The organism is Xanthomonas cucurbitae, from assembly GCF_002939885.1.
GTDB classification, from domain to species: domain Bacteria; phylum Pseudomonadota; class Gammaproteobacteria; order Xanthomonadales; family Xanthomonadaceae; genus Xanthomonas; species Xanthomonas cucurbitae.
Map to the genome: position 1 here is coordinate 1 of NZ_MDED01000024.1, position 57,671 is coordinate 57,671.

39 protein-coding genes and 1 other RNA gene (1 of these 40 running past the window's edge) are annotated in these 57,671 nt (G+C 66.8%); 17 read left to right on the forward strand and 23 right to left on the reverse strand.

Going from position 1 to position 57,671, the window contains the following annotated elements; translation table 11 throughout:
- Window positions 1–125 precede the first annotated feature (125 nt).
- Entirely contained in the window at window positions 126–614 is a 489-nt protein-coding gene (locus tag XcuCFBP2542_RS13150; protein ID WP_104604011.1) for an Rrf2 family transcriptional regulator, read from the reverse strand.
- 107 nt (window positions 615–721) lie between these two features.
- Window positions 722–2,548 (reverse strand): GGDEF domain-containing protein, encoded by a 1,827-nt coding sequence (locus XcuCFBP2542_RS13155; protein ID WP_104604061.1) that lies wholly within the window; start codon window positions 2,546–2,548, stop codon window positions 722–724.
- Window positions 2,549–3,007: 459 nt separating this feature from the next.
- On the opposite strand from XcuCFBP2542_RS13155, the gene XcuCFBP2542_RS13160 reads away from it, so the two are divergent.
- Both XcuCFBP2542_RS13160 and XcuCFBP2542_RS13165 read left to right on the forward strand, forming a co-directional pair.
- Window positions 3,008–4,099: a DUF1615 domain-containing protein gene (locus XcuCFBP2542_RS13160; protein ID WP_249027653.1), complete on the forward strand. Its 1,092-nt coding sequence runs from the start codon at window positions 3,008–3,010 to the stop codon at window positions 4,097–4,099.
- Window positions 4,100–4,372: 273 nt separating this feature from the next.
- On the forward strand, window positions 4,373–6,697 hold the full coding sequence (locus XcuCFBP2542_RS13165) for a S9 family peptidase (protein ID WP_104604013.1): 2,325 nt from the start codon (window positions 4,373–4,375) through the stop codon (window positions 6,695–6,697).
- An 8-nt stretch (window positions 6,698–6,705) separates the two neighbouring features.
- On the opposite strand, the gene XcuCFBP2542_RS13170 is transcribed toward XcuCFBP2542_RS13165, so the two are convergent.
- Both XcuCFBP2542_RS13170 and XcuCFBP2542_RS13175 read right to left on the reverse strand, forming a co-directional pair.
- A non-coding RNA gene (locus XcuCFBP2542_RS13170) (sX9 sRNA) lies at window positions 6,706–6,782 on the reverse strand.
- Between the two features lie 142 nt (window positions 6,783–6,924).
- Window positions 6,925–8,886, reverse strand: a complete 1,962-nt coding sequence (locus XcuCFBP2542_RS13175) for an alpha/beta hydrolase family protein (RefSeq protein ID WP_223214364.1) — start codon at window positions 8,884–8,886, stop codon at window positions 6,925–6,927.
- 416 nt (window positions 8,887–9,302) lie between these two features.
- On the opposite strand from XcuCFBP2542_RS13175, the gene XcuCFBP2542_RS13180 reads away from it, so the two are divergent.
- The 3 genes from XcuCFBP2542_RS13180 to XcuCFBP2542_RS13190 all read left to right on the forward strand — a co-directional run bounded on the left by XcuCFBP2542_RS13180 (window position 9,303) and on the right by XcuCFBP2542_RS13190 (window position 11,469).
- Window positions 9,303–9,788 (forward strand): MarR family winged helix-turn-helix transcriptional regulator, encoded by a 486-nt coding sequence (locus XcuCFBP2542_RS13180; RefSeq protein ID WP_104604014.1) that lies wholly within the window; start codon window positions 9,303–9,305, stop codon window positions 9,786–9,788.
- A gap of 25 nt (window positions 9,789–9,813) precedes the next feature.
- Complete coding sequence (locus tag XcuCFBP2542_RS13185; protein ID WP_104604015.1) at window positions 9,814–10,737, forward strand: CPBP family intramembrane glutamic endopeptidase; 924 nt, start codon at window positions 9,814–9,816, stop codon at window positions 10,735–10,737.
- A gap of 270 nt (window positions 10,738–11,007) precedes the next feature.
- The gene (locus XcuCFBP2542_RS13190) at window positions 11,008–11,469 is read left to right on the forward strand and encodes a DUF4126 domain-containing protein (protein WP_167526952.1); all 462 of its coding nucleotides are present in this window, start codon (window positions 11,008–11,010) and stop codon (window positions 11,467–11,469) included.
- A 9-nt stretch (window positions 11,470–11,478) separates the two neighbouring features.
- Here the strand turns inward: XcuCFBP2542_RS13190 and XcuCFBP2542_RS13195 are convergent, their stop codons facing one another.
- Window positions 11,479–12,465 carry a glutathione S-transferase family protein gene (locus tag XcuCFBP2542_RS13195; protein ID WP_104604017.1) on the reverse strand — a complete coding sequence of 329 codons (987 nt, stop codon included), beginning with the start codon at window positions 12,463–12,465 and terminating at the stop codon, window positions 11,479–11,481.
- Between the two features lie 337 nt (window positions 12,466–12,802).
- Here XcuCFBP2542_RS13195 and XcuCFBP2542_RS13200 point away from each other — a divergent pair, with 337 nt between their 5' ends.
- On the forward strand, window positions 12,803–14,386 hold the full coding sequence (locus XcuCFBP2542_RS13200; RefSeq protein WP_104604018.1) for an SDR family NAD(P)-dependent oxidoreductase: 1,584 nt from the start codon (window positions 12,803–12,805) through the stop codon (window positions 14,384–14,386).
- 397 nt (window positions 14,387–14,783) lie between these two features.
- Here the strand turns inward: XcuCFBP2542_RS13200 and XcuCFBP2542_RS13205 are convergent, their stop codons facing one another.
- From XcuCFBP2542_RS13205 to mdcA, 9 genes are all read right to left on the reverse strand, one after another.
- Window positions 14,784–15,503 carry a GntR family transcriptional regulator gene (locus XcuCFBP2542_RS13205; protein WP_104604019.1) on the reverse strand — a complete coding sequence of 240 codons (720 nt, stop codon included), beginning with the start codon at window positions 15,501–15,503 and terminating at the stop codon, window positions 14,784–14,786.
- Window positions 15,504–15,582: 79 nt separating this feature from the next.
- Window positions 15,583–16,938 (reverse strand): SLC13 family permease, encoded by a 1,356-nt coding sequence (locus XcuCFBP2542_RS13210; protein WP_104604020.1) that lies wholly within the window; start codon window positions 16,936–16,938, stop codon window positions 15,583–15,585.
- 87 nt (window positions 16,939–17,025) lie between these two features.
- Window positions 17,026–17,946 (reverse strand): malonate decarboxylase subunit epsilon, encoded by a 921-nt coding sequence (mdcH, locus tag XcuCFBP2542_RS13215; RefSeq protein WP_104604021.1) that lies wholly within the window; start codon window positions 17,944–17,946, stop codon window positions 17,026–17,028.
- A gap of 184 nt (window positions 17,947–18,130) precedes the next feature.
- Window positions 18,131–19,021, reverse strand: coding sequence for a triphosphoribosyl-dephospho-CoA synthase MdcB (gene mdcB, locus XcuCFBP2542_RS13220; protein WP_104604063.1), 891 nt, complete (start codon window positions 19,019–19,021; stop codon window positions 18,131–18,133).
- Window positions 19,018–19,659: a malonate decarboxylase holo-[acyl-carrier-protein] synthase gene (mdcG, locus tag XcuCFBP2542_RS13225; protein ID WP_104604022.1), complete on the reverse strand. Its 642-nt coding sequence runs from the start codon at window positions 19,657–19,659 to the stop codon at window positions 19,018–19,020. Before mdcG ends, mdcB begins: the two co-directional genes overlap by 4 nt.
- A gap of 1 nt (window position 19,660) precedes the next feature.
- Window positions 19,661–20,365 (reverse strand): biotin-independent malonate decarboxylase subunit gamma, encoded by a 705-nt coding sequence (mdcE, locus tag XcuCFBP2542_RS13230; RefSeq protein ID WP_104604023.1) that lies wholly within the window; start codon window positions 20,363–20,365, stop codon window positions 19,661–19,663.
- Window positions 20,356–21,258: a biotin-independent malonate decarboxylase subunit beta gene (locus XcuCFBP2542_RS13235; protein ID WP_211293008.1), complete on the reverse strand. Its 903-nt coding sequence runs from the start codon at window positions 21,256–21,258 to the stop codon at window positions 20,356–20,358. The genes mdcE and XcuCFBP2542_RS13235 overlap by 10 nt, the downstream gene beginning before the upstream one ends.
- A 226-nt stretch (window positions 21,259–21,484) precedes the next feature.
- Window positions 21,485–21,802, reverse strand: coding sequence for a malonate decarboxylase acyl carrier protein (mdcC, locus tag XcuCFBP2542_RS13240; protein WP_104604024.1), 318 nt, complete (start codon window positions 21,800–21,802; stop codon window positions 21,485–21,487).
- 8 nt (window positions 21,803–21,810) lie between these two features.
- On the reverse strand, window positions 21,811–23,457 hold the full coding sequence (gene mdcA / locus XcuCFBP2542_RS13245) for a malonate decarboxylase subunit alpha (protein WP_104604025.1): 1,647 nt from the start codon (window positions 23,455–23,457) through the stop codon (window positions 21,811–21,813).
- A 193-nt stretch (window positions 23,458–23,650) separates the two neighbouring features.
- On the opposite strand from mdcA, the gene XcuCFBP2542_RS13250 reads away from it, so the two are divergent.
- The gene (locus tag XcuCFBP2542_RS13250; protein ID WP_104604026.1) at window positions 23,651–24,172 is read left to right on the forward strand and encodes a PadR family transcriptional regulator; all 522 of its coding nucleotides are present in this window, start codon (window positions 23,651–23,653) and stop codon (window positions 24,170–24,172) included.
- A 194-nt stretch (window positions 24,173–24,366) separates the two neighbouring features.
- A complete protein-coding gene (locus tag XcuCFBP2542_RS13255) occupies window positions 24,367–25,155 on the forward strand; it encodes a siderophore-interacting protein (protein WP_104604027.1) in 789 nt (262 codons plus the stop codon).
- A gap of 902 nt (window positions 25,156–26,057) precedes the next feature.
- Here XcuCFBP2542_RS13255 and XcuCFBP2542_RS13260 read toward each other — a convergent pair.
- Together XcuCFBP2542_RS13260 and XcuCFBP2542_RS13265 are read right to left on the reverse strand one after the other, a co-directional pair.
- Window positions 26,058–26,792: a YceI family protein gene (locus XcuCFBP2542_RS13260; protein WP_104604028.1), complete on the reverse strand. Its 735-nt coding sequence runs from the start codon at window positions 26,790–26,792 to the stop codon at window positions 26,058–26,060.
- A gap of 197 nt (window positions 26,793–26,989) precedes the next feature.
- Window positions 26,990–27,580, reverse strand: coding sequence for a malonic semialdehyde reductase (locus XcuCFBP2542_RS13265; RefSeq protein ID WP_104604029.1), 591 nt, complete (start codon window positions 27,578–27,580; stop codon window positions 26,990–26,992).
- A gap of 134 nt (window positions 27,581–27,714) precedes the next feature.
- On the opposite strand from XcuCFBP2542_RS13265, the gene XcuCFBP2542_RS13270 reads away from it, so the two are divergent.
- Window positions 27,715–28,662 carry a mitochondrial fission ELM1 family protein gene (locus XcuCFBP2542_RS13270; RefSeq protein ID WP_104604030.1) on the forward strand — a complete coding sequence of 316 codons (948 nt, stop codon included), beginning with the start codon at window positions 27,715–27,717 and terminating at the stop codon, window positions 28,660–28,662.
- A 111-nt stretch (window positions 28,663–28,773) separates the two neighbouring features.
- The gene (locus XcuCFBP2542_RS13275) at window positions 28,774–29,337 is read left to right on the forward strand and encodes a VUT family protein (protein ID WP_104604031.1); all 564 of its coding nucleotides are present in this window, start codon (window positions 28,774–28,776) and stop codon (window positions 29,335–29,337) included.
- 155 nt (window positions 29,338–29,492) lie between these two features.
- Here XcuCFBP2542_RS13275 and glnE read toward each other — a convergent pair whose 3' ends face one another.
- The 4 genes from glnE to XcuCFBP2542_RS13295 form a co-directional block, all read right to left on the reverse strand.
- Window positions 29,493–32,324: a bifunctional [glutamate--ammonia ligase]-adenylyl-L-tyrosine phosphorylase/[glutamate--ammonia-ligase] adenylyltransferase gene (gene glnE, locus XcuCFBP2542_RS13280; protein WP_104604032.1), complete on the reverse strand. Its 2,832-nt coding sequence runs from the start codon at window positions 32,322–32,324 to the stop codon at window positions 29,493–29,495.
- A 290-nt stretch (window positions 32,325–32,614) separates the two neighbouring features.
- Entirely contained in the window at window positions 32,615–35,023 is a 2,409-nt protein-coding gene (locus XcuCFBP2542_RS13285) for a hypothetical protein (protein WP_104604065.1), read from the reverse strand.
- Between the two features lie 150 nt (window positions 35,024–35,173).
- Window positions 35,174–37,351: a translocation/assembly module TamB domain-containing protein gene (locus XcuCFBP2542_RS13290; protein ID WP_104604033.1), complete on the reverse strand. Its 2,178-nt coding sequence runs from the start codon at window positions 37,349–37,351 to the stop codon at window positions 35,174–35,176.
- Between the two features lie 107 nt (window positions 37,352–37,458).
- Window positions 37,459–38,532, reverse strand: coding sequence for a 3-deoxy-7-phosphoheptulonate synthase (locus XcuCFBP2542_RS13295; protein WP_104604034.1), 1,074 nt, complete (start codon window positions 38,530–38,532; stop codon window positions 37,459–37,461).
- 573 nt (window positions 38,533–39,105) lie between these two features.
- On the opposite strand from XcuCFBP2542_RS13295, the gene yjjJ reads away from it, so the two are divergent.
- Window positions 39,106–40,482 carry a type II toxin-antitoxin system HipA family toxin YjjJ gene (gene yjjJ, locus XcuCFBP2542_RS13300; protein ID WP_425478039.1) on the forward strand — a complete coding sequence of 459 codons (1,377 nt, stop codon included), beginning with the start codon at window positions 39,106–39,108 and terminating at the stop codon, window positions 40,480–40,482.
- A gap of 59 nt (window positions 40,483–40,541) precedes the next feature.
- Here yjjJ and XcuCFBP2542_RS13305 read toward each other — a convergent pair whose 3' ends face one another.
- Window positions 40,542–43,355 (reverse strand): TonB-dependent receptor plug domain-containing protein, encoded by a 2,814-nt coding sequence (locus XcuCFBP2542_RS13305; protein WP_170066990.1) that lies wholly within the window; start codon window positions 43,353–43,355, stop codon window positions 40,542–40,544.
- 505 nt (window positions 43,356–43,860) lie between these two features.
- Here XcuCFBP2542_RS13305 and xopX (XcuCFBP2542_RS13310) point away from each other — a divergent pair.
- Complete coding sequence (gene xopX / locus XcuCFBP2542_RS13310) at window positions 43,861–45,918, forward strand: XopX family type III secretion system effector (RefSeq protein WP_223214365.1); 2,058 nt, start codon at window positions 43,861–43,863, stop codon at window positions 45,916–45,918.
- A gap of 175 nt (window positions 45,919–46,093) precedes the next feature.
- Window positions 46,094–48,211, forward strand: coding sequence for a XopX family type III secretion system effector (gene xopX, locus XcuCFBP2542_RS13315; protein ID WP_104604037.1), 2,118 nt, complete (start codon window positions 46,094–46,096; stop codon window positions 48,209–48,211).
- 118 nt (window positions 48,212–48,329) lie between these two features.
- Here xopX (XcuCFBP2542_RS13315) and groL read toward each other — a convergent pair whose 3' ends face one another.
- Together groL and XcuCFBP2542_RS13325 are read right to left on the reverse strand one after the other, a co-directional pair.
- Entirely contained in the window at window positions 48,330–49,979 is a 1,650-nt protein-coding gene (gene groL, locus XcuCFBP2542_RS13320) for a chaperonin GroEL (protein ID WP_104604038.1), read from the reverse strand.
- Window positions 49,980–50,125: 146 nt separating this feature from the next.
- On the reverse strand, window positions 50,126–50,413 hold the full coding sequence (locus XcuCFBP2542_RS13325; RefSeq protein ID WP_104604039.1) for a co-chaperone GroES: 288 nt from the start codon (window positions 50,411–50,413) through the stop codon (window positions 50,126–50,128).
- Window positions 50,414–50,850: 437 nt separating this feature from the next.
- Here XcuCFBP2542_RS13325 and XcuCFBP2542_RS13330 point away from each other — a divergent pair, with 437 nt between their 5' ends.
- The 4 genes from XcuCFBP2542_RS13330 to XcuCFBP2542_RS13345 form a co-directional block, all read left to right on the forward strand.
- Window positions 50,851–52,623 carry an endonuclease gene (locus tag XcuCFBP2542_RS13330; protein ID WP_104604040.1) on the forward strand — a complete coding sequence of 591 codons (1,773 nt, stop codon included), beginning with the start codon at window positions 50,851–50,853 and terminating at the stop codon, window positions 52,621–52,623.
- A 311-nt stretch (window positions 52,624–52,934) separates the two neighbouring features.
- Window positions 52,935–53,258 (forward strand): divalent-cation tolerance protein CutA, encoded by a 324-nt coding sequence (gene cutA, locus XcuCFBP2542_RS13335; protein ID WP_104604041.1) that lies wholly within the window; start codon window positions 52,935–52,937, stop codon window positions 53,256–53,258.
- Between the two features lie 16 nt (window positions 53,259–53,274).
- Window positions 53,275–55,584, forward strand: coding sequence for a protein-disulfide reductase DsbD family protein (locus XcuCFBP2542_RS13340; protein WP_104604042.1), 2,310 nt, complete (start codon window positions 53,275–53,277; stop codon window positions 55,582–55,584).
- 373 nt (window positions 55,585–55,957) lie between these two features.
- Window positions 55,958–57,671, forward strand: partial view of a prolyl oligopeptidase family serine peptidase gene (locus tag XcuCFBP2542_RS13345; RefSeq protein ID WP_372372312.1) — the 5' portion only. It continues 437 nt past the right edge of the window; only the first 1,714 of its 2,151 coding nucleotides appear in the window; the start codon lies at window positions 55,958–55,960; its stop codon lies beyond the right edge, outside the window.

A 57,671-nucleotide genomic window follows, 5' to 3' on the forward strand; every position in this document is an offset into this window, starting at 1 on the left:
CCAGTACAACAAGGACCCCAAGCCGTTGAAGTGGACGTTCGCCGATCCCACTCGGCGCATTACAGCCGATTTCTCGGATTCAGTGGACTAGGGTGTGCTGCGCCCCAGGCCAAAAGCGTGCTGGGTCAATGCGGCGGCGTGCGGCGGCGCTTGGCTGTGGTCTTTGCCGGCTTGCCCGGCGTTGCCGCGCCGGCGCTGCATAAGGCATCGAACTCGCTGGCCAGGGCGGCCAGTGTCACCGACCCCAGGCGATGCAGCAGCCGCGCTTCGGCATCGGCCAGCGCATCGGCGATCGCCGCGTTCACCACGCGCTCCACTCGGCACTGCGGGTTGGACTGGTCGGCGCCGATCGCAAACAGATGCGGGCCGCCGACTGCGCGATGCACATCCAGCAGCGTCACCTGCGCCAGATCGCAGGCAATCTGCCAGCCACCGTTGTGGCCCTTGCTCGATTGCACATAACCGGCACTGCGCAGCCCGGCCATGGTTCGGCGCACCACCACCGCATTGGTCGACAACATGCCGGCGATCTGCTCGGAGGTCATCGGCTGCGCGCTTCTGGCCATGTGCAGCAGCACATGCAACATGCGGGAGAGGCGGCTATCGGTGCGCATGCGGTCCTGGGGTGTTCGGCTGGTTCACGGCAACGACCTGCTGTCGTCACTGCACGATTGTGCCGCAGCACCACGGCATTGTCGCAACACGGCGGTGCGCCGCAGGCTCAGCACACCGCCCATTGATCGCGCCCGGCGGTCTTGGCGGCATACAGTGCCAGATCGGCCTGGCCGAGCAGCAGGTCCAGCTCGGTCGTGGTGCCCGCCGTCGCCATTGCCACATTGACGGCACCCATCGAGAACCGTACCGACTGGCTTTTGGGCAGGCCCGGGATCTGGATCGCGGCCACGACATCGCGCAGGCGTGCGAACACCGCCGGCAATTCGTCCGGGCTGCAGCCCGGCAGCACCAGCAGGAATTCTTCCCCGCCCAATCGACCCAGCCGCTCCTGTGCACGCAGCGCCCGTCGGGAGGCGCTGGCCAGCGCCTTGAGCACGGCATCGCCGCTGGCATGGCCGTGCACGTCGTTGATGCGCTTGAAGTGGTCCAGGTCGATCAGGGCCAGCATGCACGGCGTGCGGGCGCGCACGGCATGATCGATCTGCTGCTGCGCTCTGGCGCGGATGGCGCGGCGGTTGGGCAGGCCGGTGAGTTCGTCGCGCATCGCCAGCCGCGACAACTGGCGGCGGTGCCGCGCACCGAATGCCAGGACCACCAGTGCGGCGAGCAGCAGCAGGCAGGTAGCACACAGGGCGATCCACAAGGTGCGCTGGCCAGCTTCGCGCGCCTGCAGTGCCAGCTGCGCGGTCTCGCTGCGGCGGCGCAGTTCGGCGGTTTCCACGCTGCGACGCGCATCGTCGTAGCGTGCCTGCAAGCGCAGCATCACCGTGTCGCGCTGATGGCTCAGGCTCTGCGCGCGAAGCGCATTGGCGCGTTGCAGCTCCTGATACGCCTCGGCATGCCGCCCTTCGGCGGCCAGTGCCTGCGCAATGGCATCGACCAGCTCCACGCGGCCGGACACGGCGAGCGTCGTCTTGTCCGCGCCGCGCGCGGCGGTAATCGCATCGCGCAGGCCGTCGGCCTTCAAGGCGGTCAGCGCCCGCAGCAACACCGCATGGCAGGCCGCCACCCGGCCCACGTTGCCCTGCGCCTGCATCTGCGGCAAGGCCTCACGCGCCATCGCCAGGGCGGCACCGGCATCGCCGGTCTGGATGAGCGCTTCGCTGGCGCTGGTCAATGCGGCGGCGACCCCGGCCTGATCGTCCAACTCGCGGCTGAGGGCCAGCGCGCGCCGGAAATGCAGCAACGCGACTGCCGGCTGCCGCTCTGCCAGCGAGGTGCCGTATTCGTATTCGATCAGGCTGCGCTGGAAGCGCGAAGGATGCCCGTGCAGGCGCGTCAGGGCGCGCTGCAGGTAGTCCTGTGCATCGTTGACGTCGGCCACCCGGCCAGAGACGCGGCTGGCCAGCGCGCCCAACTGGGTCAACGCGTCCAGTTCCAACGCCAGCACCTGTTCGCGCACGGCGCATTGGTAGCTGGCCTGCGCTGCATTCCAGGCTTCATCGCTGCTACCGGAGGCGAGCATGCTCCACATGTCGACCGTTTCGATCTCGCACAGCAGATCGCTGCGCCCCATCGCGCGCGCCTGCCGGCGCAAGGCATCGAGCCGGCCCACCATGTCGCGATTGGGATTGTCGCGCACATCGCTGAGCGCCTGCACGATCTCCAACCACAGTTGCGCCTGCGCGGCGTTGCCGTGCAAATGCGCGCGCAGGCCGCGGGCACGGGCCAGCGCCGCCTGCCGGCCAGCATTGTCCTCCAGCGAGATCAGCACCCGCGCCTGTGCCAGCAGCGCCCAGAACTGCGCATCGCGATTGCCATCGCGATCGGCCTGGTGCAGCACTTGCCGTGACAGCCCCAGCGCCGCCACCGGATCGTCGAGCGCGGCCAGTTCGATGGTCTTCCAGGGTTGTGGCTGCGCCCAGGCCACCATGCCGTGCAGCAGCAACACCGCGCCGGCGAGCAACCGCCAGCTGCCCTGCACCCACCCCCTCACCTGCGCAACCGCGCGCACCGCAGACGCATCGGCGTCGCGCGCATGCGTGCGGACCGGCAGCAGCTGGCGGTTTGCTGGCGCATTGCGGGCACTCCCTGGGTCGGACAGCGGTGATTCCGGCAAGGCCCACAGCACGGCGCTGCGACCTCGATGGCGAATGATTGCAATGATGGCCATCGGTCACGCCAGATCGTGTGAGCGCCCCGCAGCGTATGAGCGCCGCGCAGATGGACGGGGCCGTTATCGGCCTGATCGCGCCGATCTTGAATGGAGCAAACGGCGATCGTCCTGCTCGCTGTGCCACGGCCGTGCGCGTGCGTCGACCGGCAGGCAGGCACACGGTGGCGGCGTAGACTGCCTCCCGGCGACTGTCGCCTGAAACAGGCTGAAAACGCCGTGATACCGCTCCCGTTCCGCTTGCTCGCCCTGGCTGCCGCCGCCGCGCTGTGTGCCTGCGCCAGCCAGGCCCCACGCGGGCCGCAACGCTCACCCGCGGCAGCCAAGGCCGACATCGCGCGGCGCCTGCCGGCCACGCTCCAGGACCGCAGCGGCTGGGCCGAGGCGGTCTACGTGGCGCTGACCTCGCAAGGGCTGGAGACCAGCGCCGTGCACATTTGCGCCGTGCTGGCGGTGACCGAGCAGGAGTCGAGCTACCAGGCCAACCCGGTGGTGCCCAACCTGGGCCGGATCGCGCGTGCGGAAATCGATCGCCGCGCCGGCGCGCACCATGTCCCTGCCTTCATGGTGGATGCGGCGCTGCGCATCGCCTCGCCGGACGGCCGCAGCTACGCCACCCGCATCGCTGCCGCACGCACCGAGCAGGACCTGAGCCGCCTCTTCGAAGACTTCACCGGCAGCGTGCCACTGGGCGCGCGCCTGTTCGACGGCTTCAATCCGGTCCACACCGCCGGGCCGATGCAGGTGAGCATCGCATTCGCACAACAGCATGCCGAGCGTTATCCGTACCCGATCGACGGCGCGATCCGCCAGGAGGTGTTCAGCCGCCGCGGCGGACTGTGGTTCGGCACCCTGCACCTGCTGGGCTACCCGACCAGCGACGGCGCCTTGCTCTACCGGTTTGCCGACTTCAACGCCGGCTGGTATGCCAGCCGCAATGCCGCCTTCCAGGCCGCGCTGAGCAAGGCCAGCGGCATCGCGCTGGCCCTGGATGGCGACCTGCTGGTTCCCGGTGCCGGCCTGGAGGCGCCAGGCGCCACCGAGCGCGCCGTGCGTGCCCTGGGCAGCCAGCTGGCCTTGAGCGATCGCCAGATCCGCCGCGCGCTGGAGGCCGGCACCACCCTGGAGTTCGAACAGACCGCCCTGTACCGGCAGGTGTTCGCACTGGCCCAGCGCGACGCCGGGCAAGCGTTGCCGCGTGCGGTCCTGCCCGGCATCACCCTGGACAGCCCCAAGATCACCCGCCGCCTCACCACCGCGTGGTTTGCGCAACGGGTGGATGCACGCTGGAAACGCTGCATGAGCCGGTAGCCGGCGGCGGCGCAGGCGCCGACGATGGCGGGCGAACCGGCCTCCATGGTGGCGCACCCTGCGACAGCGGCAGGTCAGCACCGCCACCAACCGCTTACGTCGCCACGGCCTGCGCGCGGCATGCACCGGCTCCACCAGCCCGCGCGCGGCGCATTGGCGATGGCGTGGCTGCGCACACGAGGTCTGGCGCAGGCAGACCACGATGGCGACAGGTAGCATCGGGTCTTCGCGCGGCCGGTGGCTGCGCGCTCCCTTCGTGCCGGAGACTCCACCATGCCCACCCCGTTGCCGATGCGGCACCTGTTTGCTGCCATCGCCCTGATCGCCGTGCCCTGCATCGCCGGCGCGCAGACACCTCGCGTGAGCGAGGCCGACTACGCGCGTGCCGAACGCCTGGTCAACTATCTTGCACAGCCGCTGGTCGATCGTGTCGCTACCCGCATCGACTGGCTGGATGCCACCCATGTGGTCTATGTCGATCACGACGCCACCGGCGATCGCCTGCTGCAACTGGACACCGCCACCGGCAAGACTGCGCCGATCTTCAAACAGCCTGCGCTGGTTCGCTCGCTCAACACGCTGCTGAAGACCGGCGACAAGCCGCTCAAGGCCGACAGCTTCGCACCAGCAGTCAAACGCACCGCCGATGGCCGCTACCGCCTCAGCGTGCGCGGCACGGCGGTGGTCTGCGACACGCGGGCGCGCTGCAGCAAGCTGTATGCGAAAGACAATCCGGAACCGGGTGTGCTGTCGCCGGACAAACGCAGCGAAGCATTCATCCGCAACTGGAACCTGTGGGTGCGCGATCTGGCCAGCGGCAGCGAGACCCAGCTCACCCGCGATGGCGTGGAAAACTTCGGCTACGCCACCGACAACGCCGGCTGGCAGCACACCGACAACGCCATCGTTGCGTGGTCGCCGGATTCGCAGAAGATCGCCACTTTCCAGCAGGACCAGCGCAAGACCGGCGACATGTACCTGGTCAGCACCAAGCTGGGGCACCCCGAGTTGCAGTCCTGGAAGTACCCGCTGGCCGGCGACAAGGACGTGACCATGATCGAACGCGTCATCGTCGATGTGCCCACGCGCAATGTGCTGCGCCTGCAACTGCCACCGGATCAGCACCGCTCCACCTTGTGCGACGACGTGAGCTGCTCGCCGGGCCTGTGGGACGATGTGAAATGGGCGCCGGACGGCAAGACGCTGGCCTTTGCCTCCACCTCGCGCTTCCACAAGCAGACCTGGCTGCGCATCGCCGATGTCGCCACCGGGCAGGTACGCACCGCGTTTGAGGAAACCGCCAAGACCTACTACGAAAGCGGCCAGGTCGCCGCCAACTGGGCCTATCTGCCCGGCAGCAACGAGGCGGTGTGGTTCTCCGAGCGCAGCGACTGGGGCCAGCTGTATCTGTACGACCTGGCCACCGGCAAGCCCAAGCATGCCATCACCACCGGCGAAGGCAACGTCACCGAGCTGCTGCGCGTGGACCCGGTGAGCCGCACCGCGTGGTTCATGGCGGTGGGCCGCTCTGCGGGCGTGGACCCGTACTACCAGCAGCTGTGGAAAGTGAGCCTGGATGGCGGCGCGCCGGCGCTGCTGACGCCGGAGGTGGCCGACCACAGCGTGGTGCTGTCACCCGATAGCGCGCGTTTTGTGGACACCTATTCCACCTCGGTTGTCCCGCCGGTCACGCAGCTGCGCGATGCCAGTGACGGACGCACGCTCAGCACGATTGCCACGGCCGACATCAGCCGCCTCAAGGCCGCCGGCTGGGTGCCGCCGGAGCCGATCACGGTCACCGCGCGCGATGGCAAGACCACGCTGTACGGGCTGATGTTCAAGCCGAGCAACTTCGACCCCGCACGCAAGTATCCGGTGATCGACTATGTCTACCCCGGCCCGCAGACCGGCTCGGTGCGCGGGCGCAGCTTCCTGGCCGGCCACGGCGACAACCAATCGTTGGCCGAGCTGGGCTTCATCGTGATCGCCATCGACGGCATGGGCACCCCATGGCGCTCCAAGACCTTCCACGACACCTGGTACGCCAACATGGGCGACAACACGCTGCCCGACCAGGTGGCGGCGGTGAAGGAACTCGGCCAGCGTTATCCATGGTTCGACACCAGCCGCGTCGGTATCTGGGGCCATTCGGGCGGCGGCAACGCCTCCACCGCCGCGATGCTGCGCTACCCCGAGGTGTTCAAGGTGGCCTGGTCGGAAAGCGGCAACCACGACAACCGCGGCTACGAGGACGACTGGGCCGAGAAGTATCACGGCGAACACATCGTCAATAAGGACGGCAGCTCCAACTACGACGACCAGGCCAATGCCACCCACGCCAGCAAGCTCAAGGGCCGGTTGATGCTGGTGCACGGCACGCTGGACGACAACGTGCCGCCCTACCTCACCCTGCTGGTGGCCGATGCGCTCATCAAGGCCAACAAGGATTTCGACATGCTGATGCTGCCCAACGCCAAGCATGGCTATGGCGAGCTCACACCCTACGTCACCCGCCGCCGCTGGGACTACTTCGTGCAACATCTGCTCGGCGCCACTCCGCCGACGCAGTACCAGATGAAGCCGATGCCGGACAGGTAGGTAAGCGCGGCTGACAGCACGTAGCGAGCGCGCGTCAGGGAGGTATGGACGGCGTGCCCAGAACCGGAGTGTACGCAGGGGACATGCCGATTCCGCGCACCGGCCATGCCCATCTAGCGGCTACGCAGTCGTTTTGCCAGCCACTCCTGTTCAACAGCACAGGCAGCGGCAGATAGCGCTGACCACGGTCGGTCTCGATCCAGAAACCGACCTGATGAACAAGTGCATCACTTCGCCGTACTGCCGCCAAGCTGCTTGCTCAGGAACGCCAGCAACCGCGTGTAGTACTCCCGACGATGCGCCTCGGTGTAGAAGCCATGGCCTTCGTTGGCGAAGTACAGCGATTCCACCGGCACGCCGGCGCCCTTCAAGGCGCGTTCCATCGCCTTGGTGTGCTCGATCGGCGCGCGCTCGTCCTTGCCGCCGGCCGCCAGGAACACCGGCACCTTGATCTGCCGTGCCAGCGTCACCGGCGAGCGTGCCGCCAGGGTGTCGCGCGCGCCCAACCAATCCACGGTCCAGTTCTTGGCCCAGCGTGCGTAACGGGCGGTATCGCGCGCCATCATGTCCAGGTCGTACACACCCACATAGCCCGCGGCGCAGCGGTACAGCGCCGGCTCCTTGGCCACGCCCATCAGTGCCGCGTAACCGCCATAACTGGCTCCGTAGAGGCAGATGCGCTGCGCATCGGCAATGCCTTCGGCGATCGCCCACCGCGTGGCATCGGTGACATCGTCCTGCATGCGCCCGCCCCACTCCTTGGCGCCAGCCTGGGTAAACGCATCCCCGTAGTTGGCCGAGCCACGGTAGTTGACGCGCAGCACCGCGTAGCCGGCTGCCGCCAGCAACTGGGTCTCGTCGTCGAACGCCCACTTGTCAAACACGCCAAACGGGCCGCCGTGCGGCATCACGATCAGTGGCAGCGGCTTGCCGGCAGCGGCGTGCAGGGGCTGGGTCAGGTAGCCGTGCAATACCAGGCCATCGCGCGCCTTGAAGCTCACCTGCCTGCTCGGCGGCACCGTATCGGGCGGGAACCATTCGCGGCTGCTGAACACCCGGTCGGCCTTCTTGCTCACCGTGTCGAACAGGTAATAGTCGCCGTTGTTGCGATCGCTCCACACATAGACCAGGGCCAGGCGGCGGTCGCTGGTGGCCGAGGTGATGTAGATCGCATTGCCGTCGAAGGCCTTCTCCAGGCTGCGGTACAACCGCGCAGTAGGCGATGTCTCGTCGAAGAACCGGTTCCGCACCCGATCGCTCATGTAGGACGCACCGATCGGCGTGGTGCCATCCAGGTCGCGCAGGATGCGGTACGGGTCGACGGTGTCGTCGCGTAGCAACGGCGTGGACTTGTCGGTTGCCGGATCCCAGGCCACCAGCGCATCCGGGCCGCTGGCCTGCTCCACCTGCAGATAGGCCAGCGTGCCATCGGCGGAAAAACCCAATGGATACTCGCGGTGCTGACTACTGGCCGAGTCGTTGATCAGCCGCCACGGTGCAGCATCGTTGTCGCGGTAATACAGCTTGCTGACGTTGCTGATGTCCAACCCCCGGGCGAAGCGGATCCGCCCCTGCTGATCGGTCGCAAAACTCGCCCGCCGCACCGGCGAGGTGGCCACGGTACTGCGCCGGCCGGTCTGGATATCCAGCTTGTCGATGCGGATGCTCGGGTCGCCCACGAAGGGAACCGTGGACACCAGGATGGTGCGCGGGTCGTCGCGCAAGGTGTCCAGCATGAAGGTGGCCGGGTCCAGATCCATCTTCAGCTGCGCACCGTTGATGTCGGGATTGGTGCCATAGGGGCTGGCCAGCAGCCGGCTGTTCTTGCCATCGGCATCGATGGCGTGCAGCTGGCCGATCGCCACCGGCTCGTCGCGCGAGCCCAGCCGCTGCGCCATCGACACCACCATGCGCTCGTCGCTGGCCCACCAGAAATCGTCCACCACGCTGTCGGCGCCGCCGGTGATCTTCGCAGTGGCTACCTTGTCCTGCCGGCGCACGATGCCCAGCACGGTGCGGTCTTCCAGCGGCATGGTCAGCGCGAAATACGCGCCCGACGGCGAAATCTTGATGCGTTCGAACTGGTCCCGCTTGAGGTACGGCGCCAGCTCTACCGCTTCCTGCGCCTGTCCCGGCATCGCCGCGACCAACGCAAGCACACACCCCACCACCCGCATCCAATAACGCATATCGCCCCCTGCGATCTGTCCTTGAGGCCGCCATAGTGGCAAAGGCGTCGCGTGGCGTCCATGTCCTGTGCCACGCCGCGTCGGGCCAGTCGCTGCTGCAGCCACGCAGGCCGGAATGCCTGCGGTGACAGCGCGCAGCTGCGATGCACAGCCCGACCAGATGCATGCGGTGCTGTGCGGCATGTCACCGGTCAACGCTCTCGGTCAGCGCGCGGCAGCGCGCCGCTGGCCCGGCAGGCCGATCCGCCGGAACCACGGTTCCAGCGGCACCATCGCCAGCCGTGGCACCGCCGCCGGCAGACTCAGCGCCAAAGCCCAGCATGACCAACGCAGCGGCAGGGCGGCCACCGGATCGCGTCATGCCCCCAAACTTTCGGCACATGGCGTAAATACAACAGCGCTTATATATTTGCGCCATGAGCACACTCACTCCCACACTGGGCACCCTGGTCCGGCACCTGATCGAGTTGCTGGATGGCGATCTCGAAGCGGTGTACGCGGCCTCCGGGCTCGCCTGGCGGCCGCGCTACACGCCGGTGCTGCGCGTGCTGATGCGGCTCGGCCCTGCGTCCATCAAGGTGCTGGCCCAGGAGATCGGCATCACTCACTCCGCTGCCAGCCAGACCGTTGCACAGATGGCCAAGCAGCGCCTGGTCGTCCTCAAACCCGGTGCCGATGCACGCGAACGCATCGTCGTACTCACCGCCAAGGTCCGGCGCCTGGTTCCCGCCCTGCAGCAGCAATGGGCGGCGACCAATGCGGCGGCGGCACAGCTCGATGCCGAGCTGTCCGTGCCGCTGTCGGCCGTGCTTGCCGAAGCCATCGCCGCGTTGCAGCGGCGCTCGTTCGCAACCCGCATCACCGCAGCAACTGATCCAGCCTCCCGCACTTCCGCCCCATGACCGCTGTATCCACAAGGAGTCGCACATGCCTGCAGTGACGCAATCGCCCCCCACCAGCGCAGCACCTGCCACGCACGCACCCCACGCCATCGCGCTGGGCGAACGCGGCATCCTGCGTCCCGGCCGCCTGCGGTGGTTGCGCGCCTGCGGCTGGGCCGTCGTGCTGTTCTTTCTGGTCGCCATTCCCACCGGCGTAGTGACCCGGTCGCTGGGCAGCTTGTGGCCGAAGAGCAACGAGCCGGTGCAGTTTGCGGTCAGCACCTTCGGTGCGCTGGTGGCCTTGGGCATCTACGCGCTGGCGGTACGCCTGGCCGAACAGCGCACTCCTTCCGAAATCGCCGTGCGCCCCATGCTGCCGCAGCTGGCCATCGGCCTGCTGGCCGGTGCGGCGATGTTTTCTGCGGTCATGGGCATCATGGCGCTGTTCGGTCTTTACGATATCCAGGCAACCGGCCCTGCATCGGCATGGACACCGCTGCGCCAGGCGTTGCAGGCCGGCGTCGTGGAAGAACTGATGATGCGCGCGGCAATCCTGCGGCTGCTGTGGCGCGCGTTCGGCCCCTGGACTGCGTTTGCGGTCTCCTCTGCGGTGTTCGGCTTCAGCCATCTGGGCAACCCCAACGCCACGGTGTTGGCGGCGGTCTGCATCGCCCTGGAAGCCGGCGTGATGCTGGGCGCGTTCTATGCGCTCACCGGCCGCATCTGGGTGTCGATCGGGGCGCACACCGCCTGGAATTTCACCCAGGGCTATCTGTTCGGCGCCGCTGTCTCGGGCATCGCCCCGGGCGCGGCCATCGCGCGCAGCACGCCCAACGCCGCCATGCCCGACATGTTCACCGGCGGTGTGTTCGGCCCTGAAGCGTCGCTACCTGCGGCGCTGGTGTGCCTGGCCGTTGGGCTGAGCGTGGTCTGGGTGGCATGGCGTACGGGCAGGTTCGCCGTGCGCTGATCGCGCACTGGCGCATCCACCCACTCGCCTTTATACGCATCGCTCCATCGCACAGCCGCGACAGGACATTCCACTGGCGCGCAGGTCCTGCAGCGATCTGTGCGCCAGTCGTGCACCACATGCCAACCTATGGCAGACCCACGAGCGAACTGCTCGGTACGCATCTTGCCAACCTCCACACACGCCACCCTCTAGGCTGGGTTTTTCGATCCATCGTGACGGCACGCAGCGCATTGCGCCTGCGGTCGCGCGACACGCACGGAGGTGTTTATGGCGTTGATTCATTCCATCCTGATGGGCGCGGTGGCCGGCATGCGCTCGATGACCCCGCTTGCTGCGGTCGCCAATGCCGCACGCAGCGGGAAGCTTCCCCGCGACAACGGTGCCCCCGGCCTACTGGCCAACCCACTGGCCTCGGCCGGCATGCTGGCGCTGGCCAGCGGTGAAATCGCCGGGGACAAGATGAAAAGCGCACCCGACCGCATCGTGTTGCCCGGCATGGTGGCGCGCGTGGCCACCGGCATGCTCGCCGGTGCGGCATTGGCACCACGTCACCAGCGTGGCGTCGCCGCCGTGCTGGGTGCGGCGGCCGCCGTCGGCGCCGCCTACCTCACCTTCAACCTGCGCATGCGGGCGATCGAGCGTTATGGCCAGACCAGCACCGGCGCCGTGGAGGATGCGATTTCGGTGGGCGCTGCTGCATTGATCGTGCGCAGCGCGGCACACGAGTAAGCGTGCGGACTAGCCGCCCTGGTGCGCCTCGCGCCCGTGCGGCGCCAGCAGGTCCAGCACCGGGCCCAGCGGCACGATCCCGGTGGGATTGATCGTGTCGTGGCTCTGGTAGTAGTGGCCCTTGATGTGCTGGAAATCCACCGTCTCGGCGATGCCGGGCAGCTGGTATAGCTCGCGCAGAAAGCCCGACAAGTGCGGGTAATCGGCAATGCGGCGCAGATTGCACTTGAAGTGCCCCACGTACACCGCGTCGAAGCGCACCAGCGTGGTGAACAGGCGCCAGTCGGCTTCGGTCAAGGTGTCGCCACACAGATAGCGTTGCTGGCCCAGGCGTGCCTCAAGCCAATCCAACGACTCAAAAAGTGGGCTTATCGCGTCTTCGTAAGCGCGCTGCGTGGTGGCAAATCCCGCCTTGTACACGCCATTGTTGACGGTGTCGTAGACACGCGCATTGACCGCATCGATCGCTGCCCGCAACGGCGCGGGATAGTAATCGCCCGCGCGCGCGCCGACCGCATCGAACGCGCTGTTGAACATGCGGATGATATCGGCCGATTCGTTGCTCACCACCGTCTTGCGCTCGCGGTCCCACAGCACCGGCACGGTCACCCGCCCGGAGTACTGCGGGTCGGCCTTGAGATAGACCTGGTACAGACGTTGCGCGTGATTGACCGAATCTTCCACCACCCCCGGGCCTGCATCGAAGGTCCAGCCGTGTTCGCCCATCAGCCAGTTCACCACCGACACATCGATCATCGACTGCAGGCCTTTCAGGTGGCGAAAGATCAAGGTGCGATGCGCCCACGGGCAGGCCAGCGACACATACAGGTGATACCGCCCCGCCGCAGCCTGGAATCCGGCCTCCCCATGCGGGCCGGCCGCCCCATCGCGCGTCACCCAGTTGCGGAACTGCGATTGCGAGCGCTCAAAGTGCCCATCGCTGCTGTCGGTGTCATACCAACGGTCTTGCCACTTGCCCTCGACCAGCAGGCCCATGATTTTTCCTTGCAACCGGCACAGGCTCTCCAACGTAGCCGACCGGCGTTGCAGGACATGTGAGCGCTGCCCCCCTCCGGCCGCCAAGGCGCCGCCCACAACGGCAACGCCATGGCAGGTGGACCACGACCGAGGAGCTGGACGGTAGCGAGCGGCAGGACCTCGCCCTGGTGCCCGATTGGCGCGGTGCCGCGCCAATCGGCGAAAATGCGCGAGCGCACTGCGGCGCATCTGGTCACGCGGCCCCCGGCCGGCGGACCGTTGCCCTGCCCTGGTGCCGGACCTCGCAGGCTTCCGTCCGCAGCAGCTGCGCCATTGCCCCTTCCTTGGATCCGTCTTGAACACCACCGCCCCGCCCCCGCCCGCCGCCGACCTGCCACTGACCGACCGCCTGCGCGCCGCGCTGGATGTGCTGGAAGCCATCGATGCCGACCGCAGCGTCCTCGACTCCCTGCCCGAGGCCGACCGCGTGCGCCTGCACCAGGTGGTGGCCCGCGTCTACCACCCCGAGCCCAAGGCGCGCCGCCAGTTGCTCAAGCAGCGCGAACGCGAGCGGCACCAGGAGAAGGTGCGCAAGGCCGAAGCCCTGCTCGAACAACGCGGCATCCGCGCGTTGCGGCGCAAACCGGTGTTCAGCACGCCGAACTACTTCCCGCCACACGCCGCCGGCCTGCACGACGCGCACAACGGCGAGAACGCCGCCGCCGAGGAGCCGACGCATTCGCCCGAGCTGCGCCACTGCTATGTGTGCAAGCAGAAATTCACCCAGCTGCACGATTTCTACGACCAGATGTGCCCCGCCTGCGCCGAGCTGAATTTCTTCAAGCGCACCGAAACCGCCGACCTGCGCGGGCGTGTTGCATTGCTCACCGGCGGCCGGGTCAAGATCGGCTACCAGGCCGGCCTGAAGCTGCTGCGCGCCGGTGCCGAACTCATCGTCACCACCCGCTTCCCGCGCGATTCGGCCGCGCGTTATGCGCAGGAGCCGGACTTTGCGCAGTGGGGCCATCGCCTGCAGGTGTTTGGGCTGGATCTGCGCCACACGCCCAGCGTGGAGGCGTTCTGCAGCCAGTTGCTGGCCACCCGGCTGCGGCTGGACTTCATCATCAACAATGCCTGCCAGACCGTGCGCCGCCCGCCGCAGTTCTATGCGCACATGATGGCCAACGAAACCGCCGCACTGCACGCCCTGCCGGAGACCGTGCAACGACTGGTTGGCCATTACGAAGGCCTGCGCACGCCCGAGCCCTTGCGGAAGGCCTCGGCCGCTGCGCTGCCAGCGGAACACGGCCGCAGCCTTGACGATGCCGATGGCCTCACCCGCGCCGCCGAGCTTTCACAGATTGCCCTGCTGGACGACGAACTGGTGGGGCAGGAGCACCTGTTCCCCGACGGCCGGCTGGACCAGGACCTGCAGCAGGTGGATCTGCGCGGGCGCAATTCCTGGCGCCTGCTGATGGCCGAAGTGCCGTCGGTGGAATTGCTGGAAACGCAACTGGTCAACGCCATCGCGCCGTTCATCATCAATGCGCGCCTGAAGCCGTTGATGCTGCGCACGCCCGAGCGCGACAAGCACATCGTCAACGTCTCGGCGATGGAGGGCCAGTTCTACCGCAACTTCAAGACCACCCGGCACCCGCACACCAACATGGCCAAGGCCGCGTTGAACATGATGACGCGCACCTCGGCGGCCGATTACCAGAACGACGGCATCCACATGAACAGCGTGGACACCGGCTGGGTGACCGACGAGGATCCGGCCGACATCGCTGCGCTCAAGGTGCAGCAGGAACGTTTTCACCCACCGCTGGATATCGTCGATGGCGCCGCGCGCATCGTCGACCCGATCATTCACGGCTTCAATACCGGCGAACACGTCTGGGGGCAATTCCTGAAGGACTACGCGCCCACGGATTGGTAGCCGTCAGCCCCGCGCCGTGCTGGCGGCAGGCACGCCGAGCGCGCTGGAAGGGCGCGCTCCCAGGTGCCCGGCCGGGCCGGCGGCGATAGAAGATATCGATTTGCGAGCGGCGTTTTTTCACGCCAGCATCACATGTACTGGGATGGGGATGCCGCCACTGGGGCGACAGGCGGATCGGGCCGGCTTTCCACCCGCCACAGCGTATGCGAAGGGGCAAGCATGTATCTGATCCGGGCTCACCAGCGCGCCGTGCAGTCGGCGCTGATCGTTGGCTACGTCTTCCTGCTCGGCTGGGCGGGCTGGCTCTTCACGCACCTGCACTGAACACCGGCAGGCGGCCGCGCTGTCGCCGCAGTCGCCAGCCAGCGTCGGGACCTGCCGCGTCTTCCGGTGGCGCCTACGCCCCACCCGAGCGCGGCAGCGGCGCCGGCACGTTCAACACCCCTCCGGCCGCCACATACGCCGCCAGCGCCTGGCCCTGGCTCAACAGATGCCCGTGCATGGTGCGCTCTGCGCCTTCCGCATCGCCGCGCCGCACGCATTCCATCAGTTGCCGATGCTCGGCCAGCGATTGCGCCATCCGCCCGGGAGTGAGTAACTGCCGCCCGCGATGCATCTTGAGGATGCGATGCAGATCGTGGGTGACGCGGATCAGCCACGGATTGCCGGCGTAGTGCTGCACCGTCTCGTGGATCAGATAATTGTTGCGGTAGTACTCGGCCAGATCGCCGGAGGCGGCCGAGGCCTCCATCGCCGCATGCAACTCTTCCAGGCGCTGCACACCGGCTGCGTCGATGCGCTTGACCGCATCGTGTGCACAGCGGCCTTCCAGCATCGCCATCACCGGGAACAGCTGGTTGAGGTCTTCCAGCGTCAGCCGCGTGACCCGGCTGCCGCGGCCGGCGTCCAGCTGCACCAGGCCTTCGGCCGCGAGCAGCTTGAGGCTTTCGCGCAAGGGGGTGCGGCTGATGCCGAGCTCTTCGGCCAGCGCCGGCTCGTCGATCCATTCGCCCGGCGGCAACGCGTAGTCGTAGATCTTCTGGCGCAGGCGCTCGGCCACTTCCTCGTACAGCGGTACGCGCTTTCTGGCGCTGCGCGAATCAGGGGCGAGGGTCATGGTGGGCAGGTCGTCGGCGTTGGAGCAGGGGCGCCCATTCTACCGGGGCACCCCTGGGCCCTGCCCGATACCGCCGGCCTCACAGCCAACCCGGCACCACGAACAGCAGCCACGCCGCCAGCGGCCCCAACACCACCACCAGCCCGCTATAGACCAGGAAGCGGCGGAACAGGCCGTCGCGTTCTTCCTTGGCGGCCGAGGCCACCACCAGCGCACCATTGGTGGAGAACGGGCTGACATCCACGATCGTGGACGACACCGCCAACGCGCAGATCACCCCGGCGGCACCCAGCTGCCCCTGCATCAGGAACGGCACCGCCAGCGGGATGGTGGCACCCAGCACGGCCGCCGACGAGGCGAATGCGGAGACGATGCCGCCCACATAGCAGACCAGCAACGCGCCGAGTAGCGGCATGCCGATGTGCGAGACGCCGGTGCCGATGTAGTCCACCGCGCCGGCTTTTTCCAGCACCGCCACATAGGTCACCACACCGCTAATCAACAGCACCGTGGACCAGCTGATGCCGTCCACCGCGCCCTTCTGCGCATTCGGCGAAATCAGCGCCAGCGCCACGGCGACGGTGATCGACACCAGGCCGACATTGAGGTTGTAGACCAGCGCCGCAACACCCAGGCCGAGCAAGCCGATCAAGGTGATGACCCGGTCGCGGGTGATCGCCACCGCCTCCAGCGCCAGCGGATCGGTGGACAAGGTGCCACCGCCGGCAGCGACCAGCGCGCCATGGCCTTCGATGGCGAAGCGGCGTTGCGAAGCCTGGTCGCCGGTGACCGGCACATACTGCGCATCGGCCAGCGACGTTGCCTGCCGACGCATCAGCGTGAGCCCGCCGAAGGCGCAGAAACAGATGATCGCCATCATCAGGTTGAAGCCCAGGCTGGTGAGGAATACCGCCATTTCGGTGACATCCAGCCCGGCCTTTTCCACCACCTTGTTGGTGATGCCGCCATACACGCTGATTGGCGAGAACCCACCGCCCTGCGCACCATGGATCACCAGCAGGCCCATCATCAGCGGATTGATGCGGTACTGCTTGGCGAAGCGCAGCGCGACCGGGCCGATGATGGCCACCGCCGCCGGCCCCAACGCGCCGAACGCGGTGAGCAGGCCGGTGATGAGGAACATCACCCACGGAATGGCCACGATATGCCCGCGGACCGCGCGGACCGCCCAATGCACCAGCAGATCGATGGTGCCGTTCTTTTGCGCGATGGCAAACAGATAGGTGATGCCGACCAGGGTCAGGAACAGATCGCCAGGAAAGCCGGCCAGCACCTCCTTGCCGTCAAGCCCCACCCATACCCCACCGACGATGAACGCCAGCGCGAAGGCCACCGCGCCCATGTTGATGGGCAGAGCGGTGGCCACGATAAACATCACAACCAAGCCAAGAATCGTTGCAATTTGCGGGGTCATGCGCCCTCCCAGACACTTGATTCGCGTACAGCACGGATGGCCACCCGCCATCCAGGGGGCACGCTATGTGCGCCACCTGCCGGTCCTTCATGCCGCGCGCTCGCACGCGGCGCCGACCCATTCCACGACACCGTGGATGCCGTGGAATTCATCGACCGAGCGCGCCTCGCACCCCGGTACGACCTCGCGCACCATGCGCGCCAATGCGCTGCCCGGGCCGAGTTCGAGAAACACGCGCGCACCGCGTTCGGCCGCCTGCACCAGCACGTCACGCCAACGCACGGTCTGCGCGATCTGTGCCGACAGGCTGTCGACGACCAGCGCAGGCGTGGTGACCGCGCGTGCATCGATACCGGCCAGCACGCGCACGGCTGGCGCGCGTACGGCCACCTTGTTCAATTCGATGGCGAACGCATCGGCTGCCTCGCGCAGCCACGGCGTATGCGCAGGCACGCTGACCGGCAGCAAGGTCGTGCGCGCACCACGTGCCTGCGCGTCATCGCCCAGCGCCTGCAGTGCGGCGCGTGGGCCGCCAAGCACGGCATGGTCGTCGCCATTGAGGATGGCAAGCGCGGCGCCATGGCTGTTGCAGAGCGATTCAAGCGTGGTCAGTGGCAGGCCGACCACCGCCATCAGCCCGGCGTGCGCGGGACTGGCGGCGTCCATCAGGCGCGCGCGGGTGGCGGCCAGCTGCAGGCAGGTGGCGATTTCCATGCTGCCGGCCACGGCGTGCGCGGCGAGTTCGCCCACGCTATAACCCAGCGCCATCAAGGGCGTCGGCAACTGCTGGCGTAGCGCCTGCCACTGCGCCAGCGTGCCTGCGCAGACCAGCGGCTGGGCGATGGCATTGGCATAGCGGCCGGGATCGGCCGCCAGACGCTGGGACGATGTGCCAAGCAGCGCGTCCGCAAGCGCGACGACCTCAGGCGCAGCCGGCGCATCCGCCACCTGCGCGAACATCTCCGGATGCTGGCCGCCTTGGCCGGGGCAGAGGATGGCCAGGCTCATGGAGTTGCTCGGTGAGCTGTGGTCGGACGGTGTCTGCCAGAGCTGCCCTCATCCGCCCTTCGGGCACCTTCTCCCGTAGACGGGAGAAGGACGGCACCCGGCACAGTAGTAGGTGGTGCGATACGACTGCTCGCACGTTCTGCCACGACACGTGCAGTGAGACGGCGCGGATGGGGATCTGGGCTCATGCGCGCTCCTGGCAGTGCAGAAACCACGCACAGGCCAACAGATCGGCACTGCCGCCGGGGCTGAGCCGGCGTTCGACGAAGCCCTTGCTGAGTGCAGCAAGCCGATCGCGCCAGTTTGGCTGCGCCGTACCGCCATCGGCAAGAAAGCCGGATGCCTGCGCCTTGGCATACGCCAGTCCATCGGCGCCACCGCGATGCAACAGATTGAGATCGTCCACCTGTGCGACCAACTGCATCAGGGTATCCACGAGCGCGGCCTCCTGCGTGGCACCGCTGTTCAACCGGGCACGCAAGGTTGGCAACGCCACCTCGCGCAGCAGCGGATAACCCATCGCGGCCTGCTCGCGCACACCGCTGACCGGGTGCTGCGCACGCATGCGCTGGCCGTTGCTGCGCGGATCCAGCGGCGCGGCCAGCACCGCGTCGCGCCAGACCTGCACGCCCTGGCAGATGACTTCAGCAGCGGGGGGCCGCTGCTGTGCAGCGTGCAGGCGCGCGGCCTGCGCGGTGAGCAGGCCAAGGCTGAAGATGGCACCCCGGTGCGTGTTGATGCCGCCGGTAGCGCGCAGCATGGCGGCCTCGGCGACGATCCCCCGTTCGCGCAGCTGCGCGAAGGGCGCGTTGTCGATCCCGGCCTGGGCGATGGCGACGAAATAGCCCCGCAGTGCAAACAGGCTGCGTAGGAAGGTGGACGCGTCCATGTCGGTGTGGCTGCCGCTGTCGAACGGCGTCACCAGGCCGGGCTTGAACGCACATGCCAATTCCTCGTGCAGCGCGCCAACCGCAAGACGGCCGATGCGGTGCGCCAGCGGGCTGGCGTGGGCCTGTGCAGGGGGCGATGAGTCAGGGTGGTCGAAATACCCCCCGTGTTGCGCCTGCGCCCTCATGCCGCGCTGCATACCGGAAACAGGGCGGCCCGCGGCAGCAGGCGGCATCCGTTACTGGACTTCACCAGCAGCTGCTGCGCACTACCGGCGTATTCGCGCCAGTTCACGGCCCTGTCGTCGGGCAGCAACAGCTCACCATCGGCGCGTTGCCCGTGGCGCTGCTCCCAACGCTGTAACAGCGCGACGACGGCCTGCGCCTGTTCAGGTGTTTCGGCTCCCCACAGCAGGTCCAGATCCGATTGCGCATGCACATAGGCCAGGCCGGTCAACGCCTGCCAGGCGAAGCTGCCGAACACGCGCGGTTGCAGGGCCTCGGCCTGGCATTGCCTCAGCAGGGCCTGCAAGGCCGCTTGCGCGGTCTCCGGAGCGTGCGCGAGTACCGCGTCCAGTGCGAGTGGCGCGGTACAGCGCGCAATGTCATCAACGTGCACGGTCAGCGCCAGGCGCTGCTTGTTTTCTGCAGGCGGCAACGGCACGCCCAGGCGCATGGCACCCGATGCTTCGCTGCCGTCACGGCGCGCCACCACGGCCGGCAGGCCGGCGGCAAACCAGTGCTGCAGCCGCGGCTGCGTGCCCGGGGTGAGCGCTTGCCACTGCGCCGCCGCACGCAACCACACCAGGGCGTGGCGGCCGGCCATGTCAGGCTTCGCCCGCCGCCACGGCGGCAGCGACATCGCGTGCCAGGGTGCGGCCACCGCGTTGCGCACCGCGTACCCGGCGCTGGTCGCCATCCACAGGCGCGGCCAATGCCTCGAGCAGCGCCTGCGCCAGATCGCCTTCCCACAGCGAATCCACCGCGCCCATGCGTACGTAGTTCTCCACACCCGGCGCAAACACCGGCGAGCTCTTGCTAAGCGCCTGCAAGGTTTCCAGCGGTTGCTTGGTGACCCGCGCCATCGCGCGCAGATCCATGACGCGCACCTGTGCACTCGGCAAGGCATGGATGCGATCGGCCATCAGGCCAAAGGACAGGAATCCACCGCTGACCGCTTCGCCATACACCAGCGTGACCAGCCGCGCGCCGCGCTGGCGGGCCACCTCCAACGCGCGCGCCAGATGCGCGAAATAGCCGTTGATGCCAAGCAGCTCGTCGCGACGTGCAAGCCGCTGCCCGGCGGTGTCGGCCAGCATCACGATGGGCCGCTGCGGATGTGCGCGGGTGCTGGCCAGCACGGTGGCGGCCAGCATCAGGGCATGGTCAACGCCCACTTCCAGTGTGTTGGCCGTGCCGATCACCGTCACCTCGCCTGCGACGGTGGTGGCGCTGCCGGTGAGCACATCGTCGTTCCGGGTGATGGCATGACCGAGCGGAAACAGCTGGTCGAGCAACTGGCTCAGGTCCATGGCGTGCTCCGGTCGGCGGTGGCGGCAAGGAAGGCGTCGGTGTCCAGCAGTGGCAGGCGCTGCGCATCGGCGATGCCCTGGCGCGTCCAGATTTCCAGGCTGTCGCGGCAATCGCCGTACGCGTCGATACGCGCGGACAAGTGCTGATGCGCGCGCTCCAGCGACTGCAACGCGGCATCGCCGTCGGGTTCTGAGAGTGCATCCAGCGTGCTGGCGGCGGCATCGGCGAAGGCCGCGATGCGGTCGGCCACCAGGGTGCGCGCTTCGCCGAGCAGATAGCGGTGCTTGCCGCCGGTGACGCGCCACACCAGCGCGCGGTCGCGCGCATCGAATTCCTCCACACCACGCACGGTCTCGATCACATCCGGGCCAGACAACGACAGGCGGCCTTCCTCGGACATGAGCACCGCGCTACAGCAGCGCGCCACGATGCCCATGCCACCGAACGCGCCGTTGCCGCTGCCGATCAACGCCAGCACTGCAATGCCGGCGGCGCGCACGGTCAAGGTGGCACGCATGACCTCGGAGATGGCGATCAGGCCGGCATTGGCTTCATGCAGGCGCACGCCGCCGGTATCGAGCAGCAGCAGCACGGCATCCGGGCGCGTGGCCACGGCACGTTCAAGCAGGCCGGTGAGTTTGGCACCGTGCACTTCGCCGACACCACCACCCATGAAGGCGCCTTGTTGCGCGGCGATCAGCACGTTGCGCCCGCGCAGCGTGCCCTGCCCCACGACGACGCCGTCGTCGAAGGCGCCGGGCACGTCCAGTTGCGCCAGATGCGGGCTGACCAGGCGACGGCGCGGGCCGACGAATTCCTGGAAGCTGCCGGCATCCAGGAGCCCATCGATGCGCTCGCGCGCATCGGCTTCGTAGTAGCTGCGGTCGGCCATGGGAATGGTGGTGCTCATCGGCGTCTCCGGATCGCGTAGGTAGGAGCGCACCCGGGCGCGACTGACGCGTGACCGGAGATGCCCGTCGCACTCTGGCGCGCTCCTACAGCGGCGGCTGCGGCGCATCGGCTGGCGACTCTGTGCGTAGGAGCGCACCCGGGCGCGACGGTGGGGTTACCGGGAACGCCTATCGCGCCCGGGTGCGCTCCTACAGGGGCATGCGGGCTCATGCGTCGGCTCCTTGCAGCACGTCGATCGCCTGGTCAAGGCGCAGGCTCACCACCGCCGGGGTGGCACCGACATCGTTGACGCTGATGCGCACATCGCGCAGTGGATGGCGCGCGGCGAAATCGTCCAGCACCGCTTGCCAGATCGTGCCGAAGCCACGCGCGGCGGTGAGGATGTGGATCTCCATCGCGCCATCCAGCGGCACGCGCTCGACCAGCACTTCCAGATTGCCGGAGGCGACCACGCCCACCAGCGCATGCTCCAGCCCGGCGCCTGCACCGCGCTGGCCGTCAAAACGATAGCGAAGGGTTTCCATGCTCGGCCCTACCAGTTGCGAAAACGTTTCGGCGGGTCGTACAGCCCACCAGACCAGCGCACCAGGTCCTTGACCGTGCGCGCGGCCAGCAGGTCACGCGTGGCATCGCGCGGGCGAATGCCCAGGTCGTCCGGACGCTTGATGACGCCGCGGTCGCGCAGGTTCTCCACCATGCGCTTGTCGCGCCCCAGGCCCACCGCGGTGTAGCCGGATACGCCACGGATCGCCTGCTCGCGTTCTTCCGGGGTGCGGCATAGCAGCAGGTTGGCGATGCCTTCTTCGGTCAGCACATGGCTGACGTCGTCGCCGTAGATCATCACCGGCGGCAGTGGCAGGTTTGCCCGCTCGGCCAGCTCCCAGGCATCGAGCCTGTCGACGAAGGCCGGCGCCATGTGCTCGCGGAAGGTTTCCACCATCTGCACCACCAGCTTGCGCCCGCGCGGCATCTCGCCAGGCCGTGCGGCCTCGCGCCCGGCCTTGAGCCAGGCAGCGCTGGCATGCCGGCGGCCGCGTGCGTCCGAGCCCATGTTGGGCGCGCCACCGAAGCCGGCAATGCGGTCGCGCGTGGCAGTGGAGCTATTGCCCTGCAAATCGATCTGCAGCGTCGAACCGATGAACATGTCGCAGGCATACAGGCCGGCGGTCTGCGACAGCGCGCGGTTGGAACGCATGCTGCCGTCGGCACCGGCGAAGAACACATCCGGGCGTGCGGCGATATACGCCTCCATGCCCAGCTCCGAGCCGAACGCGTGCACCGATTCGACGAAGCCCGACTCGATCGCCGGAATCAGCGCCGGGTGTGGATTGAGCGCCCAATGCCGGCAGATCTTGCCCTTCAACCCCAGCGACTCGGCATAGGTGGGCAGCAACAGTTCGATGGCGGCGGTATCGAAGCCGATGCCGTGGTTGAGGCGCTCCACGCCGTACTCGGCGTAGATGCCCTTGATGGCCAGCATCGCCATCAGCACCTGGATTTCGGAGATCTGCGCCGGGTCGCGGGTGAACAGCGGTTCGATGTAATTGGGCTTGGGCGCCTGGGTGACGAAGTCCACCCAGTCGGCAGGGATATCCACGCGCGGCAAGGTGTCCAGGATTTCATTGACCTGTGCAATCACGATGCCGCCCTTGAACGCCGTGGCTTCCACGATCACCGGCGTGTCTTCGGTATTGGGGCCGGTATAGAGATTGCCGTGGCGATCTGCCGCCTGCGCGGTGACCAGCGCAATGCGCGGAGTGAGGTCGATGAAGTAACGGCCGAACAATTCCAGGTAGGTGTGGATGGCACCGATCTCGATGCGCCCTTCGCTCACCAACCCGGCCAGGCGCGCGGCCTGCGGGCCGGAGAACGAGAAATCCAGCCGCTTGGCGATGCCGCGCTCGAACACGTCCAGATGCGCGGCCAGCGACAGCACCGACTGCACCATGTGCAGATCGTGCACGCGGGCCGGGTCCACCTCGGTCAGGCAACGCGCCAGGAAGTCGGCCTGCTTCTGGTTGTTGCCCTCCAGGCACACCCGGTCGCCGGGTTCGATCACCGCCTCCAGCAGCGCCACCACGTCCTCGGCGGCCACCACCCGCCCATGCGGCGCGAGCGCGGCGGCGCGCTGCAGGCGCTGGCGGCGGCTTTCGGCCTGGGTGTTCCACTGTCGGCTCATCGCCTCGCCTCACCGGGCCGAGCCCGTAATGTCGAAGTAATTACATCGTAATTATGAAAATTAGCGCTGTCTAGACGCGTTGCAGCATGGGGGCACTGATGACCACAGTCGGTCCGCTAGGCGACAGCTGGGCGCTTGCGATGCCCATCACGTCGGCCTATCGTTTCCACAGGATTCGATCTATCGAATAAGGATGCGCTCCTACCGTCACCACCCACCTGAGCGGGATGCGCTGGCCGGTAGCGCGCGGATGCGGCCGTTGGAGCATGGCGATCCGCGCCTGCTACTGCTGGCACTGATCGACCAACAACCACGCCACGGCTACGCGTTGATGCGGCAGATCGGCGCGCTGTTCGAAGGCCTATACGCGCCCAGCGCCGGTGCGATCTATCCGGCCCTGGCGCAACTGGAAGCCGACGGATTGGTAGAACCCGATCTGCAACGGGGCCGCAAGCGCTACCAAGTCAACGCTGCCGGGCGCCGCTACGCCAATGAACACCGCGATGCACTGGATGCCGCGCTCGCACGTACCCAGCACCGTGCGCGCGCGTTGATCAAGGCGCAGACACCTGCCCCGATCCGCGAGGCGATCCAGCGCATCAAGCACGGCCTGTTCGCACGGCACGGGCAGTGGAGTGGCGCCGAGACCGCACGCATCGCCGCACTGCTCAACGCCGCCGCCGATGGCATGGAGCAGGGCCAGGCCCGAGCATGAGGCTGCGTGCGCACCCTCATCGGCCGCTGCGCGGCACCGTCTCCCCCATGAAGGAGGACAATGTCCCGAGTGGAGAAGGGATAGCGACTGCATCGGCTGGCTGCTGTACCTGTCACGTCATTGATTTCGACCTTCATCGTGTCCCCATTCCCCAACGCCGCGTATCGAAACGGTACCCACAGGAATCGCACTTCATGGCTGCACATACCAACACCCAACTCCGCCGCGACCCGCGCCTGCGTACCGTGCAGGTGGTGCGCTGCACGTCGATCACCCCGCAGATGCGCCGCATCGTGTTCGGTGGCAGTGAACTGGCTGGTTTCCAGAGCGAGGCACCGGACGATCACGTCAAATTGTTCTTCCCCAATGCCGACGGCGCCTTCGTGCTGCCGACGATGACGGCAGACGGCCCCCGCTACGCCGAAGGCGTCGTCCCCTCGCCCGGCCGCGACTACACCCCGCGCCTGTTCGACCCGCAAACCGGCGAACTCGGCATCGACTTCGTGCTGCATGGCGACGGCGTGGCCTCCAACTGGGCGGCACAGGCGCAGCCGGGCGATGCACTGCGCATCGGCGGCCCACGCGGCTCGTTCCTGGTGGCCGACGATTTCGATCATTACGTGCTGCTCGGCGATGAAACCGCGTTGCCAGCCATCGGCCGTTGGCTGGAGGCGATGCCGGCGGACATGCATGCCGAAGTGTTCATCGAAGTGGCCGATGCCAGCGAACGCCAGGAACTGCTGAGCGCGGCCGATGTGGAGGTGTACTGGCTGGAGCGCAATGGCTTCGACGCGGCCAGCAGCACGCTGCTGGAAGACAGCCTGCGTGATTACGAGCCGCACGACGGCGACACGTTCTACTGGATCGGTGCCGAATCGATGCGCGCCCGTGCCATGCGCAAGTTCATCGAAGAGCACCTGGGCGTGGACCGCGAATGGGTGCGCGCGAAAGGCTACTGGAAGGCAAATCCCACAGCGGAGTAACCCCGCCCGTAGGAGCGCACCCGGGCGCGACGGGCTTTCCCGACAAAACCCAGCCCCGTCGGTACAGCGATCGGTAACGCGTTCGCGGCCGTGGCCGCTCCTACAATCGCTGGCGCGCGCGGGGCCACTCCCGGCGTGCAACATCCCCGTAGGAGCGCACCCGGGCGCGACAAGCTTTCCCGACAAAACCCAACCCCATCGGTACAGCGATCGGTAACGCGTTCGCGGCCGGGGCCGCTCCTACAATCGCTGGCGCGCGCGGGGCCACTCCCGGCGTGCAACATCCCCGTAGGAGCGCACCCGGGCGCGACGGGCTTTCCCGACAAAGCCCAGCCCCATCGGTACAGTGATCGGTAACGCCCTCGCGGCCGGGGCCGCTCCTACAATCGCTGGCGCGCGCGGCCACTCACGGCGTGCAACATCCCCGTAGGAGCGCACCCGGGCGCGACGGGCTTTCCCGACAAAGCCCAGCCCCATCGGTGCAGCGATCGGTAACGCCCTCGCGGCCGGGGCCGCTCCTACAATCGCTGGCGCGCGGGGCAACTCACGGCGTGCAACATCCCCGTAGGAGCGCACCCGGGCGCGACGGGCTTTCCCGACAAAGCCCAGCCCCGTCGGTGCAGCTATCGGTAACGCGTTCGCGGCCGGGGCCGCTCCTGCAATCGCTGGCGCGCGCGGCCACTCACGGCGTGCAACATCCCCGTAGGAGCGCACCCGGGCGCGACGGGCTTTCCCGACAAAACCCAGCCCCTTCGGTGCAGCTATCGGTAACGCGTTCGCGGCCGGGGCCGCTCCTACAGAGAACGCGCTTTGCGCACACAAGCAAAAGCCCGCCGATTGGCGGGCTTCTGGGTTGCGGCATCGGGCAGCTGCGTGCATCGATGCCGCGATCTCCGCGCGAATTACTTCGCAGCAGCCGCCTCACCCGCCTTGGCCTGCAAGGCTTCGGTGGTGATGCGGATCTTCACTTCGTCGCTGACGTTCGGGGCGTACTGGCCCACGCCGAAGTCGCTGCGCTTGATCGTGGTGGTGGCATCGAAGCCAGCCGCCGGCACCTTCTTCATCGGGTGCTCGCCGGCACCGTTGAGGGTGACGTCCAGCACGACCGGCTTGGTCTGATCCTTGATGGTCAGATCGCCGGTGACGGTCAGCTTGTTGTTGCCGGCCGCTTCGACCTTGGTGCTCTTGAAGGTGGCGGTCGGGAACTTGGCCGCGTCGAAGAAGTCACCGCTCTTGAGGTGCTCGTCGAACTTGGCGGTGAAGCTGTTCAAGCCGGACAGCGGCAGGGTCACCTGCACGGTGGACTTGGTCACGTCGGCCGCGTCGTATACCAGGGTGCCGTCGACATTGCCGAAGTGCGCGCTGGGGTTGGAGAAGCCGAAATGGCTCCACTGCGCGATCACGTCGGTGTGGCTCGGGTCCAGGGTGTAAGTGCCCGAAGCCACCTGCACGGCCGGTGCGGTGGAGGCGGCCGATTCGGCAGCAGCCGGTGCCGGCGCAGCAGCAGCGGCGGCGGCCGGCGCGGTGGCGGCCGGGGTTTCGGCCGCTGGGGTGGCGGCGTTGTCGGCCGGCTTGGAGCAGGCGGCAATGGCCAGGGTCAGGGCGAGCGGCAGCAACAGCGTGTGGGTGGTCTTCATTGAAACTCCATGTGATGAGAGACGCGTTGGATCAACGCGGATGGGACGAAACGCAGACGGACGAGGACTGCAGGAAACCTGAAAACGGGCACATCGATGCAACGCAACACTTCTGGCGGACGATCATCGGCCAGACCAGCACGCGGCGCACGCGCGCCACGGCCCCATGTCGGCCGACATCCCACCCCACACCGGCATCATTCGAACCGCGCCGCTTCTTCGAAGCTCAGGCGCGGCAGGCGCGGGAACAATCCCGATGGATCGCCGTAGCCAAGATTGACCAGGAAATTGGATTTGATCGGCGTGCCGGCAAAGAACGCGGCATCCACCTTGGCATTGTCGAAGCCGGACATCGGGCCGGCGTCCAGGCCCAGCGCGCGTGCGGCCAGGATCAGGTAGGCCCCCTGCAGCGAGCTGTTGCGGAATGCCGATTCGGTGCGGCCTTCGCGCGGGCCGTCGAACCAGCTCTTGGCATCGGCATGCGGGAACAGATACGGCAGCTTTTCGTGGAAATCCTCATCGTGCGCGACGATCACCGTCACCGGCGCGGCCAGGGTCTTGTCGGCGTTGCCTTCGGACAATGCTGGCTTGAGCTTGGCCTTGCCTGCGGCGCTGGTCACGAACACGAACCGTGCCGGACTGCCGTTGGCGGCCGTGGGGCCCCACTTCACCAGTTCGTAGAGCTCGCGCAGCAGGTCCTGGCTGACCGGCGTATCGGCGAACGCGTTCTGCGTCCGGGCGGTGCGGAACAGCTGATCCAGTGCGGCGGCATTGAGCGAATCGGACATAGGCACTCCAGAAGAGGGAATGGTGCGACGGTAGGCTGCAGCGTCGGCACCAGTGTGAAGACCCGCAGTGTAGAGTGGTGCGATGGCTGCCACACGCGCTCAATCTGAAACAAATCCATGTCGGATCTGAAACGATGGAGCTGACCTGGGCGCTGAGCGACGGCCGCGCCGGCAATGCGCGCCAGGCCGAGGCGCTGGCCCGTGCGCTGCACCCGGGTGCCTTCCAACCCATGCACCTGCAAGCGCGCGCGCCCTGGCGCTGGGCCGCCCCGCGCCTGTTACCCGCTGCGCACCAGGCATTTGGCGCGGCATTTGTGCGGCAACTGCAGCAACCGCCGGCACTGGCCATCGGATGCGGCCGGCAGGCAGCGCTGGCCACCCGGCTGCTGCGCGCCCGTGGCAGCCGCAGCGTGCAGATCCTGGACCCACGCCTGGACCCGCGCCAGTGGGACCTGCTGGTGGTCCCCGAACATGACGCACTGCACGGCGAAAACGTGCTCACCCTGCTCGGCAGCCTGCACCCGGTGGACGATGCCTGGCTGACGGCCGGGCGGGCCGCACGTCCCGCGCTGGGCGGCCTGCCCGGCCCGCGGCTGGCCCTGCTGGTCGGCGGCCCCACGGCGCAGGTGCCGTGGACGCCACCGGCGCTGGCGGCGCTGTGCGCAGGCTTGAGTGCGCAGCTACGTGCAGTGGGCGGTAGCCTGCTGGTCACCCTCTCCCGCCGCACGCCGACCGACGCCATCGCTCCACTGCGTGCGGTCTGCAGCGGGCTGCCACATCTGCTGTGGTGCGACGAGCGCGATGGCCCCAATCCGTATGCCGGCCTGCTGGGCTGGGCGGACGCGATCGTGGCCACCGCCGACTCGGTCAACCTGCTCTCCGAAGCCTGCGCCACGCGCGTGCCGGTGGCCGCAGCATTCAGCGATCTGGCCAGCGGGCGCGTGCGTACCTATGTGCAGGCACTGCGGCAGCGCCAGCGGCTGCGCGCAGCCGATGCAGTCCTCGACGCGGGCAGCGAGATCCTGCCCGTGCGCGAAACCGAGCGGATCGCCCTGCAGGTACGCGCACACCTTTCGGTATAGGGTCAGAGGCTAAGACCCTTCGCGCCCAGGTGCGCTCCCATCGCAGGTCGCTGCGCTGGTCCGGCCATTGCGGCACGCGGATAATCGACGCATTGCCCATCGATTATCGCCATGCCCAGCTTGCCTGCCCCGACGTTCGCACCGCTCACCGCCCGCGCCCTGCTCTGGGCGGTGCTGGCGATGGGCGCAGTGGTGCTGCTGTCCAACATCCTGGTGCAGTACCCGATCAACGACTGGCTGACCTGGGGCGCGTTCTCGTATCCACTGGCATTTCTGGCCAGCAATCTGGTCAACCGCCGCTTCGGGCCGCAGGCCGCGCGCTCGGTGGCCTGGTGCGGGTTTGCGCTGGCGGTGCTGCTGTCGGTATGGCTGGCAACGCCGCGCATCGCGGCCGCCTCGTGCACGGCGTTCATTGCCGCGCAATTGCTCGACATCACCGTGTTCGACCGGCTGCGTGGCGGCAGCTGGTGGCGGGCGCCAATCGTGGCCACCACCTGCAGCGCCACGCTGGATACCGCACTCTTCTGGGGCATTGCCTTCGCTGGCGCATCGCTGCCCTGGGTGAGCTGGGCCGCAGGCGATCTGGCGGTGAAACTGGGCATGGGCGTATTCCTGCTTGGGCCGTTCCGTGCCTTGCTGTGGCGCAGTGCGCCGCGCGCCCATGCCGACACCTGATGCAGCGGGGCCTGCGTGGCTGCCGACGCATGGCCCTCAGTGATCCTTCGCCGGCATCCGCAACACCGGCCGTCACGGTGATCCGTTCCTGCCGACGCATACGCAACAAGCTGCCCGAGGATCGGACGGGAGAGCCACCGGACCACACTGCACAGCTACAACGCAGCCACGTCCTTGCCGACGGGAAATGCCAGCCCCTGTGCACGCGCCGCGTTGAAGATGACGCTGCGCGCCTGCTGGATGGCCGGCGTGGGTGCGATCAGGCGTGGCCGCCTGTCCAACGTGCAGCCAAGGCCGGCATCCACCAGCATGGCATGCGCCGCATGCAGCGGCGGCGCCAGATCGGCCGGCAACCAGTGCGCCTGCACCAACGCATCGATCAAGCCAGGCGTGGAGCAACTTTCCAGCAAGCCCGGATGCTGGGCCGCGTGTTCCAGCACACCGGCCTGCAACAGGAATTCCAGATCCACCAGGCCACCGGCACCCTGCTTCAGATCCAGCCGCGCGGCGTCGCTGCGATCCAGTTCGGCGCGCATGCGTGCACGCATCTTGCGCACGTCCTCGTGCAGCAGCGCGACATCGCGTACGCGGGTGAGCGTGTCGCGGCGCACCTGTGCAAACGCATCGCACAGCGCGGCATCGCCGGCCACCGCCCGGGCACGCACCAGCGCCTGGTGTTCCCAGGTCCACGCGCGCTCGCGCTGGTACTCGCGGTAACTGGCCAGCGACGATACCAGCGCACCCTTGCCGCCGTCCGGACGCAGCCGCACATCGATGTCGTACAGCCGGCCGGCTCCGGTTTCGGCGGCAAGTAGCGCCATCACCTTCTGCGCGAGCCGCGCGAACCAGCGTCCCGCCTCCAGCGGCCGTTGGCCGTCGGAGTGTTCCGCCTCGCGCGGGTGGTCGTAGAGAAACACCAGATCCAGGTCCGAGCCGAAGCCCAGCTCCAGCCCACCCAGGCTGCCGTAGCCGACGATGGCGAACGTGCCGCCCGGCACCTGCCCGTGCACGGCCACCAGTTCCCTGCGCGCCAGCTGCAGCACCGTCTGCACCACCGCCTCGGCCAGCCAGGCCAGCTGGCGGGTGCTGTCCACCGCCTGCTGGCGGCCGTCGAGCGTGGCCAGCGCAATGCGGAAGCTCAGCGCCAGCCGGCGTTCGTTGAGCTCGCGCAGGGCCGCTTCGGTGTCCTCGATGTGCACGGTGTCGGCGCAGGCGGCCTGCAACGCGCCACGATCGGGCAGCGCACCGCCGATGCGGGTGTCGAGCAGTTCGTCCAGCAGCAGCGGATAGGCCGCCAGGCGCTCGGCCAGCAGCGCGCTGCGCGAGAGCACATCCACCAGCCGCGCAAGCGCGCTGGGCTGTTCGTCGAGCAGCGCCAGATAGCTGGTACGGCGCAAGGTGGCCTGCAGCAGGCCCAGCATGCGCCGGACCGCCGCATCGGGCTGGCTGCCCCGGGTGGCGGCGTGCAGCAACGCCGGCACTACGCGGTCCAGCCGCGCACGCGCGGTATCGGACAGGGCACGCACGCCGGAGGATTGCGCGAAATCGCCCAGCACCTGGTGCGCACTGCCCGGATCGTGCAACCCGATACCCAGCAGCGGCGCCGCATCGCCATCGGGCAGCGCTCGCCAGTAATCGGCCAGCGTATCGGGGGCGGTGGTGCGCACGCGCGGTGCCAGCAGTTCGGCGAACTCGGCGGCCACCTGCGTGCGGTGCGGTACCAGTGCGTCCAGCAATGCCTGCCAATCCGCATAGCCCAGGCCCAGCGCGATGCGCTCGCAGTCCAGCGGCGCCTGCGGCAGGGCGTGGGTCTGTGCATCGCGCAGCATCTGCAGGCGGTTTTCCAGCCGGCGCAGGAACCGGTACGCCTCGGCCAGCGCCACGCCGGTATCGGGTTCGATCTGGCCCGCAGCGACCAGCGCTTTGAGCGCGGGCAACAGGCGACGCTCGCGCAGGGCCGGCTCGCGCCCGGCGCGGATCAACTGCAGCGATTGCACCAGGAATTCGATCTCGCGAATGCCGCCCGGCCCGCGCTTGATGTCGTCCAGCCGGTCATGCCGCGCAACTTCGGCGGCGATGGCGGCCTTCATCTCGCGCAGGCCATCAAGCGCGGTGAAATCCAGATAGCGGCGGTAGACGAAGGGCCGCAAGCTCTCCAGCCAGGCCTCGCCGGCGGCGATATCGCCCGCCACCGCGCGCGCCTTGAGCCAGGCATAGCGCTCCCAATCGCGGCCTTCGCGCTGGAAATACTGGTCCATGCCGGTAAACGACAAGGCCACGCGCCCGGCACTGCCGAACGGACGCAGGCGCAGATCCACGCGGTGACTGAAGCCCTCGGCGGTGGTTTCGTCCAGCAGCCTGGCCAGTTGCTGACCCAGCCGCGCGAAATATTCCTCCGCCGCCAGCGGGCGTGGCCCGTCGGACTGGCCGCCCTGCGGGTAGGCGTACACCAGGTCCACGTCCGACGAAAAATTCAGCTCGCCGCCGCCCAGTTTGCCCAGGCCGAAGACCACCAGCCGCTGCACGCTGCCGTCGTCGGCAATCACCTGCCCATGGCGAGTGGAAAACTGCTGTTCCAGTGCCTGCAGCGCGGTCTGCAGACAGGTTTCGGCCAACACGGTGGCACCGGCCAGGGTGGCGTCCACGCTGTCCAGGCCCAGCACGTCGCGCCAGATCAGCCGGGTGGATGCGGCGGCGCGGTAACGACGCAGCTGCGCCGGCCACTCCTGCGGCTGCGCCGGGTCCAGCACCGGCACCGGCAGTGGCGGTGGATCGGCCTGCGCCAGCCGTGCCAGCAAGGCGGGTTGGCGCGCCAAGGTCTCCAACGCAAAGTCGCTGGCAAGCGCGAGCTGTTCGAGCGGCCGGGCGAGCGCATCGCCAGGCCATGGCTGCCCGGCAGCAGCAGCCTGCTGGACACGGGCCACGGCCCGTTCGATCAGGGCGGTCAGCGCGGGGGAGATGGGGCGGGAGGCAATGGAAGGCGACATGCCGCGATTCTGGCATCCCGGCCACGCAGCGGCACGGTGTTCTACGTGTACGCTCGACCAGCAGTCGCTGCGGCATGCATCACGGTCGGCCATGCCGTGGAGACTGCACCTGCCGCCAGACCCGCTGCGGTCGGCCAGACGTCAGGCAACAAAAAGCCCGCTTGCAGCGAACTGCCAGCGGGCTTTGCTCCCTCCCCCACGTCGGGATGCAAGAGCATAGTGCGCCCCCCAAATACAACTTGCACGCTGCACTGCAAAACAATACCAGACGGTACAGAACCGGGGCTTTGTCACCTGCCGTCGCCGCCTGGCGAGCTGATCGGGAGCAGATCCGGCTGCGCCTGGTACCACTGCGGCGCGCGTAGCAGATGCCATTCCGGAATGTCGTTGCGCAGGCCCACTGCCGCGCTCAACACGCCCCAACGCGCGAGCAGGCTGCCGCTGCGCTGGCGTCCCTGCAACCGCAGGCGCGCATCGACCTGGAAGCGTGCGTTATGCGCCTGCAAGCGATCCAGGATGACGGTCTCGCCCTGCCAATGCACGCGTCCGCTGACCTGTGCCTGGCCGGCGTCCATCAGGCGCAGCATCCAGTCCGGAACCGAACGGTCGCGTGCATATACCGCCATCAAGAATGCCAGGTCGCGCACTTGCACGCGCACGCGCCCATCCACACCGATCGGTTGCCGCCATTGCATGTGGGTGTCGTCCAGCACCACGCGCGCCCACCACCCGTCGCGGCGCTGCCCATCCGGGCCGGTGAAGCCGACATTGCGCAGCTGCACGGTACTGGCATCGAGGCGAAAGGTTTCTTCGCGCAGATCGCCACGCTGCAAGCGCAGATCCGCATCCACATCGCCGCGCATCGCAAGCCCTGCAAATTGCAGGCGCGCCGCACGCGCACCGATACGCAAACCACCCTTGCCGATCCGCCCACCCGGTTCAATCTGTAGATCGCCGCTGAGCACGCCGTTGCCACCATCGAAGCGCAGCTGCTGCTGCGGCAGATAGCGGTTGTACGCCCGTAGATCGGGCACGCGTGCATTGGCAAAGCTTAGATGCGCGCGCGTGGCATCGCGCAGGCTGGTCAGGTTGCGCGCATCGGCACGCGTGCGCAGGTCCAGGCGCAAATCGCGGCCTTGCACGAACGGACGTGCCGGCGCGTCGGTATGCGCAACCGAGAACTGCTGCATCTGCAGCGCCAGTGCCGGCAGCAACTGTCCGGCTGCATCGGCGTCCACACGCAGATCGGCGCTGGCCTGGCCGGCGATTGCATGCCCCATCACACCCACCTGCGCGCGCACGTGCGGCACCTGCAGGCGGCTGCCTGCACCGAGCTGGCCACGGTCGATGCGCAGATCTGCATCGACCAACCCATCGCCTTGCAGGGTGAGCCAATCCACATCGGGAAACAGCGCTGGAATCCAGCTCAGCGAGGCTAGCTGCCAATGCAGACGGGCATGCCCGGAAGTCCGCGGCAACAAGGCGCGCAGGCCGCCCAGCGGCAACTGCCGGCCCTGTACGCGCAGATCCGCATCCAGGGTGAGCCCGGCATCGGCTGGCTCAGGCATGGCGATCGTCAGGCGCATGTCGTCATCGACCTGCAACTGTGCGGTGAGTTCGCCCAGCAAGGCTGCCGGTGCGCGCGTGCCGTCGTGCAACGGTGTGCGCCAGTGCAGTTGGCTGCCGGGTTGCAACGCACCGCGCGCCCAGCGCAGCTCGCCATCTGCACGCCCGTTGCCAGCACGGGGAACGACGCGGTGGCGCCCCTGCGCATTGCGCGTGACATCCAGCGCCGCGGTGTCGCCATGCACGGCCAGCACGGCATCGGTCAGCTGCAGCAACGCCAACCCACGCGCCTGGTCGGGCCTGTGCCGCGCAATGCCGGCTTCCAGGTGGAGTTGTCCGTTGCGCAGCATCTCGCTCTGGCCCCAGCGCACACGCGCCTTGTCGAAACTGGCCCGCGAGGGAAACAGTTCCATCGCACCACCACGCAACTGCTTGAACAACCCCAACTGCAATTGTCCCTGCCCTTCGATGTGCAGTTGGCGCAGCGACAGTGCCTGCACCTGTTCCGCATCGATGCGATCGAACTGTAGCGTCCATGCGGGCGTAGCGGGCGGCTGGGCCGCAGCAGGCAGTTGCTTGGAGGCTTCGCTGCCTGGCGCCGTTGCCGCTGTGGCAGGGCCTGGTGTCCCTGGTGCGGCGACGACGGTGTGGCGAGCCGACTGGGCCGCAGATCTTTGCGGTATTGGATCCGATGCGACGGCAGCCTGCTGCGCGGCGGATGCAGCGCTGGTGGGCGGTGTGTTTCCCGCTGTTGCTGGCGGCGTCGTGGCCTGCAGTGCGGCACGCACGCCCTGCACCTGCAGCTCGGGCACCAGCAGTTGCCGGTGCAGCAGTGGCAACAGCCGGATCTGCCCGCGCATGCGCTGCGCACTGACGTTCCAGCTGTTGTGCGTGGAACGACCCTGCAACTCCACCTGCCACATCATCACTCGACCCGGCCACCAGGTCAGCGCCGGTCCCCAGTGCATGGCGAAGCTCTCCGGCTTGCGATTGAGCGCAGCCGGCCCCAGCGGGGTATTGAGCAGCAGGTTGCCCAACAACAAATAGCTTGCGTACAGCGCGATGACGGCCAGCAATGGCCAGCGCAGTACGCGCGGCAGGGCGCGCCAGCGGGCGCGAGGCGGCAGCGTCATGACGGCAGGCTCCTTGAACACCGCGCACGCGGCGTCACGCAGTGTGGCAAGCAGGCTGTGAGTGCGGTGCGCAGCGCGGCAATCCGACGTACTCCGTTGCCCATGCACACCACGCATTACCCGGCACGCTGCCTCATGCGGGCAGCGTCGTCACTTGCTCCTGGACACCGCAGGCAACAAGCCAGGCTGCGACTCATACCACTCGCGCGCGCCCGCCAGATGCCATTGGCGTTGCTTGCCATCGAGTTCGATGCCGGCACCGAGCACGCCCCAGCGCAGGTAGAGATTGCCGCGCCGCTGTGCATCATCGAGCGCCAGGCGGGCACGCAAGGACAGGCGCTGGTTTTCGGCATGCAGATCGTCGACGGTGAGTTGCTGCTTGCGCCAGCGCACCCGCCCGGTTGCGTCGAGTTGCCCCGAGTCCAGCAAGCCCACCACCCAGCGCGGATAATCGCTGCGCTGTGCGAACACCGACAATAGCGGCGCGGCATCGCGCATGCGCAACGCGGCATCGGCATCCAGCTGGAACGGTGCGCTGGCCTGGATGGTGCCGGCACCAACCTGCAACTCGCCCCACCAGCCGGCATCGGCGCCGTCTTCGCCCACGCGCATGTTGCGCAGGCGCACGCGGCTGCCGCTGAGGTCGAAGACCTTGTTCTTGAAGTCGGCACGCTGCAGCTGCGCCTGCAGCTCGGCATCGCCACGCATCTGCACGCCGGCCAGCGCCAGATGTGCGCCCTGGCCGCGCAACTGCGCATGACCGCTGCCTACCTCACCGGAGGCGTTGAGCGCGACCTCGCCGGTCAGGCTGCCGCGCCCACCGAGCAGGCGCACGGTGTTGCCCGGCAGATAGCGGTTGTAGACGGTCAGCTCGGGCACCTGCGCATCGCTGAAACGCAGCTGCGCCTTCAGCGTGTCGCGCAAGCGCGCCAGCTCGGCGTCGCCGTGCATGGCCAACTGGAGGTCGCGGCCATCCAGCAACACCTGCCGGGGCGCATCGCGCGGGGTGGCCTTGAAGGTGGGAATGCGCACGTCCAGGTGCGCCTGCGGCGTGGCAGCATCGTCGATGTGTCCGCGCGCCGTGGCCACGCCCGCCAGACGCGTATCGAACACCTGCGCCACCGCTTCCACGCGCGGAATCTCCAGGCGGCTGCCACTGGTCAGCCGCCCCTGCGCCATGCGCAGGTCGGCCTCGACCAGCCCACCGCCTTCCAGCTGGAACCAGGGCTTGCGCACGAACAGCTCGGCAATCCAGTTCAGCGATTCGAACTTCCAGCGCCCGCGCACCTGGCCGGATAGACGCGGCAGCACCTGCGCCGGCTGCTCGAACGGCATGCTGCGGCCGGCGATGCGCAGGTCGGCATGCAGTTCACTGCCGGTGTCTTCGTCGCGCGGCAGTCGCGCCTGCACGCGGATGTCCTGCGCCACGTCCAATTGCAGCGCAAGCATGCCGCGATCGGTGGCGCCCACGCCGGCCAGCAGAGGCAGCCGCCACACCGCGCGGCTGCCGGGCTGCAGCGCGCCGTTCGCCAGCGCGATGTCGGCCTCCACCCGCGCGGCCGACGGTCCGCTGCGGATGTCCACGTTCGGCACCCCGGTATCGATCTTCAACGCTACCGTGCTGGCTTTCAGTTGCAGGCGCGCCTGGGTGATGCCGAGCTTGCGCAGGCCGGGCGCGGCATCGCGATAATGGCGTGGAAACTGGAACTGCGCATCCAGCTGCGCATCGTTGAACACCTGCACGCCGTCATAGCTGACCACCGCTTCCTTGAAGCCGGCTTCGGAGGGAAACAGCTCCGATGGCCCGCCCTTGAGCTGCTTCAGAAAACCGACCCTGCCGTGCCCAGTGCCGGCGATCAGCAACTTGCCCAGGCGGGCACTGCGGATGCTGTTGCTGGTGATCGCATCGAAGCGCAGCGTCCAGCCGCGGTTGCCGCGCGGTGGCGGCGGGATAGGGGTGTCCGACGTCTCCACTTCTGCGCTGACATTGGTGGCATGCAGCCACGGCAGGCGTACCTCGCGCCGGAACAAGGCCAGCAATGCGATGCGCGCATGCGCGCGATCGGCGTGGAAGACATACACGGTGCGGTTGGCCTGCCCGCGCATGCGCACGTTCCAGGCCATCACCTCGCCCGGGAACAGCGTCAGTGCCGGGCCGGTCTGCAGGGTGAACTTGTGCGGCTGGCGGTTGGTGCTGGCATCGAACAACGGGGTATTGAGATAGATGTTGCCGGCCAGCAGGTACAGCACGTACAGCGCCAACACCACGACCACTGCAAGACGCCACGGCCGAGGCCAGCGCTGGAAGCGTTCGCGAAGAGAGGGCATGGGCTCGGGCGGCAGGAAAGTCCGCCGCCACTATCACGGGTGGGCCGACGCCGGGGCGTGAATACCGATGCTTGCCGCGCTACCGCACGCCGGCTAGCGGCCTCGACTCATGCGGCCTCGCCGAGGCGCTTCATACGGCGTGTACGCACCGCCATCGCCAGCCGCTCCAGCACCTGCACCGAGGTGGCCCAGTCGATGCAGCCGTCGGTGATGCTCTGGCCATAGGTCAGCTCGCCACCGGGCACCAATTCCTGACGTCCACCCACCAGGTGGCTTTCGACCATGACGCCGACGATACGCGTTTGGCCACCCTCCAGCTGCGCTGCAATGTCCTCGACCACTTTGGGCTGGTTCTCGGGATTCTTGCCGCTGTTGGCGTGGCTGGCGTCGATCATCAGGCGCGCCGGCAGGCCGGAGGCATTGAGCACCTGGCTGGCGGCTGCCACGCTGGCTGCATCGAAGTTGGGCTGCTTGCCGCCGCGCAGGATCACATGGCAATCCGGATTGCCGGCGGTGGCCGCCACGGCCGTCTTGCCGTCCTTGGTCACGGCCAGGAAATGGTGCGGATGCGAGGCCGCGCCCACTGCGTCCACCGCGATCTTGACGTCGCCGCCGGTGCCATTCTTGAAACCCACCGGACACGACAGGCCCGAGGCCATTTCGCGATGCACCTGGCTTTCGGTGGTCCGGGCGCCGATCGCGCCCCAGGCCACCAGGTCGGCGATGTATTGCGGAGAGATGATGTCGAGGAACTCCACGCCGGCCGGCAGGCCCAGGTTGTTGATGTCGCGCAGCAAGCCGCGCGCCACACGTAGCCCCTTGTTGATCTGGAAGCTGCCATCCAGGTCAGGATCGTTGATTAATCCCTTCCAGCCGATGGTGGTGCGCGGCTTTTCGAAGTACACCCGCATCACGATCTCCAACGCATCGCCGAACCGGTCGCGCAACGGGCGCAGGCGGCGGGCATAGTCCATCGCCGCCACTGGGTCGTGGATCGAACACGGCCCGATCACCACCGCCAGGCGGTCGTCGCGCCCGTGCAGGATCTCGTGCAGCGCGGCGCGCGATTGGGTCACGGTCTCGGAGGCGCGCTCGTCGCAGGGCAGCAGCGACAGCAGCTGCGAAGGCGGTGCGAGGGCTTCGATCTTGCGGATACGCAGGTCATCGGTTACAGGCGGCATCACAGTGTCTCGGGTCGGCAGTGCATCGGGGGAGCCAGGCAAAGCGGCAACAAAAAAGCCGCCAGTGTGCGCTGGCGGCTTTTCGGGAATGCTGCTGAAGTGTCCTTCAGGGTGAGCGCACTCCTTCCTCCGCCAGCGGCATCGGAAAGCCGTAGTACCAAAAATAAAACTGGCTGCGGGGTGCGTTCATGGGATGCATTGATACCACGCGTTTTTTTTTGATGCCACTGTTTCATCGGCAACGGAACGTGCAGGCCGACGCACTCTGCGCGCAGCACCGCAGGTGACCAGACGCGTCGGCATTCACACCTGCACAGGACAGATTGCTGCGGAACAACCGATGGATACGGGCAGTTGGCCCGGTGGAGCGGCGGCGTGTCGAGGCAGCGGTCCCGACCCGCGCAGCAGCGACGCTCCGGGCATCCGGGCCTGCCATGGAGAGCATCGAAAGTATCGTTTCATCATTTCTGCTTAGAGAACCGCTTTTTGGAGTCAAAATTGTTCTAAATCAGTTATTTGCAAATCACACATTCTTAATTTATCGTTCCACAAATCGTTTCATGGATGCTCTGCATGCCGCCGTCCGATGCAGTACAACGCCTGGTCGCCACACTGCGCCTCGAAGGCCCGTTGCGCGGTGCCGATCTCGCCACACGGCTGGGTGTGAGCAAGGCAACGCTCTCGCGCCTGGTCGCGGCAGCAGGCAGTGCCGTGCGGCGCTATGGCAACGCGCGCGCCACCCATTACATCGCCACCGGCGAGGTGAGAGGCGAACGTGCCTGGCCGCTCTACCGGATCGACGCTAAGGCCCGCGTCGTGCCGCTCGGCCAGCTGCATGCACTCCATCACGACCACTTCTGCGTGGAGTTGCTGCAGGACAACCCCGTGCTGCTGCGTCCGCCAATGCACCTGGGCGTGTTCGAGTCGCTGCCCTGGTTTCTCGATGACCAACGCCCGCAGGGATTTCTCGGGCGCAACCTGGCCCATCGCATTTCCAAGCCGTTGCGGCTGCCTGAAAATCTCACGCTGTGGTCGTCAAGTGACACGCTCGTTGCGCTGCTATCCGATGGACACGACCAGCTCGGCGATCTGCTGGTTGGCGAGGCTGCGCTGGCACGCGCATTGGCATCGATCGAGCAGCCTGAGTGCATCGAGCCAGAAGCACGCGCAGAAAGCTATCTGCAGCACGCCGATGCCGCACTACGCGGTGAGGACGTCGGTTCATCCGCTGCCGGCGAGCAACCGAAGTTCACTGCCCTGCTGCGCGACAACGCCGTGTATCGCCCGGTGATCGTGAAATTCTCCGACCGGATCGATCAGCCGGCCGGCCGGCGCTGGGCGGATCTGTTGCAGATGGAATCCCTGGCCAACCAGGTGTTGCTTGCCGGTGGCATCCCGGCGGCAACGACACACTGGCTGCAGGCAGGTGAGCGCGTGTTTCTCGAATCCACCCGCTTCGATCGCACACCGACGTTGGGCCGACACGGGTTTGTCTCGTTGATGGCGATCTTCGCTGCGTTCTACGGGCAGTCGGAGGTCGGCACATGGCGTGCGCTTGCGCCGCTGCTCCAGCGCGATGGCTGGCTGAGTGCGGAAGACACCGAGCGTCTTGAGGTGACCAGCTGGTTCGGTGCGCTCATCGGCAATACCGACATGCATCTGGGCAACGCCGCGCTGATGCTTGCCGACACTTTTCCGCTGCGGCTTGCGCCGGTGTACGACATGTTGCCGATGGCGCTACGGCCGGCGTCCAATGGCGAAGTCGTGCCCAGGGACATCCAGATTCCACCGCCCACGGTCGGCCAATTCGCCCAGTGGCGGCGCGCTGCCGCGCTGGCCGAACGGTTCTGGCAGCGATCCAGCGACGACAACGCCCTGAGTGAGCAGATGCGCGGCATCGCTGCGCGCGCATTGGCAAGCCTGCGCCGAACGGCCTCGCGCCTTGCCTGAGCCCTGGCTCGCGACACTGCACCACACGCCGCAGCGTGCGATGCAGCGGCCAGCCTCATTCAGAACGTAAACACATACTCCGCCGCCACTTCGCGGCCGATCGGGTTGAACAGCGTGGTGTTGTAGAAGCCGTAGCCGTAGAAGCGCTCCTTGTGTTCGTAGCCCACTTCGTTGAACACGTTGTTGACGTAGAAATTGACCTTGGCATAGTCGGTGATCCTGTAGCCAGTGCTGAGGTTCCAGTAGATCGCCGGGCCGACGCGGCCAAAATAGCGCTTGCTGGTCTGGCCCAGATTCACGTTGCCGGTATCGGTGACCAGGCACTGATCCGAGGCGCTGGGCTGGTAGCCATCGTCGAAGCGTGCGCAGGTGCCCCAGTTGACCGCACGCATCGAACCGAGCCGGCGGAAGAACACGGTCCAGTCCCAGGCGCCGCCGTTGTCCCAGTGCACGCTGCCGCGCACCCGGCTGCGCACGCGCTCGTCGCGGCGGTTTTCGTCGCTGTCGGTGCGGTAGATCTGCTCGCGGTAGGCAATCAGATTGTTGTAGTCCAGCGACAGCTGTAAGTTGCCCCAGCCGCCCGTGGCCAGGCGGTACCTCAGCGCGGCATCGATACCGGAGGTTTCCATCTGCGCCAGGTTGATCGGGCCGCGTTCGATGGCGGCGATGGTGCCGTCGGCATGACGTGTCACGCGCGAGGTGATGGTATCGCAGTAACCGGCGCCGCCAGGGTTGTTCCAGGCGCCGCCGCTGATGGTGGTGCCGGTACGGCAGCCGGCTTCGGCCGACAGGATCTCGTCGCGGTCCAGATCCTTGATCATGTCCTCCAGCTGGATGCGGTAGTAGTCCACGCTCAACGACAGCCCCTGTGCGATGTCCCACACCACGCCACCGGTGAACGAACGGCCGGTCTCCGAGCGCAGGTCGGGCGTGCCGCGCCGGTTCACATCCACGGTGTAGAAGATGTTGTTGTTCTCGTCGTTGCAGCCGCCGGTCTGGTACGCGCCGGAGGTGATGCAGCGATATTGGTCGATCACCGTCTGGTTGGTGGAGCTGGGTTCGCCCAGCACGTAGTGCATGTCCGGCGCGCGGAAGCTGGTGGCCAGGGTGCTGCGCACCAGCAGGCTCTCCACCGGCCGCCATTCCAGGCCGGCGCTCCAGGTGGTGTCGCTCTGCTGGCCTACCTCGGTCTGGATGGCGGCGGAGGAGCGATAGTTGCTGTAGCGGTCGTAGCGGCCGGCCACATTGGCGCTGAGCGTGGACAGCAGCGGGATCTGGAATTCCAGGCCGGCCGAACTGCGCAGGCGCTCGCCACCACCGCTGTCCACCACATCCACCGGGTAGCATTCGTTGGCGCAGGGGTCGGGCGAGAGTTGATAGCCCTGCTTGGCGACTTCGGCCACGGTGGCGAAGCGGATCGGCCCCGCCCATCCCTGCATCACATCGCCGCTCAAACTGAAAATGGCTTGGTTGACCCAGGAATACGCAGCGTTGTGCGACTTGGCCACCAGGCTGTCGTACTCGTTGGATGCCAGCGGCGCGTACCAGCGCGCTTCGTTGACCGCATAGATCGGGTTGCCATCGGCACCAGTCCCGAGCGGGCTGCCGAGGAAATAATCGGTGGCGCGCGCGGTATCCACGGTGCGGATGTATTCGTCCACGGTGTAGCGCGAACGGCCCACGCTCAGCTCCCAATCAAAGCGGTCGGCCCACACGCCGCGCAGGCCGGCGCCCAGATCCCAGGACTGTTCCTTGTTGTAGTTGGCCAACCGATCCCAGCCACCGGCTTCGCGGCGAGTGAGCTGGCGGATGGCATTCAACTGGCGTCCGGTGTTGGCATCCTGAAATGGACCCAGCAAGACATACGGCGGGTCATAGGTCCAGCGCCCGATGCTGCGGTTGGCCGACACCGTGGCCCAGGCCTCGGTCGCCGCGCCAAACTTCCAGGTGCCATACAGGTACGCCGAATAATCTTCGCTGCCGGTCACCAGGCCCCAATCGCCATAATCGCGCGCCATGCCGCAATAGCTGCCCGAATTGGTGAGTGCGCCGGTATTCTGGTTGTAGCTCAACCGCTGGCCGTCGATGAACTCACCGCCGAAACGCGCGCAGGTGCCCGGCGGCGGCGCGAGGCGCTCGTTGGTGTTGACGTCGACTAGGCTCAGGCCGGTGAACGGGTTGAACCCGTAGCGGCGGTTCTGGCCGGTCCAGTTGGAATAGGACATGTCGTCCGAGTCGTCCATCTTCGGGCGATCGCGCCCGCTCAATGGGTCGCGCCGGGTGGCCTGCAGCGCATAGGTCACGCTCCAGTTATCGCCGGTGCGCCCGCCGGCCCAGGACCCGTCGAAACTATCGCGACCGCCTTCAGTGGCGGTGCCGCCGCGCAAACGGAATTGATCTCCCTGGTAATCGCGCTTGAGGATCACGTTGATGACGCCGGCCACCGCATCCGAACCGTAGATCGCCGACGCGCCGCCGGTGAGGATGTCGATGCGCTCCACCGCGGCGGCGGGAATATTGCTGTAGTTGGAGAAATTGCTTTCACCGCCGTACGGCAGCGGGTAATCGGCCACGCGGCGGCTGTTGACCAACAGCAGCGTGCGGCCCGGCCCCAGGTCGCGCAGGTTGATCGGCGAGGCATTGGGCGTGTGCGAGCCCCACTGCGTGTCCGCTTCCACCGAGCCTTGCTGGTTCATGCTGTTGAGTACGTCGTAGACGGTGGCGAAGCCTTCCTGCTGGATCTGCTGCGCGGAGATGGTGACCACCGGCTGCGCGCCTTCGACCTGCGCGCGCTTGATGCGCGAGCCGGTGACGCTGACAGCATCCAGCGTGGACGTGGCGCGCGATGGATCGGGTTCGACTTGCTGGGCCATGAGCGGCGGTGCACACGCACCGGTCATGGCAAGGGACACGGTAATGGACACGGCAAGACGGTGACTGCGACAGTTCATGAAAGTCCCCCGGGAGAAGCCGGACGCGGCCGGCGTGGCAGTGCACTGCAACGACGTCTGCCAGCGATGCATGCATCGCCGCCCCTTGTCCGATGGCCCCCTGACCACTCGACGCAAACGCCTGCCCAGCGACGCTAAGGCTCCGATGACATCGGTGTCAATACACCTGTACTGGCAGTGATGCCTTTCCTCACATTCAGCCGCCTGGCACTGGCCGCTCGGTGGCTGACACGCGTCGAGCGCACTCGACAATGCAACTGGCCCGCAGCGGGCTTGCCATGCAGGCCACGGCTGCAGCTTTCGTATGTCCGTCGTTCTTCTTGCAGTGCAGTATTTCGCGTCGCGGTGTACCGCTGTGTACAGACGTACAAATAATACAGGGGTAGCACGGATCGTCGTCTGGTTATTTCCTATCAAGGAGCGCTCTGTGGAGATCAAGCAGCCGCAAACAGCAGGACCATCTTCTCCCGCTTCGCCGCACGACGTTGGTACGGACACATCCTCTACAGGGGCCGCCGTGCCGTCTCCTCCATCGCCGATGCAAACGCCGGTCGATCCCCGCTTGTCGGCGCTCACAGCGCGCGGCCATTCGCGCGTGTCCATCCCCAACTCGGAGCATGGCTCCTCGCCGACAGCATCGCATGGGCCTGAACTGCAGACGCATTCACCGGAACTCGCCTCCCGCTCGTCTACTGCCGCTACCTTGGTCACGCGTGCCAACGCTGCGTTGACACGCGGGGTTCAGCGGGCTTACGCCTCGGTATCCGAGGGCGCATCCAATCTTTGGTCGCTGACGGATCTCCGCACCATGCTGCAGATCCATGCAGACGACCCCACATTTCTGGCAGTCCTAAGGGGCGCCGATCCGGAACAACCGACGCCACATACCTTGTCGTCCTGCCGCCAGCAGATACAGGAGCTCGGCCGGCTCATCGAAACTGCAGAGGGGATTGGACCACATCAGCGCAACCAGCTGCTGGGCGACGTCAAAGAGATATTGAACGCCCTGCAGCCGCTCGATCACTCCACACCAGTCGCCTCACGAGTACTGAAGTCGGTTGGCAATCTCATCAATTTCTGGCCAATCGTTGTTCCCAGCCCGCTCATGGGCAATCAGGCCAAAACCCTCGCTTTCACGATGTCCACCGCCACCAAGGGGGTGCTCGCCATGTCAGCCTCGGCGTTACGCCCCAGTGCTGACGGCTTACCCTTTCCGTTCGCCGGAGGTCAGCTAGGCCGAGACGCGAACGAAATGCATCTCTACAACGTGCTAATCAACACGCTGTTCCTCACTACCGAACTTCCGAAGAAATTCGGCGATCCGACGTTGCGCAGAAACGCTGAGACGGTCAGCCAGAATATGGGCTACGCCGCAGGCATCTCGGTGAGCTTCACGGCCATGATGCTGACCCCATTCCTGTGGAACAGCCTCAGCGCGCTCGGCAATAAACTGCTGGACAAGACGGCACGCCTGGGCGCCGCCGCAGCGCAGGCAACGGGCCTGAACAACCAGGCGGAGCAACTGCGTGCCCGTCTGACGCCTGCCCGAATTAACCAAGAAGTACGCTCGCAGCTAGAGGAGATCCGCGAACAGCTGGACGCCTCCTGCGAGACCTTTCAGCTGGCGCGTCGCAGCTTCATCGATCAGGATGGAGGGCGGGAACTCACCAGAACGGTGAATGCGCAATGCACGCATCTGTTGGAAACGCTAGACAGGTGCAGCAAACGGCTTGCGAGCGTATTGCATCTGGATGGCGATCAGATGCCGGGTATTCCGCGCCAAGTAACCAACCACGATGTCTCCTCCAAGGTGGCATTGATGATACTGGCAACCGCAGTGACCGGCTCGACCATCTACCTTATCCAACCGGATCGGTTGGGCACGATCAACCTGCTCAGTGACACCTGCATCGTGACAGCAGTGATGGCACAGTCGGTATGGAACAAACAGGCGACGCGGCAAGACGCAATGGACCGCTTCAAGGCCATGTGCGGTGGCAGCATGGTCATCGCCCTTGCACTGGGCGCAGAAAAATTGTCCAAGGTGCTCACCGACAAAAGCTTGATAGAGTCCTCGCCCAACGCTCAGTTTTACGCCGGTGCCATCATGTCGCTGATGGCGGTAACGATGCCAGGCCCAATCGCACGCGGTGCGGAGCTGGCGATGAACTGGGGCGGACGCCAGCTTGGCCGCATGTTCACCGGCCCGGATGGCGCACAGCTGGCAACCTTTGTTCCCTCTTCTGCCGAAGAACTGCAGCAGATGTCCCAAAACACGTTGGCGTATCTGTTCAGCCTGGAAGATGAGCAGCTGCAGGACTATACGAGGACCGTGGGAGACTCCATCCTTCAAGCAATCCAGGACGCTGGCGAAGCGACACACGCCGGGCCCAGCAGCAACGTGACCCTCACCGAGATCGATGACAGCCAATCCGCCGCGCCCGAGCATGCGCCAGAGGGCGCTGGCAAGACGCGATCCGATTGAGCGCCTCCGCGCCGACGGTGCCTTTGCATAATCCGATTAGGCCCACGGCACGCCGATGCCGTGGCACGCACGTTGATCGCCATTAGGACGCAACCGCTTTGGAACGAAACGCGTAGTTACGAAGCATCTACCAGTGACGAACTCTACCGCGCCCAGTAATTTCGAGGAATTTCCCATGCACATCAAGCAAGCGAACCAGGCGGAGGCAGCCAGCCCGCTGCGCGAGCAAATTCCGCAGGAAACGGCTCCGACATCGCAGCCGACTCCTCATGATGCAGTCCCCCAACGCCAAGTCGATCCACAATTGAGCGGGCTCACCCAGCGCGCAAGCAGGCCCTCTTCGCCAGCAGAACGCCCTGACATCGAGATCGCCGACGCAGACATATCCAGCGTTGATACAGATGGGGAACAGCACCAGCACCCTACGCTGCAATCCAGGTCGCCTGCAGCGCATGCACCCAGTTCGCTGATTCGCAGAGCAACCGCCGGCCTGACCGAGGGGGCGCTGCAGCTCTCCGGGACGCTCAAAAACGCCGCCTCCAGTCTGTGGTCACTGACGGATTTGCGCACCATGCTGCAAATCCATGCGGACGATCCTGCATTCCTGCAAATGGTGCGTCATACCGACCCGGAACACAGCAGGCCGCACAGCCTGGCCGCGTGCCGCGAGCAGATCACGCAGCTGCGCGGCGCCATCGAAGCGGCAACCGGTCTGGAAGCACGCTTCCGTCAGCAATTGCTCGGCGACATCAAAGCCGTGGAAGACGCGCTTCGACCGCTGGAACACGGGACACCTGCGCCCGGGCGGGCGCTGAAGTCGCTGGCCAATCTGGTCAATCTCTGGCCCCTGGTGGTGCCCAGTCCGCTGCTCGCCAACCAGGCCAAGACCTTCGCCTATTCCATTGCCGCAGCAACCAAAGGCGTGATGAGTCTATCGGCATCGGCGCTGCGCCCCACCGCCGACGGGCTTCCGTTCCCGCTGATGGGCGGGCAGTTGGGGCGCGAAGCCAATGAAATGCATTTCTACGCCATCCTGCTCAACGGACTGTTCCTCACCACCGAGCTCCCCAAGAAATTCGGCAACCCGTCCGTGCGACAGCAGGCCGAAGCGGTGGAAAGCAACCTGGGATTTGCTGCAGCCGCATCGACGGCCTGCACAGCGATGGTGCTGACGCCTTTCCTCTGGAACAGCCTCAACGCACTCGGTAATCGAATGCAGCATGGCGTCTCCCACGTGGGCGCGAGTATCGCGGACCGTGTCGGCCTTCAGACGCAGGCTCAGCGGCTGCGCGCGCGCCTGACGCCCGGACAGATCAGCGCGCACCTGCGCACGCAACTCAATGAGATCTGTGCCGCCCTGGAGAATGGCCGCGACGCTTTTCAACAATTACGTCGCGACTTCACCGCCCCGAACCAGGGGCACGAGCTCACCCGCACGCTCAATGCCCAATGCACGCATCTGCTGGAGACGCTCGACCAATGCAGCAAGCGATTGGGCGCCGCGCTGCAAGTCGATCAGGACCAGCCAGCCACCATCCCGCGTCAGGTGGCCAACAGCGATATTGCCTCCAAGTTGGCATTGGCCATGCTAGGGGCCGGAGTGACCGGACTGACCGTCTACCTGATCCAGCCGGATCGGATCGGCACGGTAGACCTGCTGGCCGACTTCGCCGTGGTGACGACCGTGATGATGCAGTCGGCGCTGAACAAGCACGCGACCCGCCAAGACGCGATGGAGCGCTTCAAGGCCATGTGCTCCGGCAGCATGGTCATGGCGCTGGCGCTGGGTGTGGAGAAGCTGTCCAAGACCTTCGCAGACAAGAGTCTGATCGAAGCATCGTCGGCATCGCCCTACTACGCCGGCGCGATCATGTCGCTGATGTCGATGACAATGCCTGGCCCAATGGCGCGTGGCACGGAACTGGCGATGAACTGGGGCGGGCGTCAGGTCATGCGGGTGTTCAAGGGACCCGATGGCACCCCGCTCGCAACCCGCATGCCGTCCTCGCCCGAAGAGCTGATCCAGACCGTACAAGACACAGCGAGATATGTGGAAACGCTGTCGCCGGAAGAGGCGCAGCAGTACGAGCAGATGGTCGGAGAGATTGCGCTCCAAGTGATCGAGGACGCGGGCGCGGGCGCGCAGACCAGGCCCAGCGGCAGCGTCACGATCACCGAGATCACCGACGACGCCCAATTCGCCGCAGGGAACGCATCGCCTGAGCAGGGTGCACCTGCGCAATCGCATCTGCCAACCGATGCGACCGCAACCAGCGCAGTGCGTTCGCCCTGACGTCACGACCAGGTGCAAGGGGCGAGAGTGGGCATCCGCGTCGTGGTGAAGCGCACATACAAAAAAACCCCGCCTTTCGGCGGGGTCATTTTTGATGCAACAGCCAAAGTGGTGTGGATCAGAAATCCATGCCGCCCATGCCGCCCATGCCGCCCATGCCGCCACCGGCCGGCATCGCCGGCTCGTCCTTCTTCGGTGCATCGGCCACCATCGCTTCGGTGGTTATCATCAGGCCGGCGATCGAGGCCGCGTTCTGCAGCGCCGAACGGGTGACCTTGGTCGGGTCCAGGATGCCGAATTCGACCATGTCGCCGAACTCGCCGTTGGCGGCGTTGTAGCCGTAGTTGCCGGTGCCTTCCTTGACCTTGTTCAGGATCACGGACGGCTCTTCGCCGGCATTGGCCACGATTTCGCGCAGCGGGGCTTCCATGGCGCGCAGGGCGATCTGGATGCCGTGGGTCTGGTCTTCGTTGGCACCGGTCAGGTTGCCGACGGCCACCAGCGCACGCACCAGGGCCACGCCGCCGCCCGGGACCACGCCTTCTTCGACGGCTGCACGGGTGGCGTGCAGGGCGTCTTCGACGCGTGCCTTCTTTTCCTTCATTTCGATTTCGGTCGAGGCGCCGACCTTGATGACTGCAACGCCGCCGGCCAACTTGGCCACGCGCTCCTGCAGCTTTTCACGGTCGTAATCGGACGAGGTGTCTTCGATCTGGGTCTTGATCTGGCCGACGCGCGACTCGATCGTGGCCGAATCGCCAGCACCGTCGATGATGGTGGTGTTTTCCTTGGAGACCTGCACCTTCTTGGCGCGGCCCAGGTCCTTGATGGTGGCCTTTTCCAGCGCCAGGCCCACTTCCTCGGAGATCACGGTGCCGCCGGTCAGCACGGCCATGTCTTCCAGCATCGCCTTGCGACGGTCGCCGAAGCCCGGTGCCTTGACGGCCACGACCTTGACGATGCCACGGATGGTGTTGACCACCAGGGTCGCCAGCGCTTCGCCTTCGACTTCTTCAGCCACGATCAGCAGCGGCTTGCCGGCCTTGGCCACGCCTTCCAGCACGGGCAGCAGGTCACGCACGTTGGAGATCTTCTTGTCGTGCAGCAGGATGAACGGGTCGTCCAGGTCGGCCGACTGGCTCTGCTGGTTGTTGATGAAGTACGGGGAGAGGTAGCCGCGATCGAACTGCATGCCCTCGACCACGTCCAGCTCGTTTTCCAGGCCCGAACCTTCTTCAACGGTGATGACGCCTTCCTTGCCGACCTTCTGCATCGCTTCGGCAATGATGTTGCCGATCGACTCGTCCGAGTTGGCCGAGATGGTGCCGACCTGGGCAATCGCCTTGTCGTCGGTGGTGGGCTTGGAGATGTTCTTCAGCTCGACGACGGCGGCCTTGACGGCCTGGTCGATACCGCGCTTGAGGTCCATCGGGTTCATGCCGGCGGCCACGGCCTTGGCGCCTTCGCGGATCAGGGCCTGGGCCAGCACGGTGGCGGTGGTGGTGCCGTCGCCGGCGTTGTCGTTAGTCTTGGAAGCGACTTCCTTGACCATCTGCGCACCCATGTTCTCGAACTTGTCGGCCAGTTCGATTTCCTTGGCGACGGAGACGCCGTCCTTGGTGATGGTCGGCGCGCCGAAGCTCTTCTCGAGCACGACGTTGCGGCCCTTCGGACCCAGGGTGGCCTTCACGGCATTGGCAAGCACGTTGACGCCACGAACCATGCGGGTACGTGCGTCTTCACCGAAACGAATGTCTTTAGCAGCCATTTGTATGTAACTCCGGAAATTGGGAATGGGGAATGGGAAATCGGTCGATCAAGGGCGGAGATCGGGACTGGGTGGGATGGCGAGGGCGTTGGCCGCTCTACCGATTCCCGATTCCCCACTCCCGATTCCCAGCGCATAGCGCCTGATTAATCGATGACGGCCAGGATGTCGTCTTCGCGCAGCACCTTGTACTCGACGCCTTCGGACTTGTAGCTGCTGCCGGCATACTGGCCGTAGATGACCTTGTCGCCCACCTTGACCACCGGGGCGCGCAGGCTGCCGTTGTCCAGGGGCTTGCCGGCGCCGACGGCGACGACTTCACCCTTGGTGGACTTTTCCTTGGCCGAGTCCGGGATCACGATGCCGCCGGCGGAAACTTCGTCGGCTTCGATCGGCTTGACTACAACGCGGTCGTGAAGCGGCTTGATGCTCATAGAGAAAGACCCTCTTAAGTGATTGATTGGCCTGAAAATTGTCGGCAATGTTAGCACTCGCACATGACGACTGCCAGCACAGCGCGCGGAAAAACCCGACAGAGCGGGTGCGGGTCAGAGATTGTGCTGGGCGCGTGCCTTTCAAGGGTGGGGCGCAAAAAAATTTTCACCCGCCAATCGCGTGGCTGTGGCCCTGTGGTGGCCGGACCCATCGCAGGGGGGCGATGGTGCGGACGGCACCGTCGCCGGGCGGGGCGGCGGTCCAGGACGAGCGCCGATGATCCGGGCGACGCTGGCGGTGGCGCCGGCACCGCGATGCGCATTGATACCCTGCCCTTCCAGGCGGCCATAGCCCTGAAAATGGAACCAGGTTCCATCGGCTGTCATCTGCAGGCCCTACAGTCGGGACCGCATTCCCCGACCACAAGGAGCTGTCGATGAGGTTGCCGTTCCGTAGTCTTCCGCTGGCCTGCGCCGTTGCCCTGGCCGTCCCCACCGCCCACGCTGCGGTGTTCATCAACGAACTGCATTACGACGACGCGGGCGCCTCCGGCGACACCGACGAAGGCGTGGAAGTGGTGGCCACCGCTGGCGAGTCGCTGAGCGGCTACCGCATCCAGCTCTACAACGGCAGTGCTCCCGGTGCGGCCACGGTCTACGCCACCACCGCAGTGCCGGCCGGCAGCCTGGTCAGTTGCGGCAGCCAGGTGCGCATTGCCACGGTGGGTTACGCCAGCAACGGCGTGCAGAACGGTCCCAACGACGGCGTGGCGCTGGTCGACCCCAGCGGCCAGCTGGTGCAGTTCCTCAGCTACGAAGGCGCCATCACCGGCAGCGGCGGCGCGGCGGCCGGGGTCACCAGCCAGAACCTGCCGGTCAGCGAGAGCAACAGCACAGCGGTCGGCAGCTCGCTGCAGCTAACCGGCACCGGCAGCAGCGCGGCCAACTTCAGCTGGGCCGGCTCGGCGGCGCAGACCTTCGGCGCCTGCAACCGCGGCCAGACCTTCAACGGCAGTGGCGGTGGCGGCACCACCGGTGCGCCCAGCATCACCAGCACCACCCCGACCCAGGGCGCGACCGGCTTCCCGGCCGCCGGCGATCTGGCGGTGGGCTTCAGCGAGGCGGTCAGCCTGAGCAGCGGCGCCTTTGCGCTGAGCTGCGCCAGCTCCGGCACAGTGGCGCTGAGCTATCCAGCCAGCGGCACCCGCTTCAGCCTGTCCACCGATACCGCCCTGGTCGGTGGCGAGCGCTGCACCCTGGCGATCACCGCCAGCGCCATCCGCGCTGCCGGCGGGCTGAGCCCGGCGGCCAATCAGTCCATCGCCTTCACCGTGGCCACCGCCAGCGGCGGCGCAACCGGCTATTACTCGCGGGTCAATACCGCCAACGCCAGCCAGCTGCGCTGCTCGCTGCACGCCACCATCAAGGGCCATACGGTCTATCCGTACAGCGGCACCAGCACCAACATCTGGACCATCCTGGAGATGGCCGACGAAGACCCCAACAACAGCGGCCGCATCCTGGACGCCTACCGCAACCGCAGCTACGCCAAGGGTAGCGACCGGGCCGGCACCGGCAGCGGGCTCACCTACAACCGCGAGCACACCTGGCCAAACTCGTTGGGCTTCGGCAGCGCCACCGGCGACCGCGGCCTGCCGTATGCGCCCTACACCGACACCCATATGCTGTATCTCACCGACACCACCTTCAACGCCGACCGTGGCAACAAGCCCTATGCCACCTGCACCAGCAGCTGCGGCGAGCGGGTGACCGAGGTCAACGACGGCAGTGGCGGCGGCAGCGGGCGCTACCCGGGCAATTCCAACTGGGTGCGCACACCCGACGGCAACAGCGGCACTTTCGAGGTGTGGGGCCGGCGCAAGGGCGATATGGCGCGCGCGGTGATGTACATGGCGATCCGCTACGAAGGCGGCGTTGATGCGGCCACCGGCCAGTCCGAGCCGGACCTGGAACTCACCGACGATCGCAGCCGGATCGTGCAGACCGCGTCCTCGCCCGCCTACATGGGCCTGCTCTCCACGCTGCTGGCCTGGCACCAGGCCGACCCGCCGGACGATGCCGAGCGCGCCCGCAACCAGGTGATCTTCAGCTTCCAGGGCAACCGCAACCCGTTCGTCGATCATCCCGAATGGGCTACCGCCAGCCTGTTCACTTCGGCAAAGCCGGCCAGTTGCCAGCTGGCCAACTGAGCGAAACCGGCCCGGCGCATGCTGCGTCGGGCCGGCACCGGCGGCCACGGACCGGAAGGCATGGCGACGCGACTGCGCGGCTGCGCGACTGAACTGCCTTGGCCCGAGAGGCACCGGTGGCCATGGCGCGTATCCCGCAACGGCTGCCGTGTAGAGGATCCAGCAGGCGCGCCACTGGCCAGGCATGCCGCCCTCCTGCGGGCGCGCCATGCGCGGTGGCGGCTTGGGCTTCTTGCGCCCGCGAAATGAACGCCCTGTTCCGGAAGGCCGGGTGATCCCCCCGCAGGCGTGGGATTACACTTCCAGGTCCGATGACTGCCTCTTCCCTCCATCTGCTGCTCAGTACCTGCCCGGATGCCGACAGCGCCGACCGCATCGCCCATGCCCTGCTGGACGAACGCCTGGCCGCCTGCGTCACCCAGCTGCCCGGCGCGCAGTCGCTGTATCGCTGGAATGGGGCGATCGAACGCAGCCAGGAAGTGCAGTTGCTCATCAAGACCTGGGAAGACCGCTTGCCGGACGCCATTGCGCGGCTGCAGGCGCTGCATCCGTATGAACTCCCGGAGACGGTGGCGGTCCAAGCCAGCGCCGGTTTGCCGGCCTATCTCGCCTGGGTCCGGTCCGAAACCCGCTAAGGAATTCTCAACTTCCATGAAGTCCCTGTCCCGCTGGATCGCCCGCCGCGTACTGCTGGCCGCCCCCTTGTTTGCCGCGTCACTGGTGCTGGTGGCGCCTGTCGCACAGGCGGTCAGCGAAGCCGACCTGCTGCCGGTGGACCAGGCCTTCGTGCTGCGTGCGCAGGCCGACAACCGCGACAGCATCGCGCTGCAATGGAAGATCGCACCGGGCTATTACCTGTACCGCCACCGCATCAGCGTCAAGTCCGGGCAAGGCTTCAGCGCCGGCGAGTTGGCCCTGCCGGAAGGCGAAAGCAAGCACGACGAGTTCTTCGGCCAGGTGCAGACCTACCGCACGCTGTTGCAGGCCACCCTGGCCGGCAAGGCCGAGCCCGCGCTGCAGACCGCGGTGCTGCAGGTGCAGTACCAGGGCTGCGCCGACGCCGGCGTGTGCTACCCGCCGCAGCGCCGCGAGATCCGCGTCAATCTTCCCCGCACCCAGGACGCCGCCACGCCACGCGACAACCTGGGCGCGCTGGTGCCGCGCAGCGCCGCCGGCCCACGGCTGTTCGGTGCCACCGGCCAGGCCGCCGGCATGGAGGCACTGCCGCTGCCTGCCGAGCAGGCGTTCAACTTCGAGGCCATCGTCGGCGACGGCAACAGTCTGTTGCTGCGCTTCACCCCGGCACCGGGTTACTACCTCTACCGCGACCGTACCTCGCTGGCCGTGGAGGGCAGCGGCGGCGTGCGCCCCGGACTGCCGCGTTGGCCGCAGGGCAAGACCCACCGCGACGAACACTTCGGCGATGTGGTGGTGTATTTCGACCAGGCCGAAGTCACCCTGCCACTGCTGCGCGAGCGCGCCGACCCGGCACGGGTGACCCTGGTGGCCACCTTCCAGGGCTGCCAGACCGACGGCATCTGCTATCCGCCGATGACCCGCCGGGTGGCGCTGGAGCTACCGGCTGGCACGGTGTCGCCGCAAAACCAGGCACAGGCCGCGCCGCTGATGATTTCGCCGCTGGCCGCCGGGCAGACGCCTGCCGGGCCAGCGCCGGCGCGCGCCGCGCAAGGGGCTGCGCATGCGGCTGCCGACGCCTCGGCCGACAATCTGCAACGGACCCAGCCGCCGCAGACCGACCAGGGCCTGCTGGCCATGCTGGCGCTGGCGCTGCTCGGCGGGCTGGTTCTGAACCTGATGCCCTGCGTGCTGCCGATCCTGTCGCTGAAGGTGCTGGGCCTGGCGCATAGCGGCGAGAGCCGCAGCCACGCGCGCAGCCATGCCATCTGGTATTCGCTGGGCGTGCTGGTGTCCTTCGCCGCCATCGGCGGGCTGGTAATCGGACTGCGCGCGGCCGGGCAGGCCGCCGGCTGGGGCTTCCAGCTGCAGCAGCCGTGGTTCGTGGCCGCGCTGGCCTATCTGATGTTCGCGGTCGGCCTGAGCCTGTCGGGCGTGTTCACGCTGGGCAGCAACCTGGGCGGCATCGGCCAGTCACTGGCCGCGCGCAACGGCCCGCTGGGCGATTTCTTCACCGGCGTGCTGGCCTGCGTGGTCGCCAGCCCCTGCATTGCCCCGTTCATGGGCACCGCGCTGGCCTATGCCTTCACCGCGCCGGCGCTGCTGGCGATGCTGGTGTTCCTGGCGCTGGGCCTGGGCCTGGCGCTGCCGTTCCTATTGATCGGCTTCGTGCCCTCGCTGGCGCGGCGCCTGCCCACGCCCGGCGCCTGGATGGAAACGCTCAAGCAGGTGCTGGCGTTCCCGATGTACCTCACCGCGATCTGGCTGCTGTGGGTGCTGGGCAAGCAGCGCGGCGTGGACGCAGTGGCGCTGATGCTGGTGGGCGCCACCTTGCTGGCGCTGGGGCTGTGGTGCTTCGAGCGCAGCCGCTGGAGTAGCCACCGCCCGGGCATGCACCTGGCCGCGGTGATGCTGCTGCTGGCCATCGTGCCGGTGGTCGGCGTCACCCGCCTGCGCCTGCCGGCCGCCACCGCTGCCAGCGAAGGCGTGGTGGCGTTCTCGCCGCAGTTGCTGGACCGCCTGCGCGCCGACAACCGCGTGGTGTTCGTCAACATGACCGCCGACTGGTGCGTGACCTGCAAGGCCAACGAAAAGAACGTGCTGGGCAGCGCCGAATTCCGCGACGCCCTGCGCCGCGTGGATGCGGTCTACATGAAAGGCGACTGGACCAATGTCGACCCCGCCATCAGCACTTTCCTGGACCAGCACCAGGCCGTGGGCGTGCCGCTGTACGTGGTCTACGGCCCCGGCGCCCCGCCAGCGATCCTGCCCACAGTGCTGACCGGCGCGATCACCGAGGATGCGCTGCTGCGCGCGGCGCGCTGAGGCAGCGGTTGGAGTGGGCGCGCGTCCGGCGCGCCGGCGAGCTGTTACGCATGATCTGCACCGCAGGGTGATGGCAGCCTGGATGCTGGCGGGGCTGCGTGCTGGCTGACAGCCAACTGCGATGATGCTGTCTGCGGTGGCGCACCGTCAGTGCCGGTGTCTTCTCGATGCGCCCACGCGTAACACTGGTGTTTCACTACTGCGTCTGCATTTGTCGCACGGATGACTGCACCTGCGATGCCTGCTTTGCGCACGGACAACCCGCGCACCATGCGAAGTGAGTGTCTCGGAAACGCATTCCTCAACATTGCTCGCCACGCCTTTCTGCAATGAGATCCAAGCCTATGCTGTCGTCCCCCTCAGCGAGGTCAGCATGATGCCCCTTACGCCCAAGCACACCACGTTGTGCGCCACGTTCGTTTGTCTTTTCGGCATCGTGATTGCCGACGCAGCACCGGTGACCGCAGCCACCACGACCATGCCGGATAGGTACCTCTGGCTGGAAGATGTCACCGGCACCAAAGCGCTGGACTGGGTGAAACAGCAAGATGCACGCACCGAAAAACAATTGGCTGACACTGCTGATTTCAAACAACTGGAAGCCGGCATCCGGGAGGTCATGGACTCGGATACCAAGATTCCTTATGTGCAGAAGATCGGTGCCGATTTCTACAATTTCTGGCAAGACAAAGACCACAAGCGCGGCATCTGGCGACGGACCACGCCCGCCGAATATCGAAAGCCATCGCCCAAATGGGAAACCGTGCTGGATCTGGATGCGCTCAATCAACACGAGGGCAAGGACTGGACATGGCAGTACGACAAGGTCGATTGCCTGCGCCCGGCCTATCGCCGCTGCCTGATCACGCTGTCGCGCGGCGGGTCCGACGCCGATGTCACCCGCGAGTTCGATCTGATCGACAAGCGCTGGGTGGAAGGCGGTTTTGTGCGCCCGGAGGCCAAGGGGGCACTGTCCTGGGTCGATCAGGATACCGTGTATGTCAGTACCGATTTCGGCGCTGGCAGCACCACCGATTCGGGCTATCCGCGCATCGTCAAACAGTGGAAGCGCGGCACCGCGCTGACGGCAGCCAGCATGGTCTACACCGGCAAGCAAACCGATATCAGGATCAGCGCCTTCCACGATGCGACACCCGGCTTTGAGCGCGACATCGTCGTGCAGGGACTGGGTAGCCGCAAGGATGCCTGGTTCTTGCGCGGGCGCGACGGCACCCTGACCAAGGTAGAGGCCCCCGATTCGGCGACCAAGCAGTTGCACCGCCAATGGCTCACGCTGGAATTGCGCGAGCCCTGGACCGTGGGTGGCACCACCTACCCGGTCGGCGCGCTGCTGGCGACCCGTTTCGACGCGTTCATGGCAGGCAAGCGCGCGTTCGAAATCCTGTTTGCGCCCACCGACACCACCTCGCTCGTCGGCGCCACATGGACACGTTCGCACCTTGTACTCAACGTGCTGGACGACGTAAAAGCACGGCTGAGCGTGCTGACTCCGACTGCAAGCGGCTGGAAGCGCAGCGCGTTCGTCGGTGCGCCCAGCCTGGGCTCGGTCGCGGTCTCACCGCTGGACAGCATCGACAGCGATGCGGTGTGGCTCACCGCCGAGGACAATCTGACTCCCACCACGCTGTCGCTGGCGCAGATTGGCAAGCGACCGCAGCGCATGAAGACGCTGCCGGCGTTTTTCGATGCCAGCCGCTTCGTCATCGAGCAACACTTCGTCACCAGCAAGGACGGTACCCGCGTGCCATATTTTCTGGTGCGCTCCAACGCACTGGCATTCGATGGCAGCGCACCGACCCAGCTCTATGGCTACGGCGGTTTCGAGATCCCGATGCTGCCGTACTACTCCGGCGTCATGGGACGCGCCTGGCTCGAAAAGGGCGGGGTCTTCGCGCTCTCCAACATGCGTGGTGGCGGCGAGTACGGTCCGCGTTGGCACCAGGCCGCGCTCAAACAGAATCGTCACAAGGCGTACGAGGATATGGCGGCGATTGCGCAGGATCTGGTCGCACGCAAGATCACCTCGCCCCGCCACCTGGCTGTGCGCGGCGGCAGCAACGGCGGGC

Bases quoted from the DNA above. Each gene is read 5' to 3' on its own strand.
- XcuCFBP2542_RS13180 (WP_104604014.1), top strand. From the start codon at position 9,303: ATGAGCACACTCACTCCCACACTGGGCACCCTGGTCCGGCACCTGATC.
- mdcC (WP_104604024.1), bottom strand. From the start codon at position 21,802: ATGGAAACCCTTCGCTATCGTTTTGACGGCCAGCGCGGTGCAGGCGCC.
- XcuCFBP2542_RS13210 (WP_104604020.1), bottom strand. From the start codon at position 16,938: ATGACCCCGCAAATTGCAACGATTCTTGGCTTGGTTGTGATGTTTATC.
- XcuCFBP2542_RS13330 (WP_104604040.1), top strand. From the start codon at position 50,851: ATGAGGTTGCCGTTCCGTAGTCTTCCGCTGGCCTGCGCCGTTGCCCTG.
- XcuCFBP2542_RS13270 (WP_104604030.1), top strand. From the start codon at position 27,715: ATGGAGCTGACCTGGGCGCTGAGCGACGGCCGCGCCGGCAATGCGCGC.
- XcuCFBP2542_RS13260 (WP_104604028.1), bottom strand. From the start codon at position 26,792: ATGAAGACCACCCACACGCTGTTGCTGCCGCTCGCCCTGACCCTGGCC.
- mdcE (WP_104604023.1), bottom strand. From the start codon at position 20,365: ATGGACCTGAGCCAGTTGCTCGACCAGCTGTTTCCGCTCGGTCATGCC.
- XcuCFBP2542_RS13325 (WP_104604039.1), bottom strand. From the start codon at position 50,413: ATGAGCATCAAGCCGCTTCACGACCGCGTTGTAGTCAAGCCGATCGAA.
- XcuCFBP2542_RS13295 (WP_104604034.1), bottom strand. From the start codon at position 38,532: ATGCCGCCTGTAACCGATGACCTGCGTATCCGCAAGATCGAAGCCCTC.
- groL (WP_104604038.1), bottom strand. From the start codon at position 49,979: ATGGCTGCTAAAGACATTCGTTTCGGTGAAGACGCACGTACCCGCATG.
- XcuCFBP2542_RS13205 (WP_104604019.1), bottom strand. From the start codon at position 15,503: ATGACCCTCGCCCCTGATTCGCGCAGCGCCAGAAAGCGCGTACCGCTG.
- XcuCFBP2542_RS13185 (WP_104604015.1), top strand. From the start codon at position 9,814: ATGCCTGCAGTGACGCAATCGCCCCCCACCAGCGCAGCACCTGCCACG.
- XcuCFBP2542_RS13290 (WP_104604033.1), bottom strand. From the start codon at position 37,351: ATGCCCTCTCTTCGCGAACGCTTCCAGCGCTGGCCTCGGCCGTGGCGT.
- XcuCFBP2542_RS13195 (WP_104604017.1), bottom strand. From the start codon at position 12,465: ATGGGCCTGCTGGTCGAGGGCAAGTGGCAAGACCGTTGGTATGACACC.
- XcuCFBP2542_RS13175 (WP_223214364.1), bottom strand. From the start codon at position 8,886: ATGCGTTATTGGATGCGGGTGGTGGGGTGTGTGCTTGCGTTGGTCGCG.
- XcuCFBP2542_RS13235 (WP_211293008.1), bottom strand. From the start codon at position 21,258: ATGGCCGACCGCAGCTACTACGAAGCCGATGCGCGCGAGCGCATCGAT.
- XcuCFBP2542_RS13265 (WP_104604029.1), bottom strand. From the start codon at position 27,580: ATGTCCGATTCGCTCAATGCCGCCGCACTGGATCAGCTGTTCCGCACC.
- XcuCFBP2542_RS13305 (WP_170066990.1), bottom strand. From the start codon at position 43,355: ATGGCCCAGCAAGTCGAACCCGATCCATCGCGCGCCACGTCCACGCTG.
- yjjJ (WP_425478039.1), top strand. From the start codon at position 39,106: ATGCCGCCGTCCGATGCAGTACAACGCCTGGTCGCCACACTGCGCCTC.
- XcuCFBP2542_RS13190 (WP_167526952.1), top strand. From the start codon at position 11,008: ATGGCGTTGATTCATTCCATCCTGATGGGCGCGGTGGCCGGCATGCGC.
- XcuCFBP2542_RS13255 (WP_104604027.1), top strand. From the start codon at position 24,367: ATGGCTGCACATACCAACACCCAACTCCGCCGCGACCCGCGCCTGCGT.
- mdcH (WP_104604021.1), bottom strand. From the start codon at position 17,946: ATGAGCCTGGCCATCCTCTGCCCCGGCCAAGGCGGCCAGCATCCGGAG.
- mdcG (WP_104604022.1), bottom strand. From the start codon at position 19,659: ATGGCCGGCCGCCACGCCCTGGTGTGGTTGCGTGCGGCGGCGCAGTGG.
- glnE (WP_104604032.1), bottom strand. From the start codon at position 32,324: ATGTCGCCTTCCATTGCCTCCCGCCCCATCTCCCCCGCGCTGACCGCC.
- XcuCFBP2542_RS13155 (WP_104604061.1), bottom strand. From the start codon at position 2,548: ATGGTGGCCTGGGCGCAGCCACAACCCTGGAAGACCATCGAACTGGCC.
- xopX (WP_104604037.1), top strand. From the start codon at position 46,094: ATGCACATCAAGCAAGCGAACCAGGCGGAGGCAGCCAGCCCGCTGCGC.
- XcuCFBP2542_RS13165 (WP_104604013.1), top strand. From the start codon at position 4,373: ATGCCCACCCCGTTGCCGATGCGGCACCTGTTTGCTGCCATCGCCCTG.
- XcuCFBP2542_RS13250 (WP_104604026.1), top strand. From the start codon at position 23,651: ATGCGCTCCTACCGTCACCACCCACCTGAGCGGGATGCGCTGGCCGGT.
- XcuCFBP2542_RS13150 (WP_104604011.1), bottom strand. From the start codon at position 614: ATGCGCACCGATAGCCGCCTCTCCCGCATGTTGCATGTGCTGCTGCAC.
- XcuCFBP2542_RS13285 (WP_104604065.1), bottom strand. From the start codon at position 35,023: ATGACGCTGCCGCCTCGCGCCCGCTGGCGCGCCCTGCCGCGCGTACTG.
- mdcA (WP_104604025.1), bottom strand. From the start codon at position 23,457: ATGAGCCGACAGTGGAACACCCAGGCCGAAAGCCGCCGCCAGCGCCTG.
- XcuCFBP2542_RS13340 (WP_104604042.1), top strand. From the start codon at position 53,275: ATGAAGTCCCTGTCCCGCTGGATCGCCCGCCGCGTACTGCTGGCCGCC.
- mdcB (WP_104604063.1), bottom strand. From the start codon at position 19,021: ATGAGGGCGCAGGCGCAACACGGGGGGTATTTCGACCACCCTGACTCA.
- XcuCFBP2542_RS13275 (WP_104604031.1), top strand. From the start codon at position 28,774: ATGCCCAGCTTGCCTGCCCCGACGTTCGCACCGCTCACCGCCCGCGCC.
- cutA (WP_104604041.1), top strand. From the start codon at position 52,935: ATGACTGCCTCTTCCCTCCATCTGCTGCTCAGTACCTGCCCGGATGCC.